General features: G+C 72.0%; 55 protein-coding genes, 1 pseudogene and 1 riboswitch (1 of these 57 cut by a window edge). Of the genes and pseudogenes, 32 read left to right on the top strand and 24 right to left on the bottom strand.

Annotated elements, in window-relative coordinates:
* The 3 genes from ACWPOB_RS25575 to ACWPOB_RS25565 all read left to right on the top strand — a co-directional run.
* Positions 1-596 carry the end of an IniB N-terminal domain-containing protein gene (locus ACWPOB_RS25575; protein ID WP_455402530.1) on the top strand. Its footprint begins 1,669 nt before the window's first position, so 596 of the gene's 2,265 nt are visible here — the last part of the coding sequence; its start codon lies off the left edge, out of view; its stop codon occupies positions 594-596.
* A 119-nt stretch (positions 597-715) separates the two neighbouring features.
* On the top strand, positions 716-2,542 hold the full coding sequence (locus ACWPOB_RS25570) for a dynamin family protein (RefSeq protein WP_455402529.1): 1,827 nt from the start codon (positions 716-718) through the stop codon (positions 2,540-2,542).
* A complete protein-coding gene (locus ACWPOB_RS25565; RefSeq protein WP_455402528.1) occupies positions 2,539-3,990 on the top strand; it encodes a dynamin family protein in 1,452 nt (483 codons plus the stop codon). Before ACWPOB_RS25570 ends, ACWPOB_RS25565 begins: the two co-directional genes overlap by 4 nt.
* Positions 3,991-4,066: 76 nt before the next feature.
* Here ACWPOB_RS25565 and ACWPOB_RS25560 read toward each other — a convergent pair whose 3' ends face one another.
* Both ACWPOB_RS25560 and ACWPOB_RS25555 read right to left on the bottom strand, forming a co-directional pair.
* Positions 4,067-4,975: a hypothetical protein gene (locus ACWPOB_RS25560; protein ID WP_100059153.1), complete on the bottom strand. Its 909-nt coding sequence runs from the start codon at positions 4,973-4,975 to the stop codon at positions 4,067-4,069.
* Positions 4,976-5,143: 168 nt separating this feature from the next.
* Positions 5,144-5,641 (bottom strand): hypothetical protein, encoded by a 498-nt coding sequence (locus ACWPOB_RS25555; protein ID WP_455402527.1) that lies wholly within the window; start codon positions 5,639-5,641, stop codon positions 5,144-5,146.
* 241 nt (positions 5,642-5,882) lie between these two features.
* On the opposite strand from ACWPOB_RS25555, the gene dnaK reads away from it, so the two are divergent.
* Genes dnaK through ACWPOB_RS25535 form a run of 4 tightly spaced genes read left to right on the top strand, consistent with a single transcriptional unit; the run spans position 5,883 to position 9,990 of the window.
* The gene (dnaK, locus tag ACWPOB_RS25550) at positions 5,883-7,727 is read left to right on the top strand and encodes a molecular chaperone DnaK (protein WP_455402526.1); all 1,845 of its coding nucleotides are present in this window, start codon (positions 5,883-5,885) and stop codon (positions 7,725-7,727) included.
* Positions 7,724-8,368, top strand: a complete 645-nt coding sequence (gene grpE / locus ACWPOB_RS25545) for a nucleotide exchange factor GrpE (RefSeq protein WP_455402525.1) — start codon at positions 7,724-7,726, stop codon at positions 8,366-8,368. The genes dnaK and grpE overlap by 4 nt, the downstream gene beginning before the upstream one ends.
* A 33-nt stretch (positions 8,369-8,401) precedes the next feature.
* Complete coding sequence (dnaJ, locus tag ACWPOB_RS25540) at positions 8,402-9,583, top strand: molecular chaperone DnaJ (protein ID WP_455402524.1); 1,182 nt, start codon at positions 8,402-8,404, stop codon at positions 9,581-9,583.
* Positions 9,583-9,990 carry a heat shock protein transcriptional repressor HspR gene (locus ACWPOB_RS25535; RefSeq protein ID WP_006945118.1) on the top strand — a complete coding sequence of 136 codons (408 nt, stop codon included), beginning with the start codon at positions 9,583-9,585 and terminating at the stop codon, positions 9,988-9,990. Before dnaJ ends, ACWPOB_RS25535 begins: the two co-directional genes overlap by 1 nt.
* 114 nt (positions 9,991-10,104) lie before the next feature.
* On the opposite strand, the gene ACWPOB_RS25530 is transcribed toward ACWPOB_RS25535, so the two are convergent.
* The 3 genes from ACWPOB_RS25530 to ACWPOB_RS25520 form a co-directional block, all read right to left on the bottom strand.
* Positions 10,105-11,094: an LLM class flavin-dependent oxidoreductase gene (locus tag ACWPOB_RS25530; protein WP_455402523.1), complete on the bottom strand. Its 990-nt coding sequence runs from the start codon at positions 11,092-11,094 to the stop codon at positions 10,105-10,107.
* A gap of 101 nt (positions 11,095-11,195) precedes the next feature.
* On the bottom strand, positions 11,196-11,735 hold the full coding sequence (locus ACWPOB_RS25525; RefSeq protein ID WP_455402522.1) for a flavin reductase family protein: 540 nt from the start codon (positions 11,733-11,735) through the stop codon (positions 11,196-11,198).
* Positions 11,736-11,824: 89 nt separating this feature from the next.
* The gene (locus tag ACWPOB_RS25520) at positions 11,825-12,214 is read right to left on the bottom strand and encodes a nuclear transport factor 2 family protein (protein ID WP_455402521.1); all 390 of its coding nucleotides are present in this window, start codon (positions 12,212-12,214) and stop codon (positions 11,825-11,827) included.
* 294 nt (positions 12,215-12,508) lie between these two features.
* Between ACWPOB_RS25520 and ACWPOB_RS25515 the strand changes: the two genes are divergently transcribed.
* Positions 12,509-14,224, top strand: a complete 1,716-nt coding sequence (locus ACWPOB_RS25515; RefSeq protein WP_455402520.1) for a 3-ketosteroid-delta-1-dehydrogenase — start codon at positions 12,509-12,511, stop codon at positions 14,222-14,224.
* Positions 14,225-14,237: 13 nt separating this feature from the next.
* Here ACWPOB_RS25515 and ACWPOB_RS25510 read toward each other — a convergent pair whose 3' ends face one another.
* From ACWPOB_RS25510 to ACWPOB_RS25480, 7 genes are all read right to left on the bottom strand, one after another.
* Complete coding sequence (locus tag ACWPOB_RS25510; protein WP_100056118.1) at positions 14,238-14,693, bottom strand: hydrogenase maturation protease; 456 nt, start codon at positions 14,691-14,693, stop codon at positions 14,238-14,240.
* Complete coding sequence (locus ACWPOB_RS25505) at positions 14,690-15,982, bottom strand: Ni/Fe hydrogenase subunit alpha (RefSeq protein WP_455402519.1); 1,293 nt, start codon at positions 15,980-15,982, stop codon at positions 14,690-14,692. Before ACWPOB_RS25505 ends, ACWPOB_RS25510 begins: the two co-directional genes overlap by 4 nt.
* The gene (locus ACWPOB_RS25500; protein ID WP_100056120.1) at positions 15,966-16,739 is read right to left on the bottom strand and encodes an NADH-quinone oxidoreductase subunit B family protein; all 774 of its coding nucleotides are present in this window, start codon (positions 16,737-16,739) and stop codon (positions 15,966-15,968) included. Before ACWPOB_RS25500 ends, ACWPOB_RS25505 begins: the two co-directional genes overlap by 17 nt.
* Positions 16,739-17,599, bottom strand: coding sequence for an FAD/NAD(P)-binding protein (locus tag ACWPOB_RS25495; RefSeq protein WP_455402518.1), 861 nt, complete (start codon positions 17,597-17,599; stop codon positions 16,739-16,741). Before ACWPOB_RS25495 ends, ACWPOB_RS25500 begins: the two co-directional genes overlap by 1 nt.
* On the bottom strand, positions 17,589-18,050 hold the full coding sequence (locus ACWPOB_RS25490) for a Crp/Fnr family transcriptional regulator (RefSeq protein WP_455402517.1): 462 nt from the start codon (positions 18,048-18,050) through the stop codon (positions 17,589-17,591). The genes ACWPOB_RS25495 and ACWPOB_RS25490 overlap by 11 nt, the downstream gene beginning before the upstream one ends.
* A complete protein-coding gene (locus tag ACWPOB_RS25485) occupies positions 18,047-19,207 on the bottom strand; it encodes a 4Fe-4S dicluster domain-containing protein (RefSeq protein WP_100056122.1) in 1,161 nt (386 codons plus the stop codon). The genes ACWPOB_RS25490 and ACWPOB_RS25485 overlap by 4 nt, the downstream gene beginning before the upstream one ends.
* A 121-nt stretch (positions 19,208-19,328) precedes the next feature.
* Entirely contained in the window at positions 19,329-20,120 is a 792-nt protein-coding gene (locus tag ACWPOB_RS25480) for an FAD-binding oxidoreductase (RefSeq protein ID WP_455402516.1), read from the bottom strand.
* Positions 20,121-20,295: 175 nt separating this feature from the next.
* On the opposite strand from ACWPOB_RS25480, the gene ACWPOB_RS25475 reads away from it, so the two are divergent.
* Positions 20,296-21,849 carry an AMP-binding protein gene (locus ACWPOB_RS25475; protein ID WP_455402515.1) on the top strand — a complete coding sequence of 518 codons (1,554 nt, stop codon included), beginning with the start codon at positions 20,296-20,298 and terminating at the stop codon, positions 21,847-21,849.
* 32 nt (positions 21,850-21,881) lie between these two features.
* On the opposite strand, the gene ACWPOB_RS25470 is transcribed toward ACWPOB_RS25475, so the two are convergent.
* A complete protein-coding gene (locus ACWPOB_RS25470) occupies positions 21,882-22,928 on the bottom strand; it encodes a hypothetical protein (protein ID WP_100056124.1) in 1,047 nt (348 codons plus the stop codon).
* Between the two features lie 192 nt (positions 22,929-23,120).
* Between ACWPOB_RS25470 and ACWPOB_RS25465 the strand changes: the two genes are divergently transcribed.
* Positions 23,121-24,335: a globin domain-containing protein gene (locus ACWPOB_RS25465; RefSeq protein ID WP_455402514.1), complete on the top strand. Its 1,215-nt coding sequence runs from the start codon at positions 23,121-23,123 to the stop codon at positions 24,333-24,335.
* 8 nt (positions 24,336-24,343) lie between these two features.
* Here the strand turns inward: ACWPOB_RS25465 and ACWPOB_RS25460 are convergent, their stop codons facing one another.
* On the bottom strand, positions 24,344-25,504 hold the full coding sequence (locus tag ACWPOB_RS25460; RefSeq protein ID WP_455402513.1) for an FAD-binding oxidoreductase: 1,161 nt from the start codon (positions 25,502-25,504) through the stop codon (positions 24,344-24,346).
* 242 nt (positions 25,505-25,746) lie between these two features.
* Here ACWPOB_RS25460 and clpB point away from each other — a divergent pair.
* From clpB to ACWPOB_RS25415, 9 genes and pseudogenes are all read left to right on the top strand, one after another.
* Positions 25,747-28,296 (top strand): annotated as a pseudogene (gene clpB / locus ACWPOB_RS25455) (ATP-dependent chaperone ClpB); the annotation flags it as partial.
* Positions 28,297-28,321: 25 nt separating this feature from the next.
* Positions 28,322-29,239 (top strand): DUF5666 domain-containing protein, encoded by a 918-nt coding sequence (locus ACWPOB_RS25450; protein WP_455402512.1) that lies wholly within the window; start codon positions 28,322-28,324, stop codon positions 29,237-29,239.
* 30 nt (positions 29,240-29,269) lie between these two features.
* Positions 29,270-29,929, top strand: a complete 660-nt coding sequence (locus ACWPOB_RS25445; protein ID WP_006931240.1) for a type III secretion system chaperone family protein — start codon at positions 29,270-29,272, stop codon at positions 29,927-29,929.
* 49 nt (positions 29,930-29,978) lie between these two features.
* Entirely contained in the window at positions 29,979-30,767 is a 789-nt protein-coding gene (locus ACWPOB_RS25440) for an SDR family NAD(P)-dependent oxidoreductase (RefSeq protein WP_455402511.1), read from the top strand.
* Between the two features lie 108 nt (positions 30,768-30,875).
* Positions 30,876-31,529, top strand: coding sequence for a LemA family protein (locus ACWPOB_RS25435; RefSeq protein WP_455402534.1), 654 nt, complete (start codon positions 30,876-30,878; stop codon positions 31,527-31,529).
* Between the two features lie 78 nt (positions 31,530-31,607).
* Positions 31,608-32,147, top strand: a complete 540-nt coding sequence (gene pyrE, locus ACWPOB_RS25430; RefSeq protein WP_100058743.1) for an orotate phosphoribosyltransferase — start codon at positions 31,608-31,610, stop codon at positions 32,145-32,147.
* A gap of 19 nt (positions 32,148-32,166) precedes the next feature.
* Positions 32,167-33,273, top strand: coding sequence for a galactose-1-phosphate uridylyltransferase (galT, locus tag ACWPOB_RS25425; RefSeq protein ID WP_455402533.1), 1,107 nt, complete (start codon positions 32,167-32,169; stop codon positions 33,271-33,273).
* The gene (gene galK, locus ACWPOB_RS25420; RefSeq protein ID WP_455402510.1) at positions 33,270-34,415 is read left to right on the top strand and encodes a galactokinase; all 1,146 of its coding nucleotides are present in this window, start codon (positions 33,270-33,272) and stop codon (positions 34,413-34,415) included. The genes galT and galK overlap by 4 nt, the downstream gene beginning before the upstream one ends.
* 47 nt (positions 34,416-34,462) lie before the next feature.
* Entirely contained in the window at positions 34,463-35,212 is a 750-nt protein-coding gene (locus tag ACWPOB_RS25415; RefSeq protein WP_455402509.1) for a lysoplasmalogenase, read from the top strand.
* A 36-nt stretch (positions 35,213-35,248) separates the two neighbouring features.
* Here ACWPOB_RS25415 and ACWPOB_RS25410 read toward each other — a convergent pair whose 3' ends face one another.
* A complete protein-coding gene (locus ACWPOB_RS25410) occupies positions 35,249-35,695 on the bottom strand; it encodes a hypothetical protein (RefSeq protein WP_455402508.1) in 447 nt (148 codons plus the stop codon).
* Positions 35,696-35,758: 63 nt separating this feature from the next.
* Here ACWPOB_RS25410 and ACWPOB_RS25405 point away from each other — a divergent pair, with 63 nt between their 5' ends.
* The 5 genes from ACWPOB_RS25405 to ACWPOB_RS25385 all read left to right on the top strand — a co-directional run bounded on the left by ACWPOB_RS25405 (position 35,759) and on the right by ACWPOB_RS25385 (position 40,179).
* A complete protein-coding gene (locus tag ACWPOB_RS25405) occupies positions 35,759-36,526 on the top strand; it encodes an SDR family oxidoreductase (RefSeq protein ID WP_455402507.1) in 768 nt (255 codons plus the stop codon).
* A gap of 63 nt (positions 36,527-36,589) precedes the next feature.
* Positions 36,590-37,192 (top strand): hypothetical protein, encoded by a 603-nt coding sequence (locus ACWPOB_RS25400; protein ID WP_455402506.1) that lies wholly within the window; start codon positions 36,590-36,592, stop codon positions 37,190-37,192.
* Between the two features lie 2 nt (positions 37,193-37,194).
* Positions 37,195-37,860, top strand: coding sequence for a TrmH family RNA methyltransferase (locus tag ACWPOB_RS25395; protein WP_100057847.1), 666 nt, complete (start codon positions 37,195-37,197; stop codon positions 37,858-37,860).
* Between the two features lie 76 nt (positions 37,861-37,936).
* A complete protein-coding gene (locus tag ACWPOB_RS25390) occupies positions 37,937-39,097 on the top strand; it encodes a glycoside hydrolase family 76 protein (RefSeq protein ID WP_100057846.1) in 1,161 nt (386 codons plus the stop codon).
* A gap of 17 nt (positions 39,098-39,114) precedes the next feature.
* Positions 39,115-40,179, top strand: a complete 1,065-nt coding sequence (locus tag ACWPOB_RS25385) for a GTP-binding protein (protein ID WP_100057845.1) — start codon at positions 39,115-39,117, stop codon at positions 40,177-40,179.
* On the opposite strand, the gene ACWPOB_RS25380 is transcribed toward ACWPOB_RS25385, so the two are convergent.
* The gene (locus ACWPOB_RS25380; RefSeq protein WP_100057844.1) at positions 40,176-40,841 is read right to left on the bottom strand and encodes a DedA family protein; all 666 of its coding nucleotides are present in this window, start codon (positions 40,839-40,841) and stop codon (positions 40,176-40,178) included. The two genes, ACWPOB_RS25385 and ACWPOB_RS25380, sit on opposite strands and share 4 nt — an antisense overlap.
* A 23-nt stretch (positions 40,842-40,864) precedes the next feature.
* The gene (locus ACWPOB_RS25375) at positions 40,865-41,638 is read right to left on the bottom strand and encodes a DedA family protein (RefSeq protein WP_100057843.1); all 774 of its coding nucleotides are present in this window, start codon (positions 41,636-41,638) and stop codon (positions 40,865-40,867) included.
* A gap of 150 nt (positions 41,639-41,788) precedes the next feature.
* On the opposite strand from ACWPOB_RS25375, the gene fbaA reads away from it, so the two are divergent.
* Positions 41,789-42,826 (top strand): class II fructose-bisphosphate aldolase, encoded by a 1,038-nt coding sequence (gene fbaA, locus ACWPOB_RS25370; RefSeq protein WP_100057842.1) that lies wholly within the window; start codon positions 41,789-41,791, stop codon positions 42,824-42,826.
* A 70-nt stretch (positions 42,827-42,896) separates the two neighbouring features.
* Here the strand turns inward: fbaA and ACWPOB_RS25365 are convergent, their stop codons facing one another.
* On the bottom strand, positions 42,897-43,877 hold the full coding sequence (locus ACWPOB_RS25365; RefSeq protein ID WP_455402505.1) for an Rv0361 family membrane protein: 981 nt from the start codon (positions 43,875-43,877) through the stop codon (positions 42,897-42,899).
* A gap of 80 nt (positions 43,878-43,957) precedes the next feature.
* Here ACWPOB_RS25365 and ACWPOB_RS25360 point away from each other — a divergent pair, with 80 nt between their 5' ends.
* From ACWPOB_RS25360 to ACWPOB_RS25350, 3 genes are all read left to right on the top strand, one after another.
* Positions 43,958-44,374 carry a DUF3151 domain-containing protein gene (locus ACWPOB_RS25360; protein WP_029545418.1) on the top strand — a complete coding sequence of 139 codons (417 nt, stop codon included), beginning with the start codon at positions 43,958-43,960 and terminating at the stop codon, positions 44,372-44,374.
* Positions 44,361-45,506 (top strand): FUSC family protein, encoded by a 1,146-nt coding sequence (locus tag ACWPOB_RS25355; protein ID WP_455402504.1) that lies wholly within the window; start codon positions 44,361-44,363, stop codon positions 45,504-45,506. The genes ACWPOB_RS25360 and ACWPOB_RS25355 overlap by 14 nt, the downstream gene beginning before the upstream one ends.
* 69 nt (positions 45,507-45,575) lie before the next feature.
* Positions 45,576-46,508 carry a cation diffusion facilitator family transporter gene (locus ACWPOB_RS25350; RefSeq protein WP_455402503.1) on the top strand — a complete coding sequence of 311 codons (933 nt, stop codon included), beginning with the start codon at positions 45,576-45,578 and terminating at the stop codon, positions 46,506-46,508.
* A 7-nt stretch (positions 46,509-46,515) separates the two neighbouring features.
* On the opposite strand, the gene ACWPOB_RS25345 is transcribed toward ACWPOB_RS25350, so the two are convergent.
* Complete coding sequence (locus tag ACWPOB_RS25345) at positions 46,516-47,055, bottom strand: histidine phosphatase family protein (RefSeq protein ID WP_455402502.1); 540 nt, start codon at positions 47,053-47,055, stop codon at positions 46,516-46,518.
* A gap of 59 nt (positions 47,056-47,114) precedes the next feature.
* Positions 47,115-47,228, top strand: a riboswitch (cobalamin riboswitch).
* A gap of 59 nt (positions 47,229-47,287) precedes the next feature.
* Here ACWPOB_RS25345 and ACWPOB_RS25340 point away from each other — a divergent pair.
* The 4 genes from ACWPOB_RS25340 (at position 47,288) to ACWPOB_RS25325 (ending at position 50,560) form a co-directional block, all read left to right on the top strand.
* Positions 47,288-47,452, top strand: coding sequence for a CbtB domain-containing protein (locus ACWPOB_RS25340; RefSeq protein ID WP_373566487.1), 165 nt, complete (start codon positions 47,288-47,290; stop codon positions 47,450-47,452).
* 98 nt (positions 47,453-47,550) lie between these two features.
* Positions 47,551-48,330: a CbtA family protein gene (locus ACWPOB_RS25335; RefSeq protein WP_455402532.1), complete on the top strand. Its 780-nt coding sequence runs from the start codon at positions 47,551-47,553 to the stop codon at positions 48,328-48,330.
* A gap of 5 nt (positions 48,331-48,335) precedes the next feature.
* Positions 48,336-49,829, top strand: coding sequence for a cobyric acid synthase (locus tag ACWPOB_RS25330; RefSeq protein ID WP_455402501.1), 1,494 nt, complete (start codon positions 48,336-48,338; stop codon positions 49,827-49,829).
* Complete coding sequence (locus tag ACWPOB_RS25325; protein ID WP_455402500.1) at positions 49,826-50,560, top strand: cobalt-precorrin-6A reductase; 735 nt, start codon at positions 49,826-49,828, stop codon at positions 50,558-50,560. Before ACWPOB_RS25330 ends, ACWPOB_RS25325 begins: the two co-directional genes overlap by 4 nt.
* Before the next feature lie 57 nt (positions 50,561-50,617).
* Here the strand turns inward: ACWPOB_RS25325 and ACWPOB_RS25320 are convergent, their stop codons facing one another.
* From ACWPOB_RS25320 to ACWPOB_RS25300, 5 genes are read right to left on the bottom strand one after another with little or no spacing between them, the layout of a single operon-like run.
* Positions 50,618-51,175, bottom strand: a complete 558-nt coding sequence (locus tag ACWPOB_RS25320) for a hypothetical protein (protein WP_006945398.1) — start codon at positions 51,173-51,175, stop codon at positions 50,618-50,620.
* Between the two features lie 53 nt (positions 51,176-51,228).
* Positions 51,229-52,179, bottom strand: a complete 951-nt coding sequence (locus tag ACWPOB_RS25315) for a cobalamin biosynthesis protein (protein ID WP_455402499.1) — start codon at positions 52,177-52,179, stop codon at positions 51,229-51,231.
* Positions 52,161-54,530 carry a cobyrinate a,c-diamide synthase gene (locus ACWPOB_RS25310; RefSeq protein ID WP_455402498.1) on the bottom strand — a complete coding sequence of 790 codons (2,370 nt, stop codon included), beginning with the start codon at positions 54,528-54,530 and terminating at the stop codon, positions 52,161-52,163. Before ACWPOB_RS25310 ends, ACWPOB_RS25315 begins: the two co-directional genes overlap by 19 nt.
* Positions 54,531-54,558: 28 nt before the next feature.
* Entirely contained in the window at positions 54,559-55,173 is a 615-nt protein-coding gene (cobO, locus tag ACWPOB_RS25305; RefSeq protein ID WP_100058946.1) for a cob(I)yrinic acid a,c-diamide adenosyltransferase, read from the bottom strand.
* Entirely contained in the window at positions 55,173-55,712 is a 540-nt protein-coding gene (locus tag ACWPOB_RS25300; RefSeq protein ID WP_455402497.1) for a vWA domain-containing protein, read from the bottom strand. Before ACWPOB_RS25300 ends, cobO begins: the two co-directional genes overlap by 1 nt.
* Positions 55,713-55,912: the final 200 nt, after the last annotated feature.

Here is a 55,912-nt window from a genome sequence, read left to right as displayed (position 1 = left end):
CGGGCGGTCTCGACGGGGCTGCGGAGCTGGGCGGCGGGCTGGCCGGTGGGTTGACGGGCGGTCTCGACGGGGCCGCGGACCTGGGCGGGGACCTGGCCGGTGGATTGACCGGCGGGCTCGGGAGCGCCGCGGATCTCGGTGCGGGGCTCGGCGGCGGCCTGACCGGTGGCCTGGAGGGTGCCGCGGACCTGGGCGGCGGGCTGACCGGTGGCCTGGCGGGCGGCCTGGACGGTGCGACCGACCTGGGCGGCAGCCTGAGCGGCGGCCTCGAAGGCGCCGCGGGTGGCGCGTCGCAGGTCGGCGGCGCCGTCACGGGCGGGCTCGAGGGAGCCACCGACGCCGGCGGTGCGCTCGGTGCGGGCATCGGCGGCGCGGCCGAGGGCACCTCGCAGCTCGGCGGCCAGCTCTCGGGAGCCGTCGACGGCACGACGGACGCGTGGTCGTCCATCGACGCCGGCGACGTCTTCGGCAGCGCGGGCGGCACCGGCGGCCTGTTCGGTTCCGCCGAAACCGGTGCCGACGCCGATCTGCACGGCGGGATCGACGCCGGCGCCGGCACCGGCACCGATTCCGACTTCGACACCTTCCTCGGCTGACCTCACCGCACGGACCCGGCGCCGGCCCCGCGTGCACCACGCGGGGCCGGCGTTCGTCGCGGAGGACATAATCTCGGTGCAGCCCGCACTCCGACAGAAGGCGAGTCGAAGCGATCACCATGCACACGTCGTCCGCAGATGCCGCCGCTCGCCGCGCGGCCCTCGTCGAACTGATCGACGCGGCCGCCGAACACATCCGCGCCGCCGAGCGCGGTGACCTCGCCGCCAGGCTCGAGGCGGCGCGCACCCGCGTCGTCGACCCCCGGCTGCGGGTCGTCGTCGTCGGCCAGCTCAAACAGGGCAAGAGCCAGTTCGTGAACTCGCTCCTCAACCTCGAGGTGTGCTCGGTCGGCGACGACGAGACCACCGCCGTGCCCACCGTCGTGCAGAACGCCGACCGCACCTTCGCCGAACTTGTGCTCGCCGAGCCCGGTCGCGATCCCGTCCGGGTGGACCTGCCCATCGACGAGCTGCAGCGCGTCACGCCCGGCACGCCGCGCGCGGGCGGCCGGGACGTGCTGCGGCTCGAGGTGAACGTGCCGAGCCCGCTGCTCGCCGACGGTCTCGTCCTCGTCGACACCCCCGGTGTCGGCGGGCACGGAAACCCGCACGCCGCAGCAACATTGGGTCTGCTTCCGGCGGCCGACGCGGTGTTCGTCGTCTCCGACGCCAGCCAGGAATTCACCGAGCCGGAGCTGAGTTTCCTTCGGCAGGTGCTGCAGCTGTGCCCGGCCGCGGCGGTGCTGATCACCAAGACGGACCTGTACCCGCACTGGCGCGAGATCGTCGCCGCCGACCGCGGGCACCTGCAGCGCGCCGGCCTCGACGTGCCCCTGCTACCCGTCTCGTCGCTGCTGCGCAGCCACGCCCTGCGCCTCGACGACGCGTCGCTGCACGAGGAGTCGGGCTTCGAATCGGTGTACGGGTTCCTCCGCGAGCGGGTCGTCGCACGCGGCGCCGACGCCGCCCGGCGGTCCGTCGCGCTGGACGTGAAGTCGGTCGTCGAGCACGTCGCGCTCGGCCTGGGCAGCGAGCTCGCGGCGCTGCGCGACCCCGAGACCGGTGCGGCGGCCGTCGCGGAACTGCAGCGCGCCAAGACCGCTGCGGAGGCGCTGCGCACCCGGGCCGCCCAGTGGCAGCAGACCCTGGCCGACGGCATCGCCGACCTCGCCGCCGACATCGACCACGACCTGCGGGACCGGCTGCGCCGGGTCACCCGCGAGGCGGAGGCCACCGTCGACGAATGCGACCCCGGGGAGGAATGGCCGCGGATCGGGGAATGGCTGGGCGAGCAGGTCGCCGAATCCGTCGGCGACAACTTCGTGTGGGCCCACGAACGTTCGGTGTGGCTCGCGGAGGTCGTCGCCCGGCACTTCGCCGACAGCGGCGCGGTGGACCTGCCGGATCTGCGCCTCGGCGACCTCGAGGGGCTGCTCGAGCCCGTCTCCCGGCTCTCGGACCTCGAGTCGGGCCGCATCGGCGTCGGCCAGAAGATGCTCGTGGGAATGAAGGGCTCCTACGGCGGCGTGCTCATGTTCGGGCTCATCACCACGCTCATGGGCATGGCGCTGGTCAACCCGATCTCCGTCGGGGCGGGAGTTGTGCTCGGCACCAAGGCCTATCGCGACGACAAGCAGGCGCGCATCGCCAAGCGCCGCGCCGACGCCAAGGTCGCCGTCCGCAAGTTCACCGACGACGTCGGCTTCCAGGTGGGCAAGGAGTCGAAGGACCGGCTCCGGCTGATCCAGCGCCAGCTGCGCGACCACTTCACCGAGCTGGCCGAGCAGACGCTGCGGTCGCTGTCCGAGTCGCTGCGCGCCGCGCAGGAGGCCGCGACGGTCGAGGAGGCGCAGCGCCAGCGCCGCATCGCCGAACTCGAGACGCACGTGCGTGCGCTGACGACCCTCCGCGAGCGGGCCGCGCAGCTGGCCGGGGCCGACGCGTGAGCGTCGAACAGGCCCGCGAGCTCGTCGCCCACGCGCGTGCCCGGTACGGCGGCGACCCGCGCGCCGCCGAGCAGCTCGCGCTGTGTGCGGCGCGGCTCGAGCAGCCGCTGCGCGTCGCGCTCGCCGGCTCACTCAAGGCCGGCAAGTCGACGCTGCTCAACGCCCTCGTCGGGCAGGACATCGCCCCCACCGACGCCACCGAGTGCACGCGCGTCGTCACGTGGTACCGCAGCGGCTCCACCCCGTCGGTCACCGCCCGCTACGACGGCGACCGGATCCTCCCGGTGCCGGTGCAGCGCCGCGACGGCCGGCTCACCTTCGACCTCGGCGAGCTGACCGCGGAGCGGGTGGACCGCATCGACGTGGAGTGGCCGGCCAGCGCGCTCGCCCAGACCACGATCATCGACACTCCGGGCACGTCGTCGCTGTCACAGGACGTCTCGGCCCGGACATTCGAGCTGCTGACCCCCGACGACGAAGCGTCCGGCGCCGACGCCGTCGTCTACCTGATGCGCACCCTCGGTGCCGCCGATGTGCAGTTCCTCGGCCGGATCGGCCAGCACGTGGGCGGCGAGTCCGGTCCGCTCGGCGTGATCGGCGTGGTCTCCCGCGCCGACGAGGTCGGCGCCGGCCGCATGGACGCGATGATGTCCGCCAAGGAGGTCGCGGCCCGGTTCGCCGGCGAGCTCGAGCGCACCGGACTGTGCCAGGCCGTCGTGCCGGTCGCGGGGCTGCTCGCGCTGGGCGCGCGGACGCTGCGGCAGAGCGAGTTCGCCGCGTTCGAGGCGCTCGCGCAGGTGCCGTCGCAGGATCTCCAGGTGGCGATGCTGTCGGCGGATCGGTTCGCCCGCCCCGACATCGCGCTGCCTGTCGATCCGGGGACGCGGGCGCACCTGGTCGACCGGTTCGGCCTGTTCGGGATCCGCTTGGCCGTCACGCTGATCCATCTCGGGGTGCGGGACTCGCCGACGCTGGCCGCGGAACTGGTGGCGCGCAGCGGGCTCGACGAACTGCGTCAGGTGATCGACGTGCAGTTCGGCCAGCGCGCCGATCAGCTCAAGGCGCATTCGGCGCTGATGTCGCTCGAACGGGTCCTGCGCGCCCACCGCGACGGCCCGCTGCTCGCCTCGGTGCAGCGGCTGCTCGCCGACGTCCACGGCTTCACCGAGCTGCGCCTGCTCGGCCGCCTGCGCTCGACCCGGGTCGCGCTGAGCGAGAACGACCTGCTCGAACTGCAGCGGCTGATCGGCGGTTTCGGCATCGGCCCTGCCCAGCGGCTGGGCCTCGGGCCGGACGCGACCGCCGCGGAGATCCACGCCGCCGGCGTCGCCGCCGTCCGCGCCTGGCGTGCCCGCGCCGAGCATCCCCTGCTCGACCGGTTCACCGCGAACGCGTGCGGCGTGGCGGCGCGCAGCGGGGAAGGCATCCTCGCTGACGTCGCAGGCTGATCCGCGCGCGACGGTGCTTCCTGCGCGCGTAAGAACCAGCGCAGGAAGCAGTTTCGCGCGCAAGGCCCGGTGGTTCTCAACGTCGTGCCCGCTGCGCCGCCTGCTCGAACCGAGCCTGCACGACATGGAAGCGGAACAGATCCGGCCACGTCCACCGGATCACCTCCAGACCGAGCTGCCGGATGGCGTCCTCCCGCAGCTTCTCGCGGCGGACGATCTCGGCGGTCACGCCGGGCTCGTCGGCACCGTACTTGCCCATGCCGTCGAACTCGCCGACGATTCCCTCCCAGTAGAAGTCGGTGCGAGCGACGAATCGACCGTCGGCCGTGCGCAGCTCGTGCTGTAGCTGCGGTCGGGGCATTCCGGCGTCGCGCATCCGCAGTCTGCTGAGGGATTCGCCCGGGCTCTCGCTGCGCCCGTCCAGAAAGGCCACCACACGCCGTGCAGAGGCGACACCGGCCTTCGTCCCCGCAGCTGCCAGCGCGACGGACAGCGCGCCGTCGTCGACGGAGTGCAACCGCAGCGCCGAGTCACCGATCACCGCGGCTCGGTCCGCGGGCAGGGTGCGGGCGAGATCGACGACGGTGCGGGCAGCGGAGGTGACCGGCAGCCCGTCGCACGTGTCGATCTCGTCGGCGGTGTAGCCGCCGACGTGGACGTGCAGATTCGGGGTTCGGCGGCCGCCCGACGTGCGCTTACGGGTGACGTGCACGCGGGAGAGATCCACGTTCCACACGTCGAAGCCGTGGAGGACGGCGGCCGAGACGTGGCTGAACACCGCGTCGGTGTACAGAGAGGGGGCCACGGCCCGCAGGCGGAGCCGATGCCGGTCCACGTCGTCGAGGCCGTCGGTGTCGTCCCGGCGGAGATAGATGCCGGGCGCAATCCTCCGCAGTCGTCCCGTACGCAGGGCGTTGCGTAGTTCGGCAGGCGTGTGTCCGGAAGCGATCAGGGCCGAGCGCCGCAGTGGTGTCGGGTCGTTCATACCGACCAGAGTGGGGTGGACATCCGTCGATCGCGCGCACTCGGCGACGTGCGGGCCGGATCTGTGGATGAAGGTGCTGGTTGTGGACAACTCCTTGCGCGCGTCGGTGCGGCTTGCGCGCGTAAGAACGCGCGCAACGGGCACTTTCGTGCGCGACGAGCGGCGACGTCAGCGACGCCGGGCCGCGACGGCGCCGACGACGGCGAGCCCGGCCCAGAGCAGGGGAGCCCACAGCAGGACGCCGGCGGTGGCGTCGCCGGCGTCGGCGAGGACGCTGCGGGCGGCGACGGCCGTGACGACGGTGGCGGCGGAGACGACGGCGAGCGCGAGGCGCGCCCGGGGGTGGCCGCGGCGCAGGAGTTCGAGGAAGACGACGGCGAGCAGGACGAGGAGCAGGCCGGCGGCGGCGAAACCGGCGAGGGTGAGGGCGACGGTGTCGGCGATGCTCTCGGCGGTGGTGCCGGGGTTGGCGCTGCGCAGCGATTGTTCGAGGGCGTCCCGGACGGGTTCGCGGTCGAGGAGGACGGCGCCGAGCAGTCCGGCGAAGACGACGAACGACAGGACCCAGGCCGAGACCGCGGCGCCGACGCGCGGTCCGGGGGAGTCGGTGGGGTGCAGCGGGGTGACGGAGAACTCCGGGCGGGGCGGCTGCGGGCGCGTGCTCACCCCGGGATCGTAGCCTCCCGCAATTCTTGTGATCCGAGTCACAAAAGGAACATCGCGGGGTGGTCTGCCGTTGGAGGAAGCAGACAACTTGAGCGTTGCAGACTCAACTTTGACTTGACTCGGGATTCCGGGCCGGTGCAAGCTTGAGTCGACTGCGCTCAGCTGAGCCGATCCGGCTCAGGTTGTGCAAGGACACCTATGCGGCACACCGGTGTGCCGCAGCGAAGAATGGAGAAACACTATGGCTCGAGCGGTCGGTATCGACCTCGGAACCACCAACTCCGTCGTTTCCGTTCTGGAGGGCGGCGAGCCCGTAGTGGTCGCCAACTCCGAGGGATCGCGCACTACCCCGTCGGTCGTCGCCTTCGCCAAGAACGGCGAGGTGCTGGTCGGCCAGCCCGCCAAGAACCAGGCGGTCACCAACGTCGACCGCACCATCCGCTCGGTCAAGCGTCACATCGGCACCGACTGGACCGTGGAGATCGACGGCAAGAAGTACACCTCGCAGGAGATCAGCGCGCGCACGCTCATGAAGCTGAAGCGCGACGCGGAGGCCTACCTCGGTGAGGAGATCACCGACGCCGTCATCACCGTCCCCGCCTACTTCGAGGACGCGCAGCGGCAGGCCACCAAGGAGGCCGGGCAGATCGCCGGCCTGAACGTGCTGCGCATCGTCAACGAGCCCACTGCTGCGGCCCTGGCCTACGGCCTGGACAAGGGCGAGAAGGAACAGACCATCCTGGTCTTCGACCTCGGTGGCGGCACCTTCGACGTGTCCCTGCTCGAGATCGGCGACGGCGTCGTCGAGGTCCGCGCGACCTCCGGTGACAACCACCTCGGTGGCGACGACTGGGATCAGCGCGTCGTCGACTGGCTGGTCGAGAAGTTCAAGGCACAGCACGGCGTCGACCTGACCAAGGACAAGATGGCCCTGCAGCGTCTGCGCGAGGCCGCGGAGAAGGCGAAGATCGAGCTGTCGAGCTCGCAGTCGACGTCCATCAACCTGCCGTACATCACGGTCGACGCGGACAAGAACCCGCTGTTCCTCGACGAGCAGCTCTCGCGCAGCGAGTTCCAGAAGATCACCTCGGATCTGCTCGACCGCACCCGCGCGCCGTTCCAGCAGGTCATCAAGGACGCCGGCATCGCCGTCAAGGACATCGACCACGTCGTCCTGGTCGGCGGCTCGACCCGCATGCCCGCCGTGACCGACCTGGTGCGCGAGCTGACCGGTGGCCGTGAGCCCAACAAGGGCGTGAACCCGGACGAGGTCGTCGCCGTCGGCGCCGCCCTGCAGGCCGGCGTCCTCAAGGGCGAGGTCAAGGACGTGCTGCTGCTCGACGTCACCCCGCTGTCCCTCGGCATCGAGACCAAGGGTGGCGTGATGACCAAGCTCATCGAGCGCAACACCACCATTCCGACGAAGCGCTCCGAGACCTTCACCACGGCCGACGACAACCAGCCGTCGGTGCAGATCCAGGTCTTCCAGGGTGAGCGTGAGATCGCGGCGCACAACAAGCTGCTCGGCTCGTTCGAACTCGGTGGCATCGCCCCGGCTCCGCGCGGCGTCCCGCAGATCGAGGTGACCTTCGACATCGACGCCAACGGCATCGTGCACGTCACGGCGAAGGACAAGGGCACCGGCAAGGAGAACACGATCAAGATCCAGGAGGGCTCCGGCCTCTCCAAGGAGGAGATCGACCGGATGATCAAGGACGCCGAGGCGCACGCCGAGGAGGACCGCAAGCGTCGCGAGGAGGCCGAGGTCCGCAACCAGGCCGAGTCGCTCGTGCACCAGACCGAGAAGTTCCTCCAGGAGAACGGGGACAAGGTCGCCGCCGACGCCAAGAGCAAGGTCGAGGCCGCGATCAAGGAAACCAAGGACGCCCTCGCCGGCACGGACATCGCCGCGGTGAAGACCGCCGTCGAGAAGCTCGCGACGGAGTCGCAGGCCCTCGGTCAATCCCTGTACGAGTCGCAGGCCGCCGACGCGGGTGCTGCCGCCGGTGACGGCGCGGCTGCCGGCTCGGACAACGTCGTCGACGCCGAGGTCGTCGACGAGCCGACCGACTCGGAGAAGAAGTGACGACGGAGAAGCCCGAGCAGGAGCCGGTGACCGTCACCGACAAGCGTCGGATCGACCCCGACACCTTCGAGGTTCGCGACCCGGAGACCGGGTCGCAGTCCGTCGGCGGTGCGGACACCGAGGCTCCGGCTGCGGGAGAACACGAGGAGGCCGCGCTCGCGGCCGAACCGTCGCCCGAGTCGGCTCAGCTGGCCGAGCGCACGGCGGACCTGCAGCGCCTCACCGCGGAGTACGCCAACTACCGGCGTCGCGTGGAGCGCGAGCGGGTGGTCACGACCGAGGCGGCCAAGGCCTCGGTGGTCACCCAGCTGCTCGACGTCGTGGACGACCTCGACCGGGCCCGCGCCCACGGCGACCTCGAGCAGGGGCCGCTGAAGTCGGTGGCGGACAAGCTGAACGGCGTCCTGTCGGGCCTGGGGCTCCAGCCCTTCGGCGACGAGGGCGACGCCTTCGACCCGGAGATCCACGAGGCCGTGCACATGGAGGGCGACGGCGCCAGCCCGGTGCTCGACACGGTGCTGCGCAAGGGATACCGGCTCGGTGAGCGGATCCTGCGGCACGCGATGGTGACCGTGACGGACGCGGTCCCGTCGGGCGACGCACCGGCGGAAAAGCCGGCCTCCGGTGCGGACAACGAGTAAGTACAGGGAAACAGCGAGAGGAGGAGACGCCCGGTGAGCCAGAGGGAGTGGATCGAGAAGGACTTCTACAAGGAGCTGGGTGTCTCCTCCGACGCGTCGGCCGACGACATCAAGAAGGCCTACCGCAAGCTGGCGCGGGACCTGCATCCCGACGCCAACCCCGGCGACACCCAGACGGAGGAGCGCTTCAAGGCGGTCAGCGAGGCGTACGCCGTGCTGTCCGATCCGGCCAGGCGCAAGGAGTACGACGAGACCCGGCAGCTGTTCGCCTCCGGCGGCTTCGGCGGCGGGTTCCGTCCCGGCGCCGGTAGCGGCGGGTTCTCCGGCGGCACCACCACCTTCGATCTCGGTGACCTGTTCGGTGGCGGCGGGGGTGGGGCCGGTGACGCCGGTCTCGGCGACCTGTTCGGCGGCCTGTTCAACCGGGCCGGCGGCGGTGGCGCGCGCACCACGTCGCGGCCCCGGCGCGGGTCCGACGTGGACGCCGAGACCACGCTCGACTTCCGCGACGCGGCCCTCGGTGTCACCGTCCCGCTGCGGCTGACCAGCCCGGCGCCGTGCACCACCTGCCACGGCAGTGGTGCCCGTCCCGGCACCAGCCCGCGGGTGTGCCCGCGCTGCAACGGAAGTGGCATCGTCTCGCGCAACCAGGGTGCGTTCGGGTTCTCCGAGCCGTGCGACGACTGTCGTGGCACCGGGTCGATCATCGACGACCCCTGCACGGACTGTCGCGGCAGCGGCATCCAGAACCGCACGCGCACCATCACGGTGCGGATCCCACCCGGGGTCCGGGACGGTCAGCGCATCCGGCTGGCCGGTCAGGGCGAGGCCGGACTGCGCGGCGCCCCGCCCGGCGACCTGTTCGTCACCGTGCACGTGCGCGCCGACAGGGTGTTCGGCCGCGACGGCGACGACCTGACGCTGGTGCTGCCGGTCAGCTACGGCGAGCTGGTGCTCGGCACCACCGTCTCGGTACCCACCCTGGAGGGCCGGGTCGGGTTGAAGATCCCGGCCGGTACGGCCGACGGTCGGGTGCTGCGGGTACGCGGGCGCGGCGTCCCCAAGCGCGGGGGCGGCGCCGGCGACCTGCTGGTGACCGTCAAGGTGGCCGTGCCCCAGAACCTCGACGACCAGGCGATCGACGCACTGCGGATCTACATGCACGCGGAGCAGGCGAGCGGCTTCGATCCGCGGGCGGGCTGGGCAGGTGCCTGATGAGCGAGAACCGCAACCGGCACGATTCGCCGATGGACCCGGACGCCCGGGTCTATGTGATCTCGGTGGCGGCGGAACTGGCCGGCATGCACGCGCAGACGCTGCGCAACTACGACCGGCTCGGCCTCGTCACCCCGCACCGCACACGGGGCGGCGGGCGCCGCTACTCCCCGCGCGACGTCGCGCTGCTGCGTGAGGTGCAGCGCCTGTCGCAGGACGAGGGCGTGAACCTCGCGGGCATCAAGCGGATCATCGAGCTGACCAATCAGGTCGAGGCCCTGCAGCAGCGGCTGTCCGAGATGGCAGCCGAGATCGCGCAACTGCACGCGTCGCGCCGGGCACTGGTGCCGGTGCCGCGCAGCAACGCGCTGGTGGTCTGGAAGCCGAAGCACCAGCGCGACAGGTAGACGCGCGGCCCCCTGCGGCCTCGGTCACCCAATACCGTTGTGGCCGAATGTCACATCGTGTCGATCAGATCGACACGATGTGACATTCGGCCGTTCAGGGCGGTCACGGGCCGTTCAGGCCGGGACGAGCCCGCTGACGTCGGCGAGCAGTTCGAGCGAACGCAGCCACGCCTTGCGTCCGGGCGCCGACGACACCACGATCAGCTCGTCGGCCTGCGCGCGCTCGGTGAAGCGGTCGAGGTAGGCGCGCGCCTCGGCCGGGGTGCCGACGGCGGTGTACCTCAGCATCTGCAGCACCTGCTGCCCGGCGGGGGCGTCGAGCAGCATCTCGACCTCGTCGTCGGTGAAGGTGCGGCCGCGGCCGAGCATCTGCCGGATGCGCTGTCGCTTGGTGGCCTCGAACAGTGCATTCGCCTCGTCGGTGGTGTCCGCGGCGATCACGCCGACGCCCGCGATGACGTACGGCTCGGCGAGCTGCTCGGACGGCTGGAACTCGCGCCGGTACAGCGCGACGGCGTCCTCGAGCGCCTGCGGCGCGAAGTGCGACGCGAACGCGTACGGAAGGCCGAGCAGCGCGGCGAGTTTCGCCCCGAACAGCGACGAGCCGAGGATGTACAGCGGCACGTCGGTGCCCTTGCCGGGGACGGCGTCGACGCCGGGAATGCGCGACGTGCCGCGCAGGTAGCCCTGCAGCTCGAGCACGTCCTGCGAGAAGCTGTCGGCCGACGACGGGTCGCGGCGCAACGCCCGCAGGGTGTTCTGGTCGCTGCCGGGCGCGCGGCCGAGACCGAGGTCGATGCGGCCGGGATGCAGCGTCTCGAGGGTGCCGAACTGCTCGGCGATGGTCAGCGGCGAGTGGTTGGGCAGCATGATGCCCCCGGCGCCGAGCCGGATCGTGGACGTGTGGGCGGCGACGTGCGCGATCAGCACGCTGGTGGCCGACGAGGCGATGGTCGGCATGTTGTGGTGTTCGGCGTACCAGATGCGGCGGTAGCCCCACCGCTCGGCGCGCTGCGCCATGTCCACGCTCGCGGCGAAGCTGTCGCGCGCGGTTTCGCCGCGGCCGATGTGAGCCAGGTCGAGAATCGATAGTGGTGTGGTCACCTGGATCCTTCGCGTGTCCGGGGCCCGGGTTCGGGATCCGGGCACACGATCGGTCCAACCACACCGGCCGGTCCACTATTCCGTGACGTGCGCCTCGCCGCTCACCGCACCGGGTTCACGTCGGTGGCGGTGCGGGGATCGAGGAGCGTCTCGCCCGCATACCTGCCGAAGCCGCCGCGGTAGAACAACAGCGGTCCGTCGTCGTGCAGCGCGGTCAGCCCCGTCACACGCGCGACGACGATGGTGTGGTCGCCGGCGTCGTGCTCGGCCTCGACGGTGGCCTCGATGCGGGCCAGCGCGCCCGCGAGGGCGGGCGCGCCGTTGTCGCCGCGCGTCCAGTCCACGCCGGTGAACTTGTCGCCGCCGCTGACGGCGAACGCCATGCACGTGTCGCGCTGGTCGTGGGCCAGGACGTTGATCGCGAGGGTGCCGATCTGCCGGATCCTCGGCCAGGTCCGCGACGTGCGGGCGGGGCAGAACGACACGAGCGGCGGATCCAGGGACACCGACGCGAACGACTGGCACGCGAAACCCAGCGGTTCGCGGCCGTCGTGGCCGGTCACGACGGTGACGCCGGTACAGAAGTTGCCCAGCACGTCGCGCATCGTCCGGGGATCGAGCACCGTGTGTTCCGCGCTCATAAGGTTCCTCTCGCCGTTCGGTATCTCTCCAGTGTCCGTCATTCCGGCGGCGGGTTGCGACCGGCGTCCGGCGGACCGTGCCGGTGCCTTCAGCGCTGCCGCATGTCCGACGGCGCCCAGTAGGCGCGCATGCTCGTGATCCGGGCCTGGTCGTCGAAGGTCATCACGTCGATCGGCTCGATCTCGTACACCCGGCCCCCGGTCTCGGTGACGACCCGGAAGTGGAACGCCGCGCACGACCCGGTTACCCGCAGCGCCAGCAGTTCGGTCGCGCGCCGGGAGCCCTCGAGTGCGCGGTAGAACTCGGCGATCGCCGCCCGTCCGGTCCTCGGCGCGGAGCCGACCGGGTCCTCGAGTGTGGCGTCATCCGCATACAGGGTTGCGATGTCGGCGCCGCTGCCGTCGGCGACGGCCGCCAGATACGCGACGACGGTGGCGCGGATGCGTTCGGCGTGCGTGACGGTGCCGGACGTGGTCATGGCTGCTCCTGTGGGATCGACGGCTCGTCGCGAGACGAGTCGACGCTAGCGGCACCGTGGACCCGGTCGGGGTCGTCGTCCCACGCATCGGGAGGTTGCGGGAGCGCGTCTGCGCGCGGTGCCGTGGGCTGGTGGCGAACGCGCCCACCGACGCCGGTCTGCGTCCCGGTGGGCGGGAACCCGCCCGCCGGCGTGGTGGAACTGTCCTAGCGTCGTCGGGCATGCGTGCAGTGGGTCGCCTCGGGTCCGAGGCGCGACCCGACCAGGCAGCGACGATGTGAAGGAGAATTCGAAATGGCGACGAGTCCCGTACCGGCCGTGACCCCCGCCCACGACACCACCGTGGATCTGCTGGTGATCGGGTCCGGCACCGGTATGGCCGCCGCGCTCACCGCGCGCGAACTCGGCCTGTCGGCGCTGATCGTGGAGAAGACCAGCTACGTCGGTGGCTCCACCGCCCGCTCCGGCGGCGCGTTCTGGGTGCCCGCCAACCCGGTGCTGCGCGAGGCCGGTTCGGGCGACACCCCCGAGCGGGGCCACACCTACGTGCGGTCGGTGGTCGACGGCTCGGCGCCGGCCGAGCGCGGCGAGGCGTTCGTCGATCACGGCGCCGCGACCGTCGAGATGCTCCGGCGTACCACGCCGATGAAGTTCTTCTGGGCCAAGGGTTACGCCGATTACCACCCGGAGCAGCCGGGCGGCGCCGCGGTCGGACGTACCTGTGAGTGCCGGCCGTTCGACACGTCGGTGCTCGGCGACGAGCGCGGACGGTTGCGCCCCGGTCTGATGGAGGCGGGGCTGCCGATGCCCACCACCGGTGCCGACTACAAGTGGCTCAACCTCATGATGCGGGTTCCCCTCAAGGGATTCCCGCGCATCTTCCGGCGGCTGGCGCAGGGCGTGGGCGGCCTCGCGCTCGGCCGGCAGTACGTCGCCGGCGGGCAGGCGATCGCCGCAGGCCTGTTCGCGGGGGTGCTGCGGGCCGGCATCCCCGTCTGGACCGAGACGTCGCTGGTGCGGCTGGTCACCGAGGGCGATCGGGTGACCGGTGCCGTCCTCGAACAGAGCGGCCGTGAGGTGACCGTGACCGCCCGTCGCGGTGTGGTCCTCGCGGCCGGCGGGTTCGACCACGACATGGCCATGCGACGGAAGTTCCAGTCCGACATGCTCGCCGACAACGAGAGCCTCGGCGCCGAAGGCAACACCGGCGATGCGATCAAGGTCGCCCAGGAGGTGGGCGCCGGCCTCGACCTGATGGACCAGGCATGGTGGTTCCCCGCCGTCGCGCCGACGGCCCCGGGCAAGCCGCCGCTGGTGATGCTGGCGGAGCGGTCCCTGCCGGGCTCGTTCATCGTGGACCACACGGGCCGCCGGTTCACCAACGAGTCCTCGGACTACATGTCGTTCGGTCAGCGGATCCTCGAGCGGGAACGGGCCGGCGACCCGGTCGAATCGATGTGGATCGTCTTCGACCAGAAATACCGCAACAGTTACCTGTTCGCGGCGGGGCTGTTCCCGCGCCAGCCCATCCCGGGCTCCTGGTACAAGGCGGGCATTGCGCACCGGGCCACGGATCCGGTCGAGCTGGCGCGCTCGATGGGGGTGCCGGAGAGCGCCTTCGCCGAGACCTTCCGCCGGTTCAACGACGACGCCACGTCGGGAACGGACTCCGAATTCGGGCGTGGGCGAAGCGCATACGACCGCTACTACGGCGATCCGACCGTCGAGCCGAACCCGAACCTGCGGCCGCTGACCGAAGGGCCGCTCTACGCGGTGAAGATGACGCTGAGCGACCTCGGCACGTGCGGTGGCGTGCAGGCCGACGAGCGGGCGCGGGTGCTGCGCGAGGACGGCAGTGTGATCGACGGTCTCTACGCGATCGGCAACACCGCCGCGAACGCGTTCGGCAACACGTACCCGGGTGCGGGGGCGACGATCGGTCAGGGTCTGGTGTTCGGGTACATCGCCGCGCAGGACGCCGCGAAGGCGGCCGTTCCCGCGAACGGATGACTCGGCAACGGCGTTACCGCTCGCATTCGTCGATCACTGCCCGCACCACGGCGGGCAGTGCCGCGGCGGTGGCGGGCGTCAGGCCGACGCCGTAACCGACCTCCGCCACCTCGAGGGTGTAGACCACGACCCGACCCGGGTCGGCGCCCAGGATCCGGCTCAGCGCCCACGCCTCGGCGGGGCCGAGGCTGTGCGACCCGGCGTGTCGCGAGCGGCGGGCGAGGCTCGCATCCCCGATCTCGTGACGCCGGATCGCGCCGGGCGGACCGGTGCCGACGGTAGCGTCGACGACGACCGCCAACCGCGTCCCGGCCCACGCGTCCAGCATTGCCGTCGGCTCGCCGTCGGAGATCAGGACCCGCCATCCGGGCCGGGACCGGCCGACCTCCCGGGCCGCCGCGGGCCCGACGCCGTCGTCGCGGCGGTACTCGTTGCCGACGCCGATCACCACGAAGTTCGTCGCGATCACCCGCGGTCGATCGTGAGGTCGAGGAAGTGTGTGGCACACGAGATGCACGGGTCGTAGTTGCGGATCACCCGTTCGCACAGCGACGTCAGATCGGCATCGGACAGCTTCAGGTGGCCGGCGATCAGCGTGCGCAGATCGTGTTCGACGGCAGCCTGGTTCTGGGAGGTCGGGGGGACGATCACGGCCGAGCGGATCAGACCGTCGTCGCCGAGCTCGTAACGGTGATACAGCAGTCCCCGCGGTGCCTCGCTGACGCCGTGCCCGATCGCGGCGCGGGCGGCGACCTCGGTGCCGGGCCGGCCGGGACGCTCGTACCCGGCGATCAGGCGGAGCGCCTCCTCCACCGCATAGACGGTCTCGACGGCGCGAACAACGATGCTGCGAAACGGGTTACGGCATTCCACCCCCAGTCCCGCCGCGTGTGCCGACTGTCGTGCGGTGTCCGACAGCTGCGCGGAGTTCAGGGTGTATCGGGCCAGGGGTCCGGTCAGATACCGGCGCCCGTCGAGCCGCGCGTACAGGGCCGTCGAGTGCGGAACCTGGTGTTCGACCACATGGTCCGGGAACTGTGCTGCGGCGAAGGAGGATCCGGTCGACGACCGGATCTGCCCGTCCTCGATGGCATAGCGGTCCGGCCGGTGCAGGGCGAGCAGGTCGTGATCGAGATCGAGATCGGGAAAGTCGAACCCGGCCACCCAGCGGACCGTGTCGAGCGCGTCGTCGAGGGCGCGGCGCAGCCGCTCGGCGAGCGGGGCGAGTTCCGTGCGCGTCGGCGCGCGATAGAAACCGCCGATCCGCACGTTGACCGGGTGGATGGGTCGTCCGCCGATCTGCTCGAGGATCGCATTGCCGGCCTTCTTCAGGGCCAGCCCGCGTTCGAGCGCGCTCCGATGACGCTCGGCGAGGGCGATCGCGTCGGGAAGGCCGAGGAAGTCGGGGGCGTGCAGGAAGTAGATGTGCAGCACGTGGCTGGCGATCCACTCGCCGCAGTAGAGCAGGCGGCGCAGGTTCAGCACCGGCTCGTCGAGCTCGACCCCGCAGGCCTGCTCCAGCGCATTGCAGGCGCTGACCTGATAGGCGACGGGGCAGATCCCGCAGATCCGGGAGGTGATGTCCGGAGGCTCGCGGAAATCCCTTCCCCGCAGGAACGACTCGAAGAACCGTGGCGGCTCGTAGATGTTCAGCTCCGCGCGCTGCACCCGCCCGTCGCGCACCGACACGTTCAGTCTGCCCTCGCCCTCGACGCGGGCGAGAGCACGGACCGTCAGCTCTCTACGGCTCCCGCTCACGGCGGTGCCTCTCGGCGAGTGCGGGGGCGCCGACGTTGAACGTCGCGAAGGCGCGGTCGATGTCGTCGTCGCTCATGCCGCACGTGCGCAGCCACCCGGCCAGCGACGCGATGTTGGGGTCGGCCGTCGGCCCGAAACAACCGTAGCAGCCGCGCGACTGCGCCGGGCACAGGGCGCCGCAGCCGGAGTGGGTCACCGGGCCCAGGCAGGGCGTGCCGTCGGCGACCATCACGCAGGTCAACCCCCGGCGCTTGCATTCGGTGCACACACTGGTGTTCGGGATGTTCGGCCGGCGGCCGGCCAGGAACGCGGTGATCACCTCGAGCAACTGGCGCCGGTCGATCGGGCAGCCGCGCAACTCGAAGTCGACCGGCACGTGCGCCGCGATCGCCGTCGACGTCGCCAGGGTCTCGATGTACTCCGGGTGGGCGTAGACCATCGAGGTGAACTCGGCGACGTCGGCGAAGTTGCGCAACGCCTGGATACCGCCGGCGGTTGCGCACGCGCCGATCGTGACGAGGGTCCGGGACCGCTCCCGGACCCGGTGGATGCGCGCGACGTCCGCAGCGGTGGTGATCGAGCCCTCGACCAGCGACAGGTCGTACGGGCCGTCGTCGACGGCGCTCGACAGCTCGAGGAAATGGGCGATCTGCACCGCACCCGACAGCGCGAGCAGCTCGTCCTCGCAGTCCAGCACGGACAGTTGACATCCGTCGCACGACGCGAACTTCCACACCGCGAGCTTCGGCCTGTCCATCACAGCTCCCGTACGTGCAGCAGCGGTCCGGCCACCGCGTAATCCAGCACCGGGCCGTCCCGGCAGAGCAGGATCTCGCCGAGCTGGCAGTGCCCGCACAGCCCGATCCCGCACTGCATGTTCCGTTCCAGCGAGACCCGGATATCCGGGGGCCGAATCCCTTTGCCCAGCAGCACCCGGGCCGAGAACCGCATCATCGCCTCCGGCCCGCACAGCAGTGCCGTCGTCCGTCCGGGATCGAGGGTGAGCCGGCTCAGCGGCTCGGTGACGAATCCGACGGACCCGGACCAGCCCTGCACCGGCTGGTCGATCGTCAGCCGGACCTCCACGCCGCCGTCGGCCCAGTCCTGTAGCTCGCGCCGATACAGGATCTCGGCCGGCCGGCGTGCTCCGACCACGAGCACGACGCGCCGGAAGTCGTCGCGCGCGGCCACCGCGCCGAGAACGGCGGCCCGCACCGCGGCCAAACCCACCCCGCCGGCGACGATCACCAGGTCCCGGCCGGTGCACGACTTAAGGTCCCAGCCCACCCCGAACGGACCGCGCACGCCGACGATCGCGCCGGGCTCGGCGTCGTGCAGGGCCCGGCTCACCGCACCCACCTTCCGTACGGTGTGGACCAGCTCCCCGGTCGTGTCGGTGGGATCCCCGCTGACCGAGATCGCGATCTCGCCGACCCCGGGGGCGTAGAGCATCATGAACTGCCCGGGCCGGAACCGCGGTCGCGGCGCCCCCAGCGGGGCCAGCGACAGTGTCACCGCATCGGCGGTCTCGACGGTCCGCGAGCGAACCCGGTGGGCGCTGGGCAGCATCGGCGCGCCCGGCGCCGCTGCGGTGTCGTGCGCGAGGTCACCGAACATCGGAACCCGCATACAGGTCCAGCAGTCGCGCCCGGGTGGCCTGCAACCGCTCCAGGAGCGCCCCGAACAGGGCCCGCATCACCGTGTATCCGAACTCGGCGTCGGCCTCGCTCAGCGCCTGCAGCGCCGCGGCGTCCACCTCCAGAGCCGAGGTCGCAGCGGCCGCGACGGCCCCGTAGTGCCAGCGGTGGGGCGGCGTCACCCACGACCATCCCAGGACGTCACCGTCGACGAAGGTGTCGAGGGTGACCGGGCCGCGGCCGGGCACCACCGTGTACAGATCCACCCGGCCCTCCTGGAGCAGCCAGCAACTGCGCGCCTCGCCGCCCTCGTGGAAGACGTGCTCCCCGGCGGCGAAGCGGACCGGGTGGGCGAGCGCGGCGATCCGATCCCGCGCCTCCGGGCCCAGCCCCGCCAGGGCCCGGATGCCGTCGAGCGGTGGGGTCGTCATCGGTGCCCGTCCGTCTCGTCGTCGTGGGTGGCGAGCGCGCCGGTGAGGCGGGCCGCTTCCGCGGTGATGTCGATGCCGACCGGGCACCAGTCGATGCAGCGGCCGCAGCCGACACATCCCGAGCTGCCGAACTGGTCGTGCCAGGTGCCGAGCTTGTGCGAGATCCACTGCCGGTACCGGCTCCGGCCGGACGCCCGGACGTCACCGCCGTGGATGTAGGAGAAGTCCGGTTCGAAACAGGACGCCCAGTGCTGCCACCTGCCGGCGTGCCCGTCGGCGAGGTCGGTGACGTCCTCCGTCGACGTACAGAAGCAGGTGGGGCACACCATCGTGCAGTTTCCGCAGGTCAGGCAGCGATCGGCGACATCCTCCCAGACGTCCGCCTCGCGGGCGTCGCGGAGCATCGCCCGCAGGTCGACCTCGGGCATGCTCCGTCCCATCCGGTCGCCGGCCGCCGCCACCGCGTTGCGGGCCCCGGTGGTCTCGTCCGCGGTGGCGTCACGGTGGGGGAGCAGGTCCAGGATGCGGGCGCCCTCGTCGGTCCCGACGTCCACGAGAAAACGGTGTCCCTGCTCGTCGACGCGTTCGGTCAGGCCCAGGTCGTACCCCGGGCCCGCGGCGGGTCCGGTGGCCATCGAGGCGCAGAAGCAGACCTCGCCGGGTTCGGTGCAGTTGACCGCGACGACGAACAGCCGGCGGAACCGTCGCGCGGTGGCCCCGTCGGGATGGGCGCCGCGGGTCAGCACCGTGCCCAGGATGCCGATCGCGGCCAGGTCGCAGCCGCGGACGCCGAGGAACGCGTACCGGGTCTCGTCCGCGGGTGGGGCCCGGTAACTGCCGTCCGGCGCAGTCGACCACAGTTGCTGTCGTGCGGGGTGCAGGAACTGCTTCCACGACTGCGGACCCGCGGAATGGCCGAACACGGCGGTGTCGTCGCGCCGCCGGAGCCGATACCGCCCGGGTGCGGTCGACACGCCCCACCCGTCGGGCAGCTCTCGTCCCGACCCGAGCTCGTCGAGCACGATGGCGTCGTCGCGGACGGTGGGGCCGACGACGCGATATCCCTCGGTCTGCAGCACCTCGATCAGCCGGTCGAGGTGGGCGCGGGACAGGATTGCCGGCGTCGGGGGGTCGGCCTGCGAATCTGCAATACCCATGGCAGCTCCCGTGATTCGAACGGTCACGACCCGGCGCAGTCCTCACTCGTCGCGCTGGTGGCCCCCTCGAGTATCGTCGCGGGCGTACCGCCCGGTCAACCGGCCGGCCGTCGTAGCCCGGTCAGTACGGGTCGAACCGCACGTTCTCGGCGGGGGTCCCGGTCTCGACGAGCGTGTGCAGGGTCGCGCGGACCATCGCCGCGGACCCGCACACGAGCACCTGGTGGTCGCCGAACGCTCCGTAGGAGGTGACCACGTCGTCGAGGCTGCCCTCGAGCAGCTCGTCGGGGTGGAACCCGGGATCCCCGACGTGGGTGACGATGCGGTCGTACCACTCGTCGGGGATCCCGGGATCGTCGACCGACTCGACCACCGGCACCACGGTCAGCCACGGCAGCGTCTCGGCGAGCAGGATCAGCATGTCGGCGGCGTACAGGTCGCGGGGCGTGCGGCCGCCGACGAACAGGAAGGTCTGGGGCGGGTTCGGCCGGCGCGCGACGTCGAGGATCAGCGCCCTCAGCGGGGCCAGGCCAGTGCCCCCGGCCACCATGATCACGATGCGGCCGGAGTCGTCGACGTGCAGGTTGCCGCCCTGCGGCGTGCCGATCGTCCACACGTCGCCGGGCCGGGTGGCGGTGACGATGCTGCCGCTGACCCAGCCGCCGGGGACGGTACGGACGTGGAACTCGAGCTTGCCGTCGAGCGACGGGGGCAGTGCGGGGGAGAGGCGGCGCGGCAGCCGGGGATGCTGCGGCACGGTGACGTCGACGTACTGCCCGGGCGCGAACGGCACCATCGTGTCGTCGCATTCGAGGCGCACCACCGCGACGTCGTGGCGGATCCGGTGGTGCTCGACGACGGTCGCCGACCACACCGTGTCGGTGGTGTGCAGGGTCTGTCCGGCCGGCTGCATGGTGTGACTCCCGGTGCTCGAGCGTGAAGGTGGCCCCACTCTAGGGCAGGGCCGCAGCCCCGTCCCGAAATGAAACATGTTCCAATTCTGCCGCCGGAGCGGTTATGGTGACGAAGGGGTGATCCCCGCCACGTCGAGCCGTCACCACGCTGACCATCGAGGAGAAGGACTCTCAATGACCGAGGAGTACGCCGACCTGCATCGGCCCGTGTTCACCGCGGACCTGCTCATCACCGCCCTCGAGCGCAGCGCCGAGAAGCCGGCCCTGTACCTCGGCGACGTGGTGCTCACCGGCGGGGAGATGCGCGACGAGATCAGCCGGTTCGGGCAGGCGCTCGCCTCGGTCGGGGTGGGGCGGGGATCGTCGGTGGCGATGCTGTCGAAGAACCGCCCCGAGGTTCTCATCTCCATGGGCGCGACGATGGTCGCCGGCTGCCGCAACAGCGCGCTCAACCCCATGGGTTCGCTGTCGGACCACCTCTACATCGTCGACGACGCCGCCATCGAGACCCTCATCTTCGATCCGAACCACTTCGAGGAACGCGCCGCCGAACTGAAGGCGCAGGTGCCGACGCTGAAGAACGTCTTCTCCCTCGGGCCGTCGGATGTCGGCACCGACATCCTCGCCCTGGCCGCACAGTTCACGCCGCAGCTGCTCGTCGCCGCGCCGGTGGCGGCCGAGGACACGTCGAGCATCGTCTACACCGGCGGCACCACCGGCAAACCCAAGGGTGTCATGGGCTCGTTCCGCTCCGGCGCGACGCTCACCCAGATCCAGATGGCCGAATGGCAGTGGCCCGACGAGCCGCGCTTCCTGATCTGCACGCCGCTCTCGCACGCCGGCGCCGCGTTCTTCGTCCCGACGCTGCTGCGCGGCGGATCCCTCTACGTGCTGCCGTATTTCGAGCCGGGTCTGGTGCTCGAGACGATCGAGAAGCACCGCATCAACGCCACCATGCTGGTGCCCACGATGATCTACCTGCTGCTCGATCACCCCGATGTCGACCGCCGCGACCTGTCCAGCCTCGAGACCCTGTTCTACGGCGCGTCGGCGATGTCCCCGGCGCGGCTGCGGGAGGGCCTCGAGCGGCTGGGCCCGGTGTTCTTCCAGTTCTACGGGCAGAGCGAATGCGGCATGACCATCTCCGTGCTGCGCAAGGAGGACCACCTCGCCGACGATCCGGAACGCCTCGCCACGTGCGGGCGGCCGGTCCCGTGGCTCGACGTGCAGCTGCTCGACGACGACCTGAACGAGGTGCCGCGCGGGGAACTGGGGGAGATCTGCGTACGCGGGCCGCTGGTGATGAAGGGATACCTCGGCAAGCCCGCCGAGACCGCCGAGGCGCTGCGGGGCGGCTGGCTGCACACCGGCGACGTCGCCCGGGCCGACAAGAACGGCTTCCTCACCATCGTCGACCGCAAGAAGGACATGATCGTCACCGGCGGATTCAACGTCTTCCCCCGCGAGATCGAGGATGTCATCTCCGCGCATCCGGCGGTCGCGTCCGTCGCGGTCGTCGGCGTGCCCGACGCCAAGTGGGGCGAGGCCGTCAAGGCCTGCGTGGTGCTGCGCGACGGCCGGTCGGTCCGCGCGGAGGAGCTGATCGAGAGAGTCCGCGCCGCAAAGGGTTCGGTGCACGCACCGAAGTCGGTGGACTTCCTCGACGCGCTGCCGCTCACCCCGCTGGGCAAGCTGGACAAGAAGACCCTGCGCGCGTCGTACCGGTAGGCGGCTCCGCCGCCGGTGTGTCCTTTGGGCGGTCAGGGGGGCCCAAAGGAGACACCGGCAGCGCAGCTGCACCTGTTGTCGGCGCTGCGTCGCCACCCGAGCCGGACGAGGACGGTCTCGACCTCTTCGGCAACGCCGCACGGGTCCCGGCTGACCTCGTCGTAGCCGTACACCAGGCGGGAACGCCCGGCCAGTTCGGCGGCGTTGTCGCGGCGACGGTCCCGGAAGGCGACCTCCGCCATCGAGTGGAACCTGCGTCCGTCGAGCCGGACCGTCAACGCGGCACCGTGACCGTCGTACGTGCAGTCCTCGTACAGTGTCCGCCCATCCACGACGACCGGCGTCTGTCGACGTGCGAGGGGAAGTCCGTGCCGTTGCTCCACCTCGGTCGCGTAACGGAGTTCAAGCATCGACTGGACGCCGTCGGCGAGCAATCGGACCGCATCCTCGAGCGCCTTCCGGTATCGGAACGGGGTTCGTTCCTGCATCCGCCGCCGGATCTCCGACAGCGGAATACGACTGTCCGTGACGACCCGGATCAACCGGATGTAGCCGTCGTACGAGGTGGGCGCGGCCGTCGCCAGGTCGAGCGCGGTGTCGGCCCGGCCGGTGCGCGGGGGCATCGTCGGCACCCCGATGTGCGCATGGGCCCGGCTGCGGTGGACGATCACCCCCGGATGGAGCATCTCGCCGAGGTGCGGCAGCCGGATGCCGCGTGGCCTCGCCGTGGCGAAGGTGGCAGCCTGTCCCTTGGTCGACGATCCCACCGGCACGGTGACATGGACCGGTTCGAGTGGGTCGTGGGACAGCATCCCCCATTCTTCGGCGGCTGTGCGGTGACTGAGGATGCCGGCGTCACCGCAGAACGCGACGGCCGCGGCCAGAACCGCGGGCCGGGACAGCGGGCCGGTCGTCACCGAGTACACGCCACGGAGCACCTGCTGCCACCGCCCGTACTCGAGACGGTGCCGGATCCACGGCCACGTGTGTCCGTGACGTTCGAGCTGGGCGCGGGTGACGATGCCGTGCTGGAACGCGACGATCCGATCGAGTTCGGGCACGTCCGGAAGAACTGGCATGGGAGCCATGATTCGGGCGTGGATCGTCTCCGGAGGCCGGCAGAGGGTGAAGCGGCGCAATCTGTGGACGAACCGGGAGGGTGGGGATAACCCGGTGTGTCCTTTGGGCGGTCGGAGCCGCCCAAAGGACACACCGGCGGCGCAGCCGCCTATAGCGTGGTAGTGACACATCGGACATCCCTGGGAGGCGTAATGCTTTCAGTCGAGTCCGCCGACGTGGTGCGCGCGACCCTGCCGGTCGTCGGTGCTGCGATCGGCGACATCACCCCGATCTTCTACCGCCGTATGTTTGCCGCGCACCCGGAGTTGGAGCGGGACCTGTTCAACCGCGGCAACCAGGCGCAGGGCGACCAGCAGCGCGCCCTCGCGGGGGCGATCGCCGCGTACGCGACGTTGCTGGTATCGGAGAGCGTTCCGCAGCCGGACGATCTGCTCGCCAGGATCGCGAACAAGCACGCCTCGCTCGGGATCGTCGCCGACCAGTACGAGATCGTGCACAAACACCTGTTCGAGGCGATCGTGGAGGTTCTCGGCGAGGCGGTCACGCCGGAGGTCGCGGCGGCGTGGGACGAGGTGTACTGGGAGATGGCGCGGGCCTTGATTTCGATCGAGGACGGGCTCTACCAGGACGCGGGTGTGGAGCCGGGACGGGTGTGGCAGCGTCTCGTGGTGACGCGGCGCGTCCAGGAGTCGCCGGACACGGTGTCGTTCGTGCTGGCGAATCCGGACGGGACGACGCTGCCGGCGGCCCGGCCCGGCCAGTACGTGTCGGTGGCGGTGCGACTTCCGGACGGCGCCCGGCAGATCCGTCAGTACAGCCTCACCCGAGCTCCGGAGCGCACCAGTTGGGGGATCACCGTCAAGGCGATCGGTCCGAGCACGGCCGAGGACGGAACGGAGATTCCGGCCGGTGAGGTGTCGGTGTTCTTGCATCACAACGTGTTCGAGGGTGACGAGCTGGACGTGTCACTGCCGTTCGGGGATCTGGTGCTCGACGACAGCAGCGACCCACTGCTGCTGATCTCGGCGGGCATCGGCTGCACACCCATCATCGGGATGCTGCACTATCTCGCGCGCACCGAAACCGACCGTTACGTCACGGTGCTGCACGCCGACCGGGCGCCGTCGCGGCACGCGCACCGGCAGGAACTGGTCGAGCTGGTCGATCGGCTACCCGGCGCAAAACTGCATCACTGGTACGAGGACCTCGGTGTTCGGTCGGCTACCGACACCACCCGGCTCGGTCGAATCGACATGGACGAGATCGATATCCGGCCGGATTCCCGGGTATACCTGTGCGGTCCGCTACCGTTCATGGAGTCGGTCCGGACGTCGCTGCTGGCCCGTAACGTGCCGGACGGCAACATCCGTTACGAGGTGTTCGGTCCCGACAAATGGCTGCCGTGACCCGCCGCCTACAGCGGATCGAAGCTGATGTTCTGCCGTGGGGTCCCGGCCGCGGACAGTGCGTAGAGGGTGGTCTTGATCATCGACGGGGAGCCGGCGATCTGGATCTGCCGGTCGGCCCAGGAGCCGAACTGTGAGACCACCTTTCCCAGCTTGCCGTGCAGGGTCCTGTGCAGGCCCGGCGGCGGATCTTCGACGGGAACCGGGTGCCACCACGGGTTCTCGGTCTCCTCCACGACGGGCACGACCGTGAGCCACGGATTGGTGGTGGCCAGTTGCCACAGGGTCTGCAGGTCGTAGAGGTCGCAGGGGTACTTGCCGCCGAAGAACAGGTGCACGCGTGGGTTGTCGCCCCGCATGCCCATCTCCATCAGTTGCGCACGCAGCGGTGCGAGGCCCGTACCGGAGGCGATCATCAGCACGTCCTCCCCGCTGTCGCGGTCGACATGCAGGCCGCCGAGCGGGGGCCCGATCACCCAGCGGTCACCGACGGAGGTGTCGCCGACCAGTGCCGGGCTGACCCAGCCGCCGGACACGCGACGGACGTGGAACTCGATCTGTCCGTACGGGTTCGGGGGGATCGCCGCCGACAGGTACCGCCACATGTGCGGTCGCTGCGGGATCTGCACGCTCATGTACTGCCCGGCGTGGTACGGGATCGGTGAGTCCGTCTCGAGCCGGATGATCGCCAGGTCGGGCAGCACCCGCTCGTGGCCGACGACGGTGGCGCCCCACGCGGCGGGCAGGTCGTCCTCGGCCGCGGCGGCCGCCATGGTGTCGACGAGGTAAGTGATGACCCCGGACCACGTGCGGTCGAGGGCGTCGGTCCAGAGGATGGGCGGGGTGCACTCGCGCACGGCGGTGTGCAGGGCCCGGCCGGCGGCATGGAAGTGGTCGGGCCGGACGCCGTACTTGCGGTGGTCGCGGCCGAGCTGGGTGAGGAAGGCGGTGACGGTGTCGAGGTCGCCGAGCCGGTTGATCGCCCAGCCGACGGCGGTCGCGAACCGCTGCCGCATCGTCTCCATTCCCGCGGGGAACAGCTCGCGGATGCCGACGGTATCGCTCCACAGGGCGGTGTAGAAGGCCGTGGCGAAGCGCTCGCCGCCGCCGGGTGTCGCGACGATCGACGCGAAGCTGAGCTGGACGCGGGCGACGGCGAAGGCCTCCACGCACCCTCCCGCTCGCCGTCTCTGCTGGTCGGCCGCCACTGTAGTCCCGCGGCGGTGTTTCGGCCACAATCGACGTCGGGCGGCTCGATGACCCCCGCGATGTGCCACAGGTCACACGGCTCGATAAAGTTGAGCGGAACAAACTCAACTTTGACGCCGTTGAAGCATGCGAACGCCCGCGGCGGGAGGCTTGCGGGTGCAGAATTGATACCGGCTCGCTCAATGAAGGGAAGGGGTTCGCAGTGGACTCGTTCAATCCCACCACCAAGACCCAGGCGGCGATGACGGCCGCCATGCAGTCCGCGTCCGCTGCGGGCAACCCGGAGATCCGTCCGGCCCACCTGCTGGTCGCGCTGCTCGACCAGACCGACGGCATCGCCGCGCCGCTGCTCAAGGCCGTCGGGGTCGACCCGACCGTCGTGCACCGGGAGGCGCAGACACTCGTCGACCGGCTGCCCAGCGCTACGGGCGCCACGACCACGCCGCAGCTCGGCCGGGAGGCCGTCGCCGCCCTGACCGCCGCGCAGCACCTCGCCACCGAACTCGACGACGAGTACGTCTCGACCGAGCACGTGCTCGTCGGCCTGGCCGCCGGCGATTCCGACGTCGCCAAGCTCCTCGTCGGGCACGGCGCCACCCCCGCCGCGCTGCGCGACGCGTTCACCACCGTCCGCGGCAGCGCCCGCGTGACCAGCCCGGACCCCGAGGGCACCTACCAGGCGCTCGAGAAGTACTCGACCGACCTCACCGCCCGCGCCCGGGAGGGCAAGCTCGACCCGGTCATCGGCCGCGACAACGAGATCCGTCGCGTCGTCCAGGTGCTGAGCCGGCGTACCAAGAACAACCCCGTGCTCATCGGCGAGCCCGGCGTCGGCAAGACCGCCATCGTCGAGGGCCTCGCGCAGCGCATCGTCGCCGGCGACGTCCCCGAGTCGCTGCGCGGCAAGACCGTCATCGCGCTCGACCTCGGGTCGATGGTCGCCGGAGCGAAGTACCGCGGCGAGTTCGAGGAACGCCTCAAGGCCGTGCTCGACGAGATCAAGGAATCGGCCGGGCAGGTCATCACCTTCATCGACGAGCTGCACACCATCGTCGGCGCCGGCGCGACCGGCGAATCGGCGATGGACGCCGGCAACATGATCAAGCCCATGCTTGCCCGCGGTGAGCTGCGCCTCGTCGGCGCCACCACCCTCGACGAGTACCGCAAGTACATCGAGAAGGACGCCGCCCTCGAACGCCGCTTCCAGCAGGTGCTCGTCGGCGAGCCGAGCGTGGAGGACACCGTCGGCATCCTGCGCGGGCTCAAGGAGCGGTACGAGGTGCACCACGGCGTGCGCATCACCGACTCCGCGCTCGTCGCCGCCGCCACCCTCTCCGACCGGTACATCACCTCCCGGTTCCTGCCGGACAAGGCCATCGACCTCGTCGACGAGGCCGCGTCCCGGCTGCGCATGGAGATCGACTCGCGCCCCGAGGAGATCGACTCGGTCGAGCGGATCGTCCGTCGCCTCGAGATCGAGGAGATGGCGCTGCAGAAGGAGACCGACGAGGCCTCCAAGGACCGGCTCGAGAAGCTGCGCGCCGAACTCGCCGACGAACGCGAGAAGCTGAACCAGCTCACCACCCGCTGGCAGAACGAGAAGACCGCCATCGATTCGGTGCGGGGGATCAAGGAGCAGCTCGAGGCGTTGCGCGGCGAGGAAGAACGCGCCGAGCGCGACGGTGACCTCGGCAAGGCCGCGGAGCTGCGCTACGGCCGCATCCCGCAGCTGGAGAAGGAACTGGAGAAGGCCGCCGCCGCGTCCGGAGCCGCCTCCGACGGCGACGTCATGCTCAAGGAGGAGGTCGGCCCGGACGACGTCGCCGACGTCGTCGCCGCCTGGACCGGCATCCCCGCCGGCCGCATGATGGAGGGCGAGACCGCCAAACTGCTGCGCATGGAGTCCGAGCTCGGCAAGCGGGTCGTCGGCCAGGACGAGGCCGTGCAGGCCGTGTCGGACGCGGTGCGCCGCTCCCGGGCGGGCGTCGCCGACCCGAACCGGCCCACCGGGTCGTTCCTGTTCCTCGGCCCCACCGGCGTCGGCAAGACCGAGCTGGCGAAGGCGTTGGCGGGCTTCCTGTTCGACGACGAACGCGCCATGGTGCGGATCGACATGTCCGAGTACAGCGAGAAGCACTCCGTCGCGCGGCTCGTCGGTGCCCCTCCCGGCTACGTCGGCTACGAGTCGGGTGGCCAGCTCACCGAGGCGGTGCGTCGCCGCCCCTACTCGGTGGTGCTGTTCGACGAGGTCGAAAAGGCCCACCCGGACGTGTTCGACACGCTGCTGCAGGTGCTCGACGACGGTCGGCTCACCGACGGGCAGGGCCGCACCGTCGACTTCCGCAACACGATCCTGATCCTCACCTCGAACCTCGGTGCGGGTGGCGACCGGGAGCACATCATGGCGGCGGTGCGGGCGGCGTTCAAGCCGGAGTTCATCAACCGGCTCGACGACGTGGTGATCTTCCACTCGCTGACCGAGGAGCAGCTCGAGCAGATCGTCGACATCCAGCTCGAGCAGCTGGCCGGGCGTCTGGCGGCCCGGCGGCTCACGCTCGACGTGTCGACCTCGGCCCGGTTCTGGCTCGCCGTGCGGGGCTACGACCCCCAGTACGGTGCGCGTCCGCTGCGCCGGCTCATCCAGCAGTCGATCGGCGACCAGCTCGCCAAGAAGCTGCTGGCCGGGGACATCAAGGACGGCGACACCGTCTCGGTGGGCGTCAGCGACGACGGCGACCACCTCGTGATCGGCGCGCAGCGCCTAACCTGGAGGGACCATGACGAACCCGCACGATCCGCGCACCCCCCAGGAACGCGCCTACTCGCTCGACGAGGGGCGTGAGGACGACGCGCGCGCGACGGGCACCGGCCGCACCGACCCGGACGCCGACGACACCCGGGTCCTGCACACCGCCGACCCAACCGAGGCGTACGGCCGTCCGCCGGCTAACCCCACCCTGGTCTACCCGGCGTACGACCCCCGGTTCGATCCGACGGCGGCGCCCCCGAACCCGACGCAGGCGTTCGAGCAGCCAGGCTCCTACGGGCCCCAGCCGCAGTACGCGCCGACCCAGCAGTACGCGCCGACCCAGCAGTACACCTCGGCGCAGCAGTACCCGCACACCCAGCAGTACGGGGCGGCGCCACCCACCCCGCCGCACACCGGCGAGTACCCGGCGCTCGACGCGAAGCCGCCCCGGCGCCGCCGATGGGGCCTGATCCTGCTCGCCGCGGTTGCGCTGATCGTGCTGGCCGGCTTCGGCGGCTACCTGCTCAGCGGCGGCAGCGGCGACGACCCGCAGCAGCGCAGCGCGGCGGCCCCGACCACCACGACCACGGTGCCCCGGCCCGCGCCCACGACGCCCGCGCCCACCACCGAACCGGCCGTGCCCGGCCTGCCGTTCGAGCAGCTGCCCGGCGGGCTCGGCGACGTCATCGGCGCAGCCGGCACCGTCGTCGGCACGATCACCGCCAACGACGGCACCTCCCTCACGCTCAGCGGCATGGGCGGCTCGAGTGTCACCGTGCGGCTCACGCCCGAGACGCAGATCATGTCGCTCGCGGGCTCCGATCCGTCGGCGCTGCGGGTCGGCGACTCGGTCGTCGCGCAGGGCTCGCCGTTGCGAAACGGGGAGATGATCGCCGACACTGTGGTCAGCGCGTCCCTGCCGTCCTTCGGCGGTCCGGGCAACTAGAACGCGATAGGCTGACCCTCGATGACGGTTATGTGGTTCGGACTGGCGGCGATCGCACTTGCGGGTGCGCTGGTGCTGCTCTACATCGACCGCACGCGCCGCGAACAGTCCGGCCGCGTGCGTGAGATCTGGGCGCGCGCCCAGGGCTACAAGTACAGCGCGGCCGACGACACCCTGCCCGGGCACTGGCACCGGGCGGCCCTGGCCAAGCAGGAGTATCTCGGTGCGGTGGACGTGGTCCACGGCATCCGCCGCGGCGAGGAGTTCATCCTCTTCGACATCGAGGAGACCGCGACGATCGTCGCGGTGCGCCGCAAGGTCGGCTCCGACGTCGACATCGACCTGCGCCTGAAGTCGACGCCGCCGCCGAAGGACTCGGACATGAACCTGCTCGGCGCCATCGGGCCACGCATCGTGTTCGCCACCGACCTCGAGATCGCCCGCCGCATCTGTGACCAGCGCATGGTCGCCTACACCGAGTCGATCCCGCCGCACGTGCAGATGCTGTGGAGCGAGGGCGAATGGACCCTCGGCTCGATCCCCGTGGGCAGCACCGGCCGGGAATGGGACTCGGCCATCGAGACCGTCGCCCGGCTCTCCGGAATCCTGCACGTGCTGCCGCCGATCGTGGAGCCGCAGGAACTCGACCGGGTCGCGCACGACCCAGGCCGCCCCTCCGCGCGGCGCTGAGCACACCGCGTCACCGGAAACGGCCGGCGCGCTGCGCTAGCTTTGCCCCATGACTTCCGCTGCCACCCGGCCCGTCGCTCTGGTCACCGGCCCCACGTCCGGCATCGGCGCAGGCTTCGCGCGCGCGCTCGCCGGCAAGGGGTACGACCTCGTGCTCGTCGCCCGTCATGAGGAGAGCCTGCGCTCCCTCGCCGACGAAGTGACGTCGCGTTTCGGCACCACCTCGGAGATCCTCGCCGCAGACCTGGCCACCGAGGACGGCCGCGCGGCCGTCGCGCGGCGCCTCGCCGAGGGCGTGGAAATGCTCGTCAACAACGCCGGGTTCGGCACGTCGGGCGAATTCTGGACCGCCGACCCCGCTCTGCTGCAGTCGCAGCTCGACGTCAACGTCACCGCCGTGATGCAGCTGACCCGGGCCGCGCTGCCGCCGATGATCGCGGCAGGCAGGGGCAGCATCGTCAACGTCGCCAGCGTCGCCGGGTTGCTCTCCGGGCGTGGTTCGACGTACTCGGCGAGCAAGGCCTACGTCGTCTCGTTCACCGAGGGGCTGGCCGGCGGTCTCGCCGGCACCGGGGTGCGGGTGCAGGCGCTGTGCCCCGGCTTCGTGCACACCGAGTTCCACGAGCGGGCCGGGATCGAGATGAGCTCGATCCCGGAACTGATGTGGCTCGACGTGGACACGGTGGTGCGCACGTCCCTCGCCGACCTCGAGGCCGGCAAGGTGATCAGCATTCCCGGCTTGCAGTACAAGGTGCTCACGACGGTGGGCCGGCTCGTCCCGAAGAACCTGGTGCGCAGGGCGACCAACCTGGTCGGCCGCGGCCGGGGACGGACGTAGGCTCACCGCAGGTAACGGTCCGGACACGGCGCGACGACACGGCGCGTCGCGACTCGGGCGCCACCTCGGCCTCGCGGTAGATTTCGCCCTGTGACGTCTGTGGCTCTTGTGATTGTCGTTGCGGTTGTGGTGGTACTGCTGCTGTGGACGCGCGCCGCCGTCCGCCGCCTCCGGGTGCTGAAGTTGCGTCACCGCGACAGCCTGCGCCTGCTGACCAACGAACTCGACGACCGCTACGACCAGGTGCCCGCCCTCGTCGCGGCCTCCGCCGGCGCCGGCATGGAGCGCAGCCGGCTCAGCCCCGTCGTCGGAGCCCGCTCCCTGGCAATCGCCATGCGCGACCAGCGGCTGCCCCTGGGCGAGCGGGCCGCGGCCGAGAACACCCTGTCGGCGGCCCTGCACGACCTGATCGGCGTCCTCGACGGCGTCAACCACTGGCCGTTCATCCGCGTCGCCCGCGAGTTGCAGACCCGCGAGCAGCGCATCGCCGGTGCCGCCCGCGTCCACAACGACCTCGGCCGCGCCATCAACACCGCGGCCACCACCTTCCCGGCCTCGGTGTTCGCGCGCCTCGCCGCGGTCGGACCCGTTCCGCTGTTCGAGGTCGCGGTCCCGCCCGCCCCCACCGCCGTGGCCCCGCCGGAACCCGCCGCGACGGCTCCCGCCTCCGCCCCCGGAGACGACGCGCCGACCGGCGGATCGGACGCGCCGACCGGCGGATCGGACGCGCCGACCGGCGGATCGGACACCGTCGCGGCCTGACCGTCGGACCCCGACTAGGCTCGTCGTCGCCGGCGTCCTCGGGGCGCGGCGTGGAACGAGAGACGGTGAGGGGTTGCGATGAGTGATCGCGAGGAGTTGGCTGCGCTGGTTCGCGAACTGGCGGTGGTGCACGGCAAGGTGACCTTGTCGTCCGGCAAAGAGGCCGACTACTACGTGGATCTCCGCCGCGCCACCCTGCACCACCGGGCCGGCCCGCTGATCGGCAAGCTCATCCGGGAACTGGTCGCCGACTGGGACTTCGACGCCGTCGGCGGCCTCACCATGGGTGCCGATCCGGTGGCGCTCGCGGTCATGCACGCCGCCGGCCGCCCGATCGACGCGTTCGTCGTCCGCAAGGCCGCCAAGGCGCACGGCATGCAGCGGCAGATCGAGGGCCCCGACGTGCTCGGCAAGCGCGTCCTGGTGGTCGAGGACACGACCACGACGGGCAACTCTCCGCTCACCGCGGTCAAGGCCCTGCGCGACGCCGGCGCGACGGTCGTGGGTGTGGCCACCGTCGTAGACCGGGCCACCGGCGCCGGCGAGGTGATCGCCGCGGAGGGTGTCGAGTACCGCTACCTGCTGGGCCTGCAGGACCTGGGACTGCAGGACTCCTAGGTTTTCCGTGGCCGGGCGGGTGCGACGGACCGCGACGCGCCTCGCGGACGGCCGGGCACTGTTCTATTTCGACGACACCGAGCCGTACGTCGGTGGTGGCGCGGTGCGGGAGCGGCACGACCCGCGGCGGCTACCGTCGGCCGGGGCCGCGTCCGAACTCCGCTTCGACCCACTGACGGGGGAGTGGGTGGTCTCCGCGTCGCACCGCATGGACCGCACCTTCCTGCCGGACCCCGCGGACTGCCCGCTGTGCCCCACCCGTCCGGGCCGGGCCGCCACCGAGATCCCCGCCGACGACTACGACGTGGTGGTGTTCGAGAACCGCTTCCCGGCCCTCGGGCCGGGTGGCGCCGTCGCCGGTCCGGTGGACGGCGACCCGCTGTGGCCGCGACGGCCCGCGACGGGCCGCTGCGAGGTGGTCGCGTTCACCGCCGACCACGACGCCCGGTTCGCCGACCTGAGCGTCGCGCGGGCCCGCACGGTGTTCGACGCGCTGGCCGACCGCACCGCCGAGCACTCGGCGGCCCCCGACGTGCGGCAGGTGTTCTGCTTCGAGAATCGTGGCGTGGAAATCGGTGTGACACTTCAACATCCGCACGGGCAGATCTATGCCTACCCGTTTCTGCCGGCGCGCTCGCAGGTGCTGGTGCAGCGGGCCCGCGCGCACCACGCCGCGACGGGCCGGCTGCTGCAACGCGACGTGCTCGAGGCCGAACGCCGGGCGGGCATGCGCATCGTGTGGTCCGGACGGCGGTGGACCGCCTACGTGCCGGCCGCGGCGCGGTGGCCGATCGAGGTACACCTCGCCCCGCATCGCGACGTGCCGGATCTCGCCGCCCTCGACGACGCCGAGCGCGACGAGCTGGCGGTGGCCTACCGGGAGTTGCTGCGCCGCGTGGACCTGTTCTTCGACGGCGTGGACCGCGTCCCCTACATCGCGGCCTGGCACCAGGCGCCGGTCGGCGACGAGCGACCGTACGGTCGTCTGTTCTGCCAGATCTTCTCGCTGCGCCGCGCCGCGGACAAGCTCAAGTACCTGGCCGGATCGGAGTCCGCGATGGGTGTATGGATCAGCGACACCTCCGCTGAACGGATCGCGGCGCGGCTGCGGGAGCTCGCCCGATGACGACCGTGTGCGCGGCCGCCGCGGCGGAGTTCGCCCGGGAGTTCGGTGGGGTACCGGAGGGGGTGTGGTGCGCGCCGGGGCGGGTCAACCTGATCGGTGAGCACGTCGACTACGCCGGCGGGCTGTGCCTGCCCCTGGCGCTGCCGCAGGTCACGGCGGCGGCGGTGCGTCGCCGCGACGACGGGGCGGTGCGGCTCGTCAGCGAGGGCTTCGCCGGTGTGTCCTTTGGGCTGCTCCAGCCGCCCAAAGGACGCACCGGCGGCTGGGCCGCCTACGTCGTCGGGGTGATTCACACGCTCGACCCGCCCGGGTTCACGGGCGTCGACGTCGCGATCGCCTCCGACGTGCCGGTGGGGGCGGGTCTGTCCAGCTCGGCGGCGCTCGAGGCGGCCGTCGCCCTCGCCCTGGCCGAGTTGTACGGGCTGCCGGTCGACGATGCCGGCCGGGCCGCCCTCGCCGCCGCCTGCACGCGAGCCGAGAACGACTGTGTCGGCGCCCCCACCGGCGGCATGGACCAGCAGATCGCGCTGCGCGGCCGGGCCGGTCGTGCACTGCTGCTGGACTGCGCGACCGGAGCGGTCGAGCACGTCCCGATCGATCTCGAATCGCACGGCCTGGCGCTGCTCGTCGTCGACACGGACGCGCCGCACCGCCTCGTCGACGGGCCGTACGGGCAGCGGCGCTGCGACGTCGAGGAGGCCGCGCGCCGGCTCGGCGTGACGAGTCTGCGCGACGTCGACACCGTGGCCGCGCTCGACGCGCTGACCGATCCGGTGCTGCGGCGCCGGGCCGGGCACGTCGTCACGGAGATCGCCCGGGTGCGCGCCGCCGTCGCCGCGCTGCGGGACGACGCCCCGGACCGGCTCGGGCCGCTGCTCGACGCGGCGCACCGGTCGCTGCGTGACGACTTCGAGGTCAGCTCCGTCGAACTCGACAGCGCCGTCGACGCCGCTCGCGCCGCCGGGGCGCTCGGGGCCCGGATGGTCGGCGGCGGATTCGGCGGTTCCGCGATCGCGCTGTGCCGGGCGACGGACGTCGCCGCGGTGGCGGAGGCGGTGACGGCGGCCGCCCGCGAGCGCGGCCTGCCGCGGCCGAAGTTCCTGCGTGCGGTGGCGGCGGCGGGCGCCCGGCGCTGCTCCTGAGGGAAAGCCGGCCGGGTGGCGTCGTGCGGGTCGGTACGCTGCCGGCCATGGGATGGTTCAGCCGGGACAAGTGGAACGCCGAGCATGCGGTGTTCGCCGCCGCCGCGGCGGCGACGGTCGTGGGCGGGGTGCTCGGCAACGAGCGGTTGCAGCGGGTCGCCAAGCCGCTGATCGGCCCGTCGCTGGCGGTGCGGGTGCTGCGGCACGCCCCGCACACCGACCGGCTCGACACCGCCCTGTTGCTGCTCGGGCTGACCGGTGCGACCGTCGGCGACGTGTTCATGATCGATCCGGACGACGACGCACGGCTGCTGCGCGGTGCGTCGTCGTTCGCCGTGATGCAGGCCTGCTACTCGGCCCTGCTGGCGCGTCGGGGTGCCCGTCCGACGCGGTCGGCGGCGGTGCCGCGGGCGGTCGCGGCGCTCGGGGCCGCCGGTCTGCTCGGCGCACGGTCTCCGGAGGTGGCGGCGCCGCTGACCGGGTACGGCGCCCTGCTGGGCACCACCGCGACCCTCGCCGCGGATCCGGCGCTCGCCCCGGGCGCGCGCCGGGTGGCCGGACTGCCGATCCCGAACGAGGACCGGCGCAGCTGGCTGGGCGCCGGCGGCCTGGTCTTCACCCTGTCCGACGGCACCATCGTCGTGCGGCGGGTGCTGCTGCGGTCGCAGCGGACCCGGGCCGCGGCAGAGGGATTCGTGCTCGCGACGTACACGCTGGCGCAGTTGCTCCTCGTCGAGGGCATGCTCGCCCTCGGCCGGGACGGCACTCGCGCGCGCCGGGACTACTTGCGCGGGTAACGACGGGCGCGCCAGGCACTTTCGTGCGCACGTCGCCTACGGGCAGAGGACGATCCGGTCGCGGTCGCGGGGGTCGACCCGGATGCCGACGACCCGGCCGGGCTCGAACCGGGCGAGATCCTCGCGGGCGACCTCGTAGAGCACCCGTCCGTGGTACGGCTCGGAGCCCGGCACCGTCAGGTCGAGGTCCAATTCGGTCAGCTCGCCGTTGTCGACGGTGTGGCCGAGTTGCCGGGCCGAGGTGATGGTGGCCCAGCCCTCGAGGCCGCGGCGGGCGAGGCGGCGGTCGGCGCGCGGCGGCCGCCCGGCGAGGATCATGGCGATGCCCAGCGCCGAGCCGTACGCGGCCAGCAGGAACATGATCTGGTAGGGGACGGTGCCTTCGGGGGAGCTGCCGACGAACAGGCCCAGCCACAGCGCCAGGACGACGATGTACCCGGCGGTGACGAACGCGACGGCACGAACGACTCGAACGTGGTTCATTGCTCCTCCGATGCCAGGATAGTCCGTGACCTGCGCCACGTCCGTCGTCGCTACGCTGCATCCATGAATTCACCCAGTGTGTTCGTCACCGGCGCCGCCTCGGGGATCGGCCGCGCCACCGCCCTGCTCTTCGCCCGCCGCGGTTACCGGGTCGCGGCCGTCGACGTCGACGCGGCGGGCCTCGAGGTGCTCGCCGCGGAGCAGCCCGGCATCGTCACCGGCCTTCTCGACGTCACCGACGCGCTGGGCTGGGAGCGGGCGCTGAAGGGGTTCTGCACCGACGGCACCCTCGACCTGCTCGTCAACAACGCCGGCCTCCTGGCGTCGGGACCGTTCGAGGAGACCGCGCTCGAACGGCACCGGCAGATGGTCGACGTCAACGTCACCGGCACGATCATCGGCTGCCACAGCGCGTTCGAGTACCTGCGCCGCACGCCCGGCGCCCAGGCGGTCAACCTCTGTTCGGCGTCGGCGCTCTACGGCCAGCCGGAACTCGCGACCTACAGCGCCACCAAGTTCGCCGTGCGCGGGCTGACCGAGGCGCTCGATCTGGAATGGGCCCCGCACGGCGTCCGGGTGATCGCGTTGTGGCCGCTGTTCGTCGAAACGGCGATGACCCGAGACCTGAACGTCGGCGCCACGCGGCGGCTGGGGATCCGGCTCACCGCCGACGACGTCGCCCGGGATCTCTACGACCTGACCCGCCCCGGGCGGCGGCCGTCGGGCGTGCACCACGCGGTGGGCTGGCAGGCCAAGGCGTTCGCCGCCCTCGCGCAGGTTACGCCCACCCGGCTCAATCGCCTGGTCAACCGGTGGGTGACCGGCAGCTGACGCGGTCTCGCTAGAGTGGCGGACGGATCAGCGACGGAAGGGAGTCGGGTGAACGTGCGTCGGATGTCGTCGATCGGTGCGGCCGCGGTGGCGGTGCTGGCACTGGCCGGGTGCGGAGGGTCCGCGGAGGGCGTGGAGCAGCCGGCCGCCGCGTCGTCGGCGAGCGCGGCCGCCACGACCACCACCACGACCGTGGCACCCGCGCCGACGGCCCCCGGGACCACGTCGGCCACCGGGACCACGACGACCACGCCGCCGCCGGCTCCCGAGAGCGCGCCGCCGACGCTGGCGGACGTGCAGTACGAGCGCAACGAGTCGTACTACTTCACCAGCCCCGACGGCGGGTTCCGCTGCGGCATCGTCAAACTCCCCTCGCGCACCGAGGCCGGCTGCGAGGGCGCCACCGATCCGGTCCCCCCGCGTCCCGAGAATTGTATGGTCAACTGGGGCAACGGTATTCGCGTACAGGACGCGGGCCCCGCGGAGTTCATGTGCTCGGGCGGCTCGGTCTACACCTCCGGCGGCGACGACCCGGTGCTGCCGAGCGGATCGCGGCTGAGCAAGCTCGGCTACACGTGCGAGACCACCGACGCCGACGTCACCTGCGCCAACGACGCCACCGGTCACGGCTTCACGATCGCCGCCGGCTCCAACACGACCTTCTGACCGTGCAACTCGACGACGCTCCCGGCCCCACCGAGTGGGGCGAGCACCCGCACGGGTGCGGCCCGTGGGCCGAGGAGTTCGGCACCGAACCACCGCAGGATCCGCGCTACGATCCGGAGCTGCTCGCCCGCGGCGACCGCCGCAACGTCGTCGACGCCTACCGCTACTGGACGCGCGACGCGATCGTCGCCGACATCGACACCCGCCGTCATCCGCTGCACGTGGCGATCGAGAACTTCGGGCACGACGCGAACATCGGCACGGTGGTGCGCACCGCCAACGCGTTCGCGGCGGCCGCCGTGCACATCGTCGGCCGTCGGCGCTGGAACCGTCGCGGCGCGATGGTGACCGACCGGTACCAGCATCTCGTGCACCACCCCGACGTCGACTCCCTGATCGACTGGGCGGCCGAACGGGGACTGACGATCGTCGCGGTGGACAACACACCCGGATCAGTGCCGCTCGAGACCGCGCAGCTGCCCCGCGCATGCATGCTGCTGTTCGGCCAGGAAGGGCCCGGTGTCACGGCGCGGGCGCGGGAGGTCGCGGCGACGACCGTGTCCATCGCCCAGTTCGGCTCGACCCGCAGCATCAACGCCGGCGTCGCCGCCGGGATCGCGATGCACGCCTGGATCCGGCAGCACGCCGATCTCGACCGGGCTTGGTGAAGAAACGTTCGACGGGGAGCGGCCGATAGGGGAAAGCTGGTATCGGTAGCGACGGTGAGACGAGGTTGGCGACGACATGTCGGATGTGTGGGCCGAGCGGGCGGATCTCGCGGAGGCTGCAGTCATGTCGCGGCACGTGCGGCGGCTGTGGGCGCTGCCCGGCACCGCGCTCGGGGTCGTCGGCTGGCCGGCGGTGCGCCGCGAACGGCTCTTCCTCACCTGGCACTACTGGTGGCAGGCCCACCTGATCGATCTTGCGGTCGACGCCGCCGAGCGGGAGGCGACGCCGCGGCGCCGGCGCCGGGTGCTGCGGCTGACGCGCTCGCACCGGATCCGCAACCTCGCCGGCTGGACCAACAACTACTTCGACGACATGGCCTGGCTCGGCCTGTCGCTCGAGCGGGCGCAACGGCACCTCTACGTCGACCGCCGCGACGCCATCGCCGTCCTCGAGAACGAGTTGTTCGCGGCGTGGGCGCCCGAGCGGGGCGGCGGCATCCCGTGGCGGCGCCGCGACGACTTCTACAACACCCCGGCCAACGGCCCGGCGGGTCTGCTGCTCGCCCGCACCGGAAAGCTGCTGCGGGCCCAGGAGATGGCGGACTGGATCCACGAGACGCTGCGCGACGCGGAGACGGGCCTGATCTTCGACGGGATCCGTCGTGACCGGGTCGAGCGCGCCGTCTACACGTACTGCCAGGGCGTCGTGCTCGGCCTGGAGACGGAGCTGGCGGTGCGGATGGGCGATCCGCGGCACCGGGAGCGGGTGCACGCCCTCGTCGAGGCCGTCGACCACCAGCTGACCGAACGGGGGGTGATCACCGGCGGCGGCGGTGGGGACGGTGGGTTGTTCAACGGCATCCTCGTCCGGTACCTGGCGATGGTCGCGACGACGCTGCCGGTGGTCGATCCCGAGGACGAACGGGCCCGTCGGGTCGCGGCGCGGATCGTGCTCGCGTCCGCGCAGGCCGCGTGGGCGAACCGCCTGCAGATCGAGGGGCTGCCCCTGTTCGGGCGGGACTGGTCCGTGCAGGCCCGGCTGCCGGGAACGGCCCCCGGGATCGCGCGCTTCTCCGGCGGCACGGTGCGCAGCTCGGGGGTGGCCGAGCGGGATCTGTCGGTGCAGCTGAGCGGGTGGATGCTGATGGAGTCGGCGTACGCCGTGGCCGACGAGCGGGCGCCCGGGCCGAGCGCGGCGCGGCCCGACGGCACCCGTTTTGAAAACGGTTATCGATAACGGCTATCGTCGACGGCATGACCGTCGCGACGCCCCTGCCCGTCACCGTGCTCTCCGGCTTCCTCGGCGCGGGCAAGACCACACTGCTCAACCACATCCTCGCCAACCGCGACGGCGCGCGCGTCGCGGTCGTCGTCAACGACATGAGCGAGATCAACATCGACGCCGCGCTCGTCGCCGGCCAGGGCAGCCTCGACCGCACCACCGAGAAGCTCGTCGAGCTCACCAACGGCTGCATCTGCTGCACGCTCCGCGAGGATCTGATCGAGACGGTCGCGCGGCTCGCCCGGGAGAACCGGTTCGACCACCTCGTGATCGAGTCGACCGGCATCTCCGAGCCCATGCCCGTCGCCGCGACGTTCGACTGGGAGTTCGACGACGGCTTCCGCCTCGGGCAGCTCGCGCGCCTCGACACGATGGTCACCGTCGTCGACGCCGCCACATTCCTCGCCGAGCTCGCGCGCGGCGACCGCCTCGACGACCGCGCGCTCGAGGCCGGCGCAGGCGACGAGCGCAGCATCTCCGACCTGCTCGTCGACCAGGTCGAGTTCGCCGACGTGCTGCTGGTCAACAAGACCGATCTGGTGAGCGACGCCGTCGCCGGGGCCGTCGAGGCCACGCTGCGCCGGCTCAACCCGACGGCGCGGCTGCTGCGCACCGTCCACGGCGCCGTCCCGATCGACGAGGTCCTCGGCACCGGCCGTTACGACCCGGAGGCGGCCGCGCTCGCCCCGGGCTGGGCCGAGGAACTCGCCGGCGGTCACACCCCGGAGACCGAGGAGTACGGGATCCGCAGCGTCGTTTACCGCGCCGACCGTCCCTTCGACCGCGGCCGGCTCGAGGCGGCGGTGGAGAACCTGCACGGGGTGCTGCGCAGCAAGGGCTTCTGCTGGTTCGCCGACGACCCGGACACCGCGGCGATCTGGTCGCAGGCCGGTCCCAACCTGATGCTCGAACCGGCGCAGCCGTGGTCTCTGACCGGCGAGACGCCGGGCCAGGAGATCGTCTTCATCGGGGTGCGCCTGGACCCGGACACCCCGCGCCGCCTCCTGGATCCGGCTCTCGTGGCCGGGCACTCCTAGTCGGGGTCGACGTCCGCGATCTCCACGTCCACCGCGGGCCGCGCCATCTCGATCCGGTACTGCCGGACGCCGAGCACGGTACCCACGACGAGGACGGCGGCCATCACGGCGAGGACCGTCGGCAGCAGCCACGAGACCCGCTCGAGGTACTCGCCGAAGTAGAACCCGACGAGCAGCAGGACGGGCGCCCACAGGATCGCGCCGATCGTCGACGCGATCGTGTACCGGGTGTGGTTCATCCGGGCGGCCCCGGCCACCAGCGGCGACAGCGTGCGCACCCACGGGATCCAGCGGGCGATCAGCACCGCCCAGAACCCGTGCCGGTCGAGCAGGACATTGACCTTCCGCAGGTTGGCCGCGTTGAGGTATCGGCCGTTGCGGCGGGCGATGAGGTGGTGGCCGCGCCGGTGGCCGATCACGTACCCCACCTGGTTCCCGGCGATCGCGGCCACCATCGCGCCGACCGCCAGGGCCCACACCTGCGCCGCACCGGAATGGTGGGCGGCCAGCACGACGCCGGCGGTCAGCAGCATGGAGTCCCCGGGCAGGAACAGTCCGAGGATGATCGCGCACTCGACGAACACGAACGTCACGACGACGAGCCACACCAGGGCGGGCCCGGCGGTTTCGAGAGGACCGAAGGTTTCCGCGGCGAGAATCATGGAGGACGCGTTCGCGCGCGTGCTCAGGGCGTGGTGTCGCGACGGGTCGTCGGCACCGGCACCGTGTCGGCCGTGGCCTCGGCCTCCGTGACGGCCGCGGCCCTGCGCTTGGCGATCAGGTGCTTGCCGACCTCGAGGAGGATCGGGACGACGGAGACGAACACGATGAGCAGGAAGATGATGTCGATGTTGTCGCGGATGAAGGCGATCTGACCGAGCAGGTAGCCCAGCAGCGTCACGCCGGCGCCCCACAGCACACCACCCACGATGTTGTAGGTGAGGAACACCGGATACCGCATGCGGGAGGCGCCCGCGACGACCGGCGCGAAGGTGCGCACGATGGGCACGAACCGGGCGAGGACGATCGTGATCGGACCGTGTCGCTGGAAGAAGTCCTCGGACTGGTCGATGTACTGCTTGTTGAGGATCTTCGCGTCGTAGCTCTTGAACAGGCGCGTGCCGCCCTTGGCGCCGATCCAGTAGCCCACCTGGTCGCCCAGGATCGCCGCGATCGGGATCGTCACCATCAGCACCCACAGCGGCGCGAACGGCGGGATCTCCTCGGACTTCGAGGCGGCGATCAGGCCCGCCGTGAAGAGCAGCGAGTCGCCCGGCAGCAAGGGGAACAGCAGACCCGACTCGATGAACACCACGAGCAGCAGGCCGATGAGCACCCAGGTGCCGAAGGAATTGAGCAGGTTCACCGGGTCCAGAAATCCCGGCAGCAACGCCAGATTCGTCACGGTCTCCGGGACGACGGTCACGGACTCCAGGCCTCCGAGCACACTCACGGCCACCAGAGTACCGGTGGGAGGCCGGTGGCCCGAATCACGGCGGGCACCCGACTGTGTCCCCGCGCCGACAGTTGACATACTGCAGGGACAACCCTGGCGCCTCCCGCACCCCCGGGGAGGCACCCATCGACTCTCATCTGGAGGACAGCCGCCGTGCCAATCGCGACTCCCGAGGTCTACGCCGAGATGATCGCCCGCGCCAAGGATCACTCCTTCGCGTTCCCGGCCATCAACTGCACCTCGTCCGAAACCATCAACGCCGCCATCAAGGGCTTCGCGGACGCCGGCAGCGACGGCATCATCCAGTTCTCGACGGGTGGCGCCGAGTTCGGCTCCGGCCTCGGTGTCAAGGACATGGTGACCGGCGCCGTCGCGCTCGCCGAGTTCGCGCACGTCATCGCCGCGAAGTACGACGTCACCATCGCGCTGCACACCGACCACTGCCCGAAGGACAAGCTGGACGGCTTCGTGCGCCCGCTGCTCGCCATCTCGCAGGAGCGGGTCAAGAACGGCGAGAACCCGCTGTTCCAGTCGCACATGTGGGACGGCTCGGCCATCCCGATCGACGAGAACCTGCAGATCGCCCAGGAGCTGCTGGCCCTGTCGAAGGACGCGAACATCATCCTCGAGGTCGAGATCGGCGTCGTCGGCGGTGAAGAGGACGGCGTCGAGAACGCCATCAACGAGAAGCTGTACACCTCGATCGAGGACTTCGAGAAGACGGTCGACGCGCTCGGCGCCGGTGAGAAGGGCAAGTACCTGCTCGCCGCGACGTTCGGCAACGTCCACGGCGTCTACAAGCCGGGCAACGTCAAGCTCAAGCCGTCCGTGCTGGCCGACGGCCAGGCCGCCGCTTCGAAGAAGCTGGGCCTGGCTGCCGGCTCGAAGCCGTTCGACCTGGTCTTCCACGGTGGTTCCGGCTCGCTGAAGTCCGAGATCGACGAGGCGCTGAGCTACGGCGTGGTGAAGATGAACGTCGACACCGACACCCAGTACGCGTTCACCCGCCCGATCGCCGGCCACATGTTCGCCAACTACGACGGTGTGCTGAAGATCGACGGCGAGGTCGGCAACAAGAAGACCTACGACCCGCGCAGCTACCTGAAGAAGGCCGAGGCGTCGATGACCGCTCGGGTCGTCGAGGCCTGCAACGACCTCAGGTCCGCGGGCCGGTCGGTGTCCGCCGGCTGATCCGCCCCTGCGCGGTCACCTCACACGAGCGGTGACGCGGGCCCGGCCCGCGGTCACCGCTCGTGTCGTTTCATTCCCCGCAGACCTTCCAGTCCTCACCCTCCCGGGCCAGGTCGAAGGTGCGCTGGGTGACGTCGGTCGGGGTGCCGGCCGGGTGCGCCGTCACCTGCGCGATGGCCTGGCCGTCGGTGATCTGCACCTTGTCGATGCCCGTGACGACGGGCACGGTGCCCTGGTCGACGGCGGTGCGGTGGATGTCGGCGAACTGCTCGGGCGGCACCGAGGCGTAGAACTCCTGCAGGCCGCCGCACGTCGTGGTGCGCAGCGTCGTCAGGTCGCCGGCGGCGAGCGCCCGGACGAAGGTCTCGACGGTGGTCCGGATCCGAGCCTCCGGCGAGTTCGCCGCCCGGTCGTCCAGGTAGACCTTCACGGCCGCGGCCGCCACCGCGGCGACGACGAGCAGGCCCGCGACGAGGGCCGCGATCGCCCAGCCCCGGCGGCCGCGCCGGGCTGGTGCGACCGGGTCGATGCGCTGCGGCCCCGGGACCGGCTGGACGCGCTGGGGTTCGATGCGCTGGGGTTCGACACGCCGCGCCTCCGGCCGGGGCGGCGGGACCCGCGTCGGCTGGACGCGCGGCGGTTCGGCGCGCTGGGGGGCGACCCGCTGCGGCTCCGCGCGTCCGGCCGCCCGATCGGGCTCGATCCGCTGCGGCGCCTGCTTGGGGGTGTGCGTGGTGACGGGGATGCGTGCGGTGGGTGCGTCGGCGGGAGAGGGCGCGGGCTCGGCGCGACGCGTGGCCGGGATGGCCACGGTCTCCGCCTCGCTCGCCTCGGCCGGCTCGGACTGTGCGGCCGGCGTGTCCGGGACGCCGGCGCGGGGGGCGGGATCCGCGGCGCCGGCCGGGGCCGGCGCGTCGTTGCCGGGGGTGTCGCGCTCCGAGCCCGCGCGCGGCGCCGGGTCCTCGGCGTCGTCGTGCTCCGCGGAGGACCCGGGGGTGTCCGTCGCCGGATCAGGGGACGTGGTGGTGTCTTCGTTCTTCGGATCCGGCACGCGATCCCCCTTGCTGGACGGACGGCTGTTCTCCCGGGCAGCCTATCGACCGTCCTCCGGCGGTGGGCACAATGGTGGCCATGACGTCTTTCGGTGACCTTCTCGGACCCCAACCCACCCTGCTGCCCGGCGACGACGAGGCGGAGTCGGCGCTGCTGAACCACGAGGACCCGGCGAAGGTGGCCGCCGACCACCCGACCGCGTCGATCGCATGGGCATACCTGGCCGAAGCCGCCCTCGGGCGCGGCGAGACGATCGCGGCCTACGCCTACGCCCGCACCGGCTACCACCGCGGTCTCGACCAGTTGCGCCGCAACGGCTGGAAGGGCTTCGGTCCCGTGCCGTTCGACCACGAACCGAACCGGGGCTTCCTGCGGTGCGTCGCGACGCTGGCCCGCGCGGCGAAGGAGATCGGCGAGGCCGACGAGCACGCCCGCTGCCTCGACCTGCTCGAGGACTGCGACCCGCGCGCCGCCGAAGCACTTGGCGTCGATTAGTCCCCGGTTACCCACCAAGGTGGGCACGCGCCGGCGGCTGCGCACGTCGGGGCGTCGCCTGCGTTCCTCGGCGCTGCCGATCCTGCAGTGCGCGCTGGCAGCGGGCATCGCCTGGTGGGTCGCCACGGGGCCGGTCGGGCACGAGCAGCCGTTCTTTGCGCCCATCGCGGCGGTGGTGTCGCTCGGGCTGTCGCTGGGTGCGCGGATGCGACGGTCGGTCGAACTCGTCTGCGGTGTCACCGTGGGCATCGGTGTCGGCGACCTGATCATCTCGTTCATCGGCAGCGGCCCGTGGCAGATCGCGCTCGTCGTCGCGATGGCGATGGGCACGGCGGTCGCGCTCAACAGCGGCCCGATCTTCTCCATGCAGGCCGGGAACTCGGCGGTGCTGGTGGCGACCCTGATCCCGCCCGGCGGGTCCGGGGGTATCGACCGAATGGTCGACGCCCTCATCGGCGGGCTGGTCGGCATCGCCGTCGTCGCCGTCATTCCCACCCACCCGGTGCGCCGGGCGCGGCGGGAGGCGGCGAACGTGCTGTCCACCACGGCGGACGTGCTGCGCAAGGTCGAGGCCGGGCTGGTCGAGAACAACCCGAAACCCATCGAGGCGGCCCTCAGGGAGGCCCGGGCCACGCAGTCGGCGATCGACGCGATGCGCGCCAACATCTCCGGCGGCAAGGAGGTGAGCCGCATCTCGCCGCTGTACTGGAACAGCCGGCCCCGGCTCGAGCGCCTCATGGCCGCGGCGGACCCGATCGACAACGCCATGCGCAACACGCGGGTGCTGGCGCGCCGGTCGCTCTCGCTCGTGCGCGACGACGAGATCCTCGACCCGCGGCTGGTGCGGCGCATCGAGGAGTTGGCCGGGGCGGTGGACGTGCTGCGGCTGATGGTCCTCGCCGAGCCGGGGGAGCAGCCCGATCAGGCGGAGGCGGCCCGGGTGCTGCGCAGCGTGGCCCGGGAGATGAAGCCGGACCTCGTGGCGGGGGCGGGCCTGTCCTCGACGGTGGTGTTCGCGCAGATTCGTTCGCTCGTCGTGGACCTGCTGCAGGTGGCCGGCCTCGAGCGGGTCTCGGCGATCGCCACGCTGCCCCCGACGGTGGAGCATCCGGCGTATCCCCCCGAGTCCTGAGCGGCTCCCCTCTCCGTTGAACATATGCGTATGTCTGCATATGATTGCCGAAACTTCGGAGGGAGGACCATGGGCGTCGGACACGGCCACTCGCACGGCCATTCCGGGACGAGCACTCCCGGCGGGGCCGGCCCGTCGAAGGGACGCCTGTGGCGGATGGCGATCGCCCTCGTCGTCCTGGTCGCGTTCCTGATCCTCGAGACGGGCGTCGCCCTGTGGATCGACTCGCTGGCCCTGCTCGCCGACGCCGGCCACATGCTCACCGACGTGGTGGGCATGTCCATGGGCATGGTCGCGTTGATCCTGGCCCGGCGGGGCAGCACGGCGGCCGCGCGCACCTTCGGGTGGCACCGCGCCGAGGTGCTCGCCGCCATGGCGAACGCCGCGCTGCTGCTCGCGGTGGCGGTGTGGGTGTTCTACGAGGCGATCCGCCGGATCGGTGACGCCCCGGAGATCCCCGGGACGGCCCTGGTGGTCACCGCGGCGGCCGGCCTGGCCGCCAACCTCGTCGTCATGCTGCTCCTGCGGGCCGACGCCAAGGACAGCCTCGCCGTGCGCGGCGCCTACCTCGAGGTGCTCGCCGACGCGGTCGGCAGCGTCGGGGTGCTCGTCGCCGGCGCCCTCGTCCTGCTGTTCGACTGGAGCCTCGCCGACGTCGTCGTCGGCGTCCTCATCTCCCTGTGGGTGGTGCCGCGGGCGGTGCGCCTGGCCGCGGCGTCGCTGCGCATCCTCACCCAGGCTTCGCCGGCCCACCTCGACGTCGACGGGGTCCGCGCCGACCTGTCCGCCCTGCCCGGCGTCACCGGCGTCCACGACCTGCACGTGTGGACCCTGACCACCGGCATGGACGTCGCCACCGTGCACCTGATCAGCGACCACGACGCGCAGTGGGTGCTCGAATCGGCCCGCGCCGTCCTCACCTCCCACGGGCTCGAGCACGCCACCGTCCAGGTGGAGACGACCGTCAATGGGCGGCGCTGCGAGGAGAACGTCACCTGGTAGGGCGGGCTCAACCCAGCCGCAGCGACCACCGGCCCCCGCGTCCGTGCAGCCGGACCTGTGCGAGCGGGCGCACGTCGATCCGCCAGAATCCTGCCGCGGGCGCGCCGAGGGCGTGCACCGTCGCGGCGCGGATCACGGCCGGGTGGGTGACCGCGACGACCCGGCCCGGCGCCAGCCCGTCGAGCCACTGCGCCACCCGCTCGGTCAGCTTCGCGATCGACTCGCCGCCGTGCGGCGCCGCGTGCGGGTCGGTGAGCCACTGCTGCAGGCTCTCGGCCGGCACCTCGTCCATCGCCCGCCCCGCCCAGTCGCCGTAGTCCAGGTCCCGCAGCGCCCGATCGACCCCGGCCGTCGTGCCCAGCGCGGCTGCGGTCTCGACGGCCCGTCGCTCCGGCGCCACGACGACGCGGTCGGCCACCGGCGCGACCGCCCGCTCCAGTTCGCGTCGGCCGCGTTGCGACAGCGGCTCGTCGGCGGGGAACCGGACGGCGCGCTGCGCCTCCGTCGAGGCATGGGACAGAAGGACGAGGCGAACCACGGCGGTCATCGAATCACAACCGCCGGGGGTGTCGCCTTGACAGGGGCGGGCTCACGGTGCGACTGTTCCTGCGTCACACGTGCCGAGGTGCAGGCAATCCGGTGCAAGTCCGGAGCGGTCGCGCCACTGTGACCGGGCCACCCGCCCGGGAGTCAGAAAACTGTCTCGGCGCATGGATTTTCGACGGGACGCGTTATCCCAGGAGGATGCCATGGCTACTGTTCACACCCCCGAGTCCACGATGGGCTCCGCGGCGCTGGCCGCCGCGATCACCGCCGTCGTGCTGCTCGCCTTCGTCACCCTCTACCTGGTCGGCTTCGACCAGGGCGCGATCTCGCGCACCGGCATGTTCATGCACGAGCTGATGCACGACGGCCGGCACCTGCTCGGCCTGCCGTGCCACTGAGGCCGGGGGCCGGCGTGTCACTGAGGCCGGGGGCTGGCGTGTCACTGAGGCCGGGGGCCGGCGTCTCGTCGCACCCGGACGCTGTCGTGTCGGCAGGCATCCCGCTGACCGGCCCCTACACCCGGATCCTGCTGCGCGGCCTGCTGGCCGGCCTGATTGCCGGCCTGCTCGCCGGCGCCGTCGCCTTCGTGGTCGGCGAGCCGCACATCGAGGCCGCGATCGCGCTGGAGGAGGCCGCCGCGACGCACGCGGCCACCGAGGCGCATTCCCACACGCACGAGGTCGCGTCCGCCGGTCACAGCCACGGCGAGGACGCCCTCGTCAGCCGCACCGGGCAGAAGGTGGGCCTGATCCTCGCCACGACCCTCGCCGGTCTGGCGCTCGGCGCGCTGTTCGCGTCGGTGCTGCACTTCGCCCGGCGCCACACCACGCTGTCGGGTCCCGCTCTCGGACTGCTCGGCGCCGGAGCGGGATGGCTCGCGATCGAAGCGGTGCCGTTCCTGAAGTACCCGGCCAACCCGCCGGCGGTGGGGGACCCGGACACCATCGACCAGCGCACCCTCCTGTGGGTCGCGGCGGTCGTGCTCGGCCTCGTCGCGCTCGCGGTGGCGGTGGCCGCCGCGAAGGCGCTCGCCCGTCAGGAGCTGCGTACCGTCCGGCTCGCCGGACCGGTCCTGGCGTTCCTCGTCGTGGTCGGCCTCGGGTACGCGGTGCTGCCGACGATCGACGAGGTCGGCGCGGACTTTCCGGCCACACTGCTGTGGGACTTCCGCGTTGCGTCGGTGATCGTCCAGACCACCCTGTGGTTCGCCCTGGGCGTGGCGTTCGCGTTCCTCACCGAACGCGCCGATCGTCGCGTGCCCGTCCGCGTGGCGTAGCCGTCGTGGGACAGGGCCTGCTCGTCGCCGGAACCACCTCGGACGCCGGGAAATCCGTGGTGACCACCGGGATCTGCCGGGCTCTGGCCCGCCGCGGGTTGTCGGTCGCGCCGTTCAAGGCGCAGAACATGTCCAACAACTCCATGGTGGCCGTCGACCCGGTCACCGGCGACGGTGTGGAAATCGGTCGCGCGCAGTGGATCCAGGCGGTGGCGGCGCGCGCCGTACCCGAGGCTGCGATGAATCCGGTGCTGCTCAAACCCGGCAGCGACCGTCGCAGTCACGTCGTCGTGCTCGGCCGGCCCGCCGGTCACCTCGAGGCCGGTGAATTCGCCGGCGGCCGAAAGCACCTCGCCGAGGCCGCCTTCGGTGCGCTCGACGACCTGCGGGACCGGTTCGACGTGGTGGTCTGCGAGGGCGCCGGCAGCGCCGCCGAGATCAACCTGCGGGCCCACGACTACGTGAACATGGGCCTGGCCCGGCACGGCGACCTGCCGACGGTGCTCGTCGGCGACATCGATCGCGGTGGGGTGTTCGCCGCCATGTACGGCACGCTCGCCCTGCTCGACGCGTCCGATCAGGCCCTCGTCCGCGGCTTCGTGATCAACAAGTTCCGTGGCGACCTCGGGCTGTTGCGTCCCGGTCTCGAGTCGCTCGAAGAGCTCACGGGCCGGCCCGTGCTCGGCGTGCTGCCCTGGCAGCGCGACCTGTGGCTCGACTCGGAGGACTCGCTCGCCCTGTCGTCGCGCCCGGCCCACGACGGCGCCGGGTCGCTCACCGTCGCGGTGGTGATGCTGCCGCGGATCAGCAACTTCACCGACGTCGATGCGCTGTGCCTCGAACCGGACGTGCGGCTGCGGTTCGTCGACGATCCGCGCGCCCTCGCCGGCGCCGACGTGGTGATCCTGCCCGGCACCCGCGCCACCCTCGCGGACCTCGCGTGGCTGCGCGGCCGCGGCCTCGACACCGCCGTCGCCGATCACGCCCGTCGCGGGGGCGTGGTGCTCGGGATCTGCGGCGGCTTCCAGATGCTCGGCCGGCGGATCTCCGATCCGCACGGCGTCGAGGGCGCCCCCGGGGCGTGCGTGGACGGGCTCGGATTGCTGGACGTGCACACCCGGTTCGACCCGGAGAAGGTGCTGCGGCTGCCGGCCGGGTCGGCGCTCGGGGTGCCTGCCTCCGGGTACGAGATCCACCACGGCCGCATCTCCCGCGGCGGCGACGAGGAGTTCCTCGGCGGCGCCCGGGCGGGAACGGTGTTCGGCACCATGTGGCACGGCAGCCTCGAGGGCGACGCCCTGCGCACGGCGTGGCTCCGCGAGGCCGCCGCCCTCACCGGCCGCGACCTCGCCACCGGCACCGTCGGCTTCCACGCCGCCCGCGAGGCGCGCCTCGAGGTGCTCGCGGACATGGTCGAGGAGCACCTCGACGTCGACGCCCTGCTTCGGATGCTCGGGGATCGGCCGGTGCTGCCCACACTGACGGGCGGCCTGGCGTGACCGTACTCATCCTCGGCGGCACCGGCGAGGCGCGGGCGCTCGCCACCGGTCTGGACACCGCGGGGGTGGCGTACCTGTCGTCGCTCGCGGGACGGGTGCGCAACCCGCGCCTGCCGGTCGGCGAGGTGCGGATCGGCGGTTTCGGCGGCATCGACGGACTGCGGGAGTATTTGCGCGGCAACGGCATCCGCCGGGTGGTCGACGCCACCCACCCGTTCGCCGCGCGGATCAGCGGCAACGCCGCGGCCGCCTGCGCGGCGGCCGGGGTGCCGCTGCTGCGCCTGGCGCGGCCGGGCTGGACCGGCACCGGCGACTGGACGTGGGTCGACGACCACGACGCGGCCGCCGCGGTGGCCGCCCGGGGGGCGAGCGTGTTCCTGAGCACGGGCCGCCAGACCCTCGACCGCTTTCTCGGGGCGCTCGCGCGGCACCGCGTCCTGGTGCGGGTGGTCGAGCCGCTGGACCTCGACGTGCCGGACTCCTGGACGGTGCTGCTGGCGCGCGGCCCCTACACCGTCGACGGCGAGCGTGCGCTGCTCGCCGGCCACGGGGTGGACGTGCTCGTCACCAAGGACTCGGGCGGGGACCTCACCCGCGCCAAGCTCGACGCGGCCGCCGAACTCGGGGTGCGGGTGGTCGTCGTGCGCCGCCCGCCGTCGCCGGCGGGCGTGCCGACGGTGGCGACGGTCGCGGACGCCGTCGCGTGGGCGACGGATTCTCGCGCGAATTAGTCCTCCGTGCACCCAAGTTCGTGTGCAGGCGACCGGGAACCGCGCGGGTCCGCGATCTCAGACCTGCGGGCCCTCGGTGCGCAGGTCGTCGACCTTGCGCATCGCCTCGCGGAGCTCGGCGAGCCACTGCTCGCTGTGCTGCCCGACGAGCTGGACGCACCAGGCGAGCGCGTCGGAGCGCGAGCGGGCGACGCCGGCGTCGACGAGGGTGTCGAGGACCTTGCGCTCGGGCTGGCGCAACCGGGTCATCACCGGAACGGCCAAGTGGGTGAACAGCACTCGACGCTCGCCGAGCGTGACGCCCCACGCGACCTTCCGGCCGTAGCGGGCCTCGGCCTCGTCGGCGATGCGCATGCGGTCCGGCCGGGTGGTCTCCCGGAACCGGGCGATGCGCCCGTCGACGGACGCGGGGCCGGTGTCCTCGGGCGGGGGCAGTTCCCCGACGACCACGATCTCCTCGCGGTCGACCTCGATGTCGGCGGGGCCGGTGAACCAGTCGTCGGGCAGGCGTCCGGCGAACCACTCGGCGGCGTCGCTCGCATCGGGGACGTCGGCCTGTTGCCAGCCGCCCGGGCGTCCGAAGCGGGGTCCGTGCATGTGCGGATGGTGTCGCATGTCGTCCTCCTCGGGACGAAGTGCCAATATCACTGATTACAGTGTTACACCGCTTACGTGATTCGCGCCACAACGGTGCTCGCGGACGCGACGACCGCGGACACCGCGAGCGCGCCCGCGCCGACCCGGGCCGCGAGCCGCACGCCCCGCGCGATGTCCCCGGGTTCCGGGGCCGGGCCGTCGCCGAGGGTGCCGCGGTCCTCCACCACGCCGTGGTAGACGTTCACCCCGCCCAGAGTGACCCCGAGCGCGCCCGCGAACGCGGCCTCGACCGGCCCGGCGTTCGGGCTCGGATGCCGGTGGGCATCGCGGCGCCAGGCCGTCAGGGCCGCGCCGGGCCGCTCGCCCAGGCCCGCCGCGAGCAGCGCGGACAGCCGCGCCGGCGCCAGGTTGAGCAGGTCGTCGAACCGGGCGGACGCCCAGCCGAACCGCTCGTGGCGCGGCGTGCGGTGGCCGACGCGGGCATCGAGGGTGTTCGCGGCCCGGTAGCCGAGCAGGCCCGCCGGCCCCGCCACCGCACCCCACAGCAGCGGGGCGACGACGGCGTCGGACGTGTTCTCCGCGAGGGACTCGAGGGTGGCGCGGGCGACGCCGGCGGCGTCGAGGCGCGACGGGTCGCGCCCGACGAGGTGGGTGACCTGCCGGCGCGCGGCGGGCAGATCCGCGCGGCGCAGCTGGCCGTCGATCGTCGTCGCCTCCCGCGCCAGCGACCGGCCGCCGAGCACGGTCCACGTCGCGGCCGCGGTCACCGCCGTCCGCAGCAGCGGACGACGCCGGGTGAGCCGGTCCGCGCCGTAGCCGAGGCCGGCCGCGGCCCCGACCAGCACCGCGGTGAACAGCGTCCCGGCCGCCCGGTGGTCCGCGTACAGCGCGCGCTCGGTGGTCCGGGCGATCCGGCCGAAGCCGCTCACCGGGTGGCCGCGACGGGGATCGCCGAACGCCTGATCGGCGAGGTAGCCGAGGACGAGGCCGGCGGCGCGCGGGTTCACGTCAGCTCCCGCCATGCCCCGAGCAGCGCCTCGGTGGTCTGCGCATCGCGCACCGCGATGCGCACCCAGTCGGCGCCGAGGCCGGGGAAGCTGTCCCCGCGACGCACCGCGAAGCCCTTGCCCCGCAGGCGCTCCCGCGTCCCCACGGGGACGTGCGCCAGCACGAACGGTGCCGCCGACGGACCGGTCACCTCGATGCCGAGCGCGGTCAGGCCGTCGACGAGGACGGCGCGGTCGGCCGCGACCTGCACGGCGATGAGCTCCGCCTCGACCGTGGCCGCCGGCGACGCGCACGCGATCATCGCCGCCGCCGCCGGTGTGGACACCGACCACGGTGGCTGGTGCGCGGCGAGTTCGGCGACGATCGACTCGTCGCCGAGCACGTATCCGGCGCGGATACCGGGTATCGCCCACGTCTTGGTGAGCGAGCGGACCACCACGACGCCCGGAAGCGACGCGCCGGCAAGCGATTCCGATTCCCCCGGTACCGCATCCATGAACGCCTCGTCCACCACCAGCACCCGGCCGGGCCGCGCCAGGGCCCGCAGCGCGGCACCCGGGTGCAGCACGCCGGTCGGGTTCGTGGGGTTGCCGACGATCACGAGGTCGGCGTCGTCGGGCACCAGCGCCGGGTCGAGGACGAAGCCGTCCTTGCGGCGCAACAGCACCCGGGTCACGTCGTGCCCGGCGGCGCGCAGCGCCGCCTCCGGCTCGGTGAACTGCGGGTGCACCACCGCCGGTCGCGCCCAGCGGCGGGCGCGGGCGACGAGAGTGAACGCTTCCGCGCCGCCGGCGGTGGGCAGCACCTCGAGCGGGTCGCGGCCGTGCCGGGCGGCCAGGGCGGCGCGCGCCGCGCGGGGGTCCGGATACCGATCCAGCTCGGCCAGCGACCCGGCCAGCGCCGCGTCGAGCCACTCCGGGCGCGGCCGGCGCGAGACGTTGACGGCCAGATCCACCAGTCCCGGCGTGGCCTCCCGGTCGCCGTGGTGCTGCAGGTCCGGTGCGGCGGCCCGGGTCGTGCGCGGCGGCGGGGGAACCGGCGTCGTGGCCCGCACCGCGTCGGCGAACCGCTGCGCCAGCGCCGGATGCCCGGCCCAGTGGGTGTGCAGGTAGGAGGCGTGCAGGGTGGCGGACGCGAAGCCGTCGGGTCGCCCGCCCAGCAGCCACGCCGGCTCGTCGGTGGAATCGACCGTGGTGCGGTGGAATTCGTGCCCGGTCACCCGCGTGCCCGCCGGTGCGAGCAGGGTCTCGCGCGGCGCGACGGCCGTGCGGTAGCCGAGGGTCAGGCGCGGCGTCATCCGGGCGGCCGCGTCGATCGCGCCGATCATCGGCGCACCGTCCACCTCGCGGCACAGGTACAACAGCCCGGCGCACTCGGCGACGGTGGGCGTCCCGGCCGCGATCGCGGCCCGGAGATGTTCGCGCAGAGCGGTGTTCGCGGCCAGATCGGCCGCGTGCACCTCGGGGAAGCCGCCGCCGAGATAGATCCCGGCCGTGCCGTCGGGCAGTCGTTCGTCGCGCAGCGGATCGAACACCACGGTGCGGCACCCGGCGGCGCGCAGCATCTCCTCGGTCTCGGCGTAACGGAACGTGAAGGCGCGGCCGCCGGCGATCGCGACGACCGGCCCGTCGTCGGCCGGCGCCCCCGGATCCCACGGGCTCGCAGGAAGATCCGGTGCGGCGCACGCGATCCGCATCACCTCTGCGAGATCCACCCGCGCGGCGATCTGTGCGGCCAGGCGATCGAGCTGCGCGGCGGCCTCGGCCCGCTCCTGGGCCGGCACCAGCCCCAGATGCCGCGACGGCGCGGAGATCCCGTCGTCGCGCTGCAGGACGCCGAGCACGGGGACGCCCGTCGCGGCCAGGGCCTCGACCACCTCGTCGGAGTGCCGCACCGAGCCGGCCTTGTTCAGGATCACCCCGGCGATGCGGACGCTGCGGTCGAACGTGGCCATCCCGTGCACCACGGCCGCGACGGAGCGGGAGGCGTGGGAGACGTCCACCACGAGGATCACCGGGGCACCGAGGACGGCGGCCGTGTGGGCGGTGGAGGCGAAACCGTCGGTGCCGAGCATCCCGTCGTACAGGCCCATCACGCCCTCGACGATCGCGACGTCCGCGCCGCGGGCGCCGTGCGCGAGCAGCGGCGCAAGCAGGTCGGTGCCGACGAGATGGGCGTCCAGGTTGCGGCCGGGCCGGCCCGTCGCGAGGGCGTGGTAGCCGGGGTCGATGTAGTCCGGGCCGACCTTGTGTCCCGACACGGTGTGCCCGGCCGCCCGCAGGGCCGCCATGAGGCCCGTCGCGACCGTGGTCTTCCCGTGTCCGGAGGCCGGCGCGGCCACCACCACCCGGGGCAGCGGCGTCATGCGGTCACCACGCCGTCACATGCGAGTGTTACCACTCGATGCCCCTCTGGCCCTTCTGGCCCGCATCCATCGGGTGCTTGATCTTCGTCATCTCGGTGACGAGATCCGCGGCCTCGATCAGCGCCGGATGCGCCCGTCGGCCGGTGATCACGACGTGCTGGTGGCCGGGGCGCGTCCGCAGGGTCTGCACCACCTCGTCGGCGTCGATCCACCCCCAGCCGATCGGGTAGGTGAACTCGTCGAGCACGTACAGCCCGTGCTGCTCGGCGGCGAGCCGGCGCTGGATCTCCCGCCACCCGGCGAGCGCCGCGGCGGCATGGTCCTCCTCGGTGCCGTCCTTGCGCGACCACGACCATCCGGAGCCCATCTTGTGCCACTCGATCGGGCCACCGGTGCCGCGTTCGGTGTACAGGTCGCCGAGGGTCTCGAAGGCGGTCTGCTCGCCGAGGCGCCACTTGGCGGACTTGACGAATTGGAACACCGCGACGGACCAGCCCTGGTTCCAGCCGCGCAGGGCGAGACCGAACGCGGCGGTCGACTTGCCCTTGCCGTCGCCGGTGTGGACCATCAGGAGCGGCCGGTTGCGGCGCTGGCGGGTGGTGAGACCGTCGTCCGGCACGGCGGTCGGTTGTCCCTTCGGCATCAGGCGGCCCTTCCTCGCACGACGGTGGTGAGCGCGTCGGCGTGGACCTCACCGACGGGGACGTGTTCGGCGCCGAGCCGCTCGGCGAGCCGGGCCGCGAGGCCCATGCGGAACCGGCCGGTCTCGGAGTCCACGACGACCGAGTCGATCCCGGCGGCGGCGAGCCGGTCGGCGGCCGCGAGGGACCGGGCCACCGCGTCCGGCCCGGCGGTGGCGCGGCCGTCGGTGACGACGACGAGCAGGGCCCGCCGGTCGGGTTCGCGCAGCCGGTGCCGCCGGATCGTCTCGGCCGCCTCGAGCAGTCCCTCGGCGAGCGGGGTGCGCCCGCCCGCCGGCAGCTCCCGCAGCCGCGTCGCGGCCACGTCCACCGAATTGGTCGGCGGCAGCACGAGCGTGGCGCGATCCCCGCGGAAGGTCACCAGGCCCACCGTGTCGCGACGCCGGTAGGCGTCGAGCAGCAGCGACAAGATCGCCGTCTTCACCTGCGTCATCCGCTGCCGCGCCGCCATCGAGCCGGAGGCGTCGACGCACAGCAGCACCAGGTTGGCCTCGCGGCCCTCGACGACCTTCCGCCGCAGCTCCGGCCGTGGTGTCCTTTCGGACTTGTGGTGGTCCGAAAGGACACCACGGCGGCGGGGTCGCCTATTCTCCTGCCATGGCCCCAGTGACCTTCGACCACGCGACCTGTCTGTTCCCCGGGTCGACCACGCCTGCCGTCGACGCGTTGAACCTGGAGATC

It is taken from the genome of Rhodococcus sp. 2H158 (genome assembly GCF_053764755.1).
This window is presented reverse-complemented; position numbering and strand designations above follow the sequence as displayed.

What these genes read in the sequence shown, in the direction of transcription:
- ACWPOB_RS25570 (WP_455402529.1), top strand. Translation starts at nt 716, where the DNA reads ATGCACACGTCGTCCGCAGATGCCGCCGCTCGCCGCGCGGCCCTCGTC.
- ACWPOB_RS25560 (WP_100059153.1), bottom strand. Translation starts at nt 4,975, where the DNA reads ATGAACGACCCGACACCACTGCGGCGCTCGGCCCTGATCGCTTCCGGA.
- dnaK (WP_455402526.1), top strand. Translation starts at nt 5,883, where the DNA reads ATGGCTCGAGCGGTCGGTATCGACCTCGGAACCACCAACTCCGTCGTT.
- ACWPOB_RS25535 (WP_006945118.1), top strand. Translation starts at nt 9,583, where the DNA reads ATGAGCGAGAACCGCAACCGGCACGATTCGCCGATGGACCCGGACGCC.
- ACWPOB_RS25525 (WP_455402522.1), bottom strand. Translation starts at nt 11,735, where the DNA reads ATGAGCGCGGAACACACGGTGCTCGATCCCCGGACGATGCGCGACGTG.
- ACWPOB_RS25520 (WP_455402521.1), bottom strand. Translation starts at nt 12,214, where the DNA reads ATGACCACGTCCGGCACCGTCACGCACGCCGAACGCATCCGCGCCACC.
- ACWPOB_RS25515 (WP_455402520.1), top strand. Translation starts at nt 12,509, where the DNA reads ATGGCGACGAGTCCCGTACCGGCCGTGACCCCCGCCCACGACACCACC.
- ACWPOB_RS25500 (WP_100056120.1), bottom strand. Translation starts at nt 16,739, where the DNA reads ATGGACAGGCCGAAGCTCGCGGTGTGGAAGTTCGCGTCGTGCGACGGA.
- ACWPOB_RS25495 (WP_455402518.1), bottom strand. Translation starts at nt 17,599, where the DNA reads ATGTTCGGTGACCTCGCGCACGACACCGCAGCGGCGCCGGGCGCGCCG.
- ACWPOB_RS25490 (WP_455402517.1), bottom strand. Translation starts at nt 18,050, where the DNA reads ATGACGACCCCACCGCTCGACGGCATCCGGGCCCTGGCGGGGCTGGGC.
- ACWPOB_RS25485 (WP_100056122.1), bottom strand. Translation starts at nt 19,207, where the DNA reads ATGGGTATTGCAGATTCGCAGGCCGACCCCCCGACGCCGGCAATCCTG.
- ACWPOB_RS25480 (WP_455402516.1), bottom strand. Translation starts at nt 20,120, where the DNA reads ATGCAGCCGGCCGGACAGACCCTGCACACCACCGACACGGTGTGGTCG.
- ACWPOB_RS25475 (WP_455402515.1), top strand. Translation starts at nt 20,296, where the DNA reads ATGACCGAGGAGTACGCCGACCTGCATCGGCCCGTGTTCACCGCGGAC.
- ACWPOB_RS25470 (WP_100056124.1), bottom strand. Translation starts at nt 22,928, where the DNA reads ATGCCAGTTCTTCCGGACGTGCCCGAACTCGATCGGATCGTCGCGTTC.
- ACWPOB_RS25465 (WP_455402514.1), top strand. Translation starts at nt 23,121, where the DNA reads ATGCTTTCAGTCGAGTCCGCCGACGTGGTGCGCGCGACCCTGCCGGTC.
- ACWPOB_RS25450 (WP_455402512.1), top strand. Translation starts at nt 28,322, where the DNA reads ATGACGAACCCGCACGATCCGCGCACCCCCCAGGAACGCGCCTACTCG.
- ACWPOB_RS25445 (WP_006931240.1), top strand. Translation starts at nt 29,270, where the DNA reads ATGTGGTTCGGACTGGCGGCGATCGCACTTGCGGGTGCGCTGGTGCTG.
- ACWPOB_RS25440 (WP_455402511.1), top strand. Translation starts at nt 29,979, where the DNA reads ATGACTTCCGCTGCCACCCGGCCCGTCGCTCTGGTCACCGGCCCCACG.
- pyrE (WP_100058743.1), top strand. Translation starts at nt 31,608, where the DNA reads ATGAGTGATCGCGAGGAGTTGGCTGCGCTGGTTCGCGAACTGGCGGTG.
- galK (WP_455402510.1), top strand. Translation starts at nt 33,270, where the DNA reads ATGACGACCGTGTGCGCGGCCGCCGCGGCGGAGTTCGCCCGGGAGTTC.
- ACWPOB_RS25415 (WP_455402509.1), top strand. Translation starts at nt 34,463, where the DNA reads ATGGGATGGTTCAGCCGGGACAAGTGGAACGCCGAGCATGCGGTGTTC.
- ACWPOB_RS25410 (WP_455402508.1), bottom strand. Translation starts at nt 35,695, where the DNA reads ATGAACCACGTTCGAGTCGTTCGTGCCGTCGCGTTCGTCACCGCCGGG.
- ACWPOB_RS25405 (WP_455402507.1), top strand. Translation starts at nt 35,759, where the DNA reads ATGAATTCACCCAGTGTGTTCGTCACCGGCGCCGCCTCGGGGATCGGC.
- ACWPOB_RS25400 (WP_455402506.1), top strand. Translation starts at nt 36,590, where the DNA reads ATGTCGTCGATCGGTGCGGCCGCGGTGGCGGTGCTGGCACTGGCCGGG.
- ACWPOB_RS25390 (WP_100057846.1), top strand. Translation starts at nt 37,937, where the DNA reads ATGTCGGATGTGTGGGCCGAGCGGGCGGATCTCGCGGAGGCTGCAGTC.
- ACWPOB_RS25385 (WP_100057845.1), top strand. Translation starts at nt 39,115, where the DNA reads ATGACCGTCGCGACGCCCCTGCCCGTCACCGTGCTCTCCGGCTTCCTC.
- ACWPOB_RS25380 (WP_100057844.1), bottom strand. Translation starts at nt 40,841, where the DNA reads ATGATTCTCGCCGCGGAAACCTTCGGTCCTCTCGAAACCGCCGGGCCC.
- ACWPOB_RS25360 (WP_029545418.1), top strand. Translation starts at nt 43,958, where the DNA reads ATGACGTCTTTCGGTGACCTTCTCGGACCCCAACCCACCCTGCTGCCC.
- ACWPOB_RS25350 (WP_455402503.1), top strand. Translation starts at nt 45,576, where the DNA reads ATGGGCGTCGGACACGGCCACTCGCACGGCCATTCCGGGACGAGCACT.
- ACWPOB_RS25345 (WP_455402502.1), bottom strand. Translation starts at nt 47,055, where the DNA reads ATGACCGCCGTGGTTCGCCTCGTCCTTCTGTCCCATGCCTCGACGGAG.
- ACWPOB_RS25340 (WP_373566487.1), top strand. Translation starts at nt 47,288, where the DNA reads ATGGGCTCCGCGGCGCTGGCCGCCGCGATCACCGCCGTCGTGCTGCTC.
- ACWPOB_RS25320 (WP_006945398.1), bottom strand. Translation starts at nt 51,175, where the DNA reads ATGCGACACCATCCGCACATGCACGGACCCCGCTTCGGACGCCCGGGC.
- ACWPOB_RS25315 (WP_455402499.1), bottom strand. Translation starts at nt 52,179, where the DNA reads ATGGCGGGAGCTGACGTGAACCCGCGCGCCGCCGGCCTCGTCCTCGGC.
- ACWPOB_RS25310 (WP_455402498.1), bottom strand. Translation starts at nt 54,530, where the DNA reads ATGACGCCGCTGCCCCGGGTGGTGGTGGCCGCGCCGGCCTCCGGACAC.
- cobO (WP_100058946.1), bottom strand. Translation starts at nt 55,173, where the DNA reads ATGCCGAAGGGACAACCGACCGCCGTGCCGGACGACGGTCTCACCACC.